This is a genomic window from Streptomyces sp. NPDC060027, assembly GCF_042737005.1.
GTDB lineage: Bacteria > Actinomycetota > Actinomycetes > Streptomycetales > Streptomycetaceae > Streptomyces.
Map to the genome: position 1 here is coordinate 1 of NZ_JBHWVI010000015.1, position 57,671 is coordinate 57,671.

At 73.0% G+C, this 57,671-nt stretch carries 40 protein-coding genes; 28 read left to right on the forward strand and 12 right to left on the reverse strand.

Features of this window, described 5'->3' with window-relative positions:
* Positions 1-225: 225 nt before the first annotated feature.
* Positions 226-3,219 (forward strand): beta-galactosidase, encoded by a 2,994-nt coding sequence (locus ACFWBT_RS06095; protein ID WP_385696505.1) that lies wholly within the window; start codon positions 226-228, stop codon positions 3,217-3,219.
* Here ACFWBT_RS06095 and ACFWBT_RS06100 read toward each other — a convergent pair.
* From ACFWBT_RS06100 to ACFWBT_RS06120, 5 genes are all read right to left on the reverse strand, one after another.
* A complete protein-coding gene (locus ACFWBT_RS06100) occupies positions 3,216-4,718 on the reverse strand; it encodes an alpha-N-arabinofuranosidase (protein WP_385696508.1) in 1,503 nt (500 codons plus the stop codon). The two genes, ACFWBT_RS06095 and ACFWBT_RS06100, sit on opposite strands and share 4 nt — an antisense overlap.
* Before the next feature lie 216 nt (positions 4,719-4,934).
* Positions 4,935-5,783 carry an SMP-30/gluconolactonase/LRE family protein gene (locus tag ACFWBT_RS06105; protein ID WP_385696510.1) on the reverse strand — a complete coding sequence of 283 codons (849 nt, stop codon included), beginning with the start codon at positions 5,781-5,783 and terminating at the stop codon, positions 4,935-4,937.
* A complete protein-coding gene (locus tag ACFWBT_RS06110; protein WP_385696513.1) occupies positions 5,780-6,553 on the reverse strand; it encodes an IclR family transcriptional regulator in 774 nt (257 codons plus the stop codon). Before ACFWBT_RS06110 ends, ACFWBT_RS06105 begins: the two co-directional genes overlap by 4 nt.
* A gap of 484 nt (positions 6,554-7,037) precedes the next feature.
* Positions 7,038-8,219, reverse strand: coding sequence for a helix-turn-helix domain-containing protein (locus ACFWBT_RS06115; protein ID WP_385696628.1), 1,182 nt, complete (start codon positions 8,217-8,219; stop codon positions 7,038-7,040).
* 233 nt (positions 8,220-8,452) lie between these two features.
* On the reverse strand, positions 8,453-8,605 hold the full coding sequence (locus ACFWBT_RS06120) for a hypothetical protein (RefSeq protein WP_266848654.1): 153 nt from the start codon (positions 8,603-8,605) through the stop codon (positions 8,453-8,455).
* Between the two features lie 267 nt (positions 8,606-8,872).
* Between ACFWBT_RS06120 and ACFWBT_RS06125 the strand changes: the two genes are divergently transcribed.
* From ACFWBT_RS06125 to ACFWBT_RS06170, 10 genes are all read left to right on the forward strand, one after another.
* The gene (locus ACFWBT_RS06125) at positions 8,873-9,850 is read left to right on the forward strand and encodes a DUF3068 domain-containing protein (protein ID WP_385696515.1); all 978 of its coding nucleotides are present in this window, start codon (positions 8,873-8,875) and stop codon (positions 9,848-9,850) included.
* Positions 9,851-10,112: 262 nt separating this feature from the next.
* Entirely contained in the window at positions 10,113-11,264 is a 1,152-nt protein-coding gene (locus ACFWBT_RS06130; protein ID WP_385696518.1) for a glycosyltransferase family 4 protein, read from the forward strand.
* A gap of 92 nt (positions 11,265-11,356) precedes the next feature.
* Positions 11,357-12,124: a class I SAM-dependent methyltransferase gene (locus ACFWBT_RS06135; protein ID WP_385696521.1), complete on the forward strand. Its 768-nt coding sequence runs from the start codon at positions 11,357-11,359 to the stop codon at positions 12,122-12,124.
* On the forward strand, positions 12,121-16,740 hold the full coding sequence (locus ACFWBT_RS06140) for an alpha-(1->3)-arabinofuranosyltransferase family protein (protein WP_385696630.1): 4,620 nt from the start codon (positions 12,121-12,123) through the stop codon (positions 16,738-16,740). The genes ACFWBT_RS06135 and ACFWBT_RS06140 overlap by 4 nt, the downstream gene beginning before the upstream one ends.
* Positions 16,737-18,164: a condensation protein gene (locus ACFWBT_RS06145; RefSeq protein ID WP_385696522.1), complete on the forward strand. Its 1,428-nt coding sequence runs from the start codon at positions 16,737-16,739 to the stop codon at positions 18,162-18,164. The genes ACFWBT_RS06140 and ACFWBT_RS06145 overlap by 4 nt, the downstream gene beginning before the upstream one ends.
* A complete protein-coding gene (locus ACFWBT_RS06150) occupies positions 18,161-18,985 on the forward strand; it encodes a class I SAM-dependent methyltransferase (protein ID WP_385696525.1) in 825 nt (274 codons plus the stop codon). Before ACFWBT_RS06145 ends, ACFWBT_RS06150 begins: the two co-directional genes overlap by 4 nt.
* A gap of 15 nt (positions 18,986-19,000) precedes the next feature.
* The gene (locus ACFWBT_RS06155) at positions 19,001-19,906 is read left to right on the forward strand and encodes a hypothetical protein (protein ID WP_385696632.1); all 906 of its coding nucleotides are present in this window, start codon (positions 19,001-19,003) and stop codon (positions 19,904-19,906) included.
* The gene (locus ACFWBT_RS06160) at positions 19,903-20,130 is read left to right on the forward strand and encodes a Trm112 family protein (RefSeq protein ID WP_385696527.1); all 228 of its coding nucleotides are present in this window, start codon (positions 19,903-19,905) and stop codon (positions 20,128-20,130) included. Before ACFWBT_RS06155 ends, ACFWBT_RS06160 begins: the two co-directional genes overlap by 4 nt.
* The gene (locus ACFWBT_RS06165; RefSeq protein WP_385696529.1) at positions 20,127-21,032 is read left to right on the forward strand and encodes an FkbM family methyltransferase; all 906 of its coding nucleotides are present in this window, start codon (positions 20,127-20,129) and stop codon (positions 21,030-21,032) included. The genes ACFWBT_RS06160 and ACFWBT_RS06165 overlap by 4 nt, the downstream gene beginning before the upstream one ends.
* Positions 20,938-21,564 carry a hypothetical protein gene (locus ACFWBT_RS06170; protein ID WP_385696531.1) on the forward strand — a complete coding sequence of 209 codons (627 nt, stop codon included), beginning with the start codon at positions 20,938-20,940 and terminating at the stop codon, positions 21,562-21,564. Before ACFWBT_RS06165 ends, ACFWBT_RS06170 begins: the two co-directional genes overlap by 95 nt.
* A gap of 30 nt (positions 21,565-21,594) precedes the next feature.
* Here the strand turns inward: ACFWBT_RS06170 and ACFWBT_RS06175 are convergent, their stop codons facing one another.
* From ACFWBT_RS06175 to ACFWBT_RS06185, 3 genes are all read right to left on the reverse strand, one after another.
* Positions 21,595-22,470 (reverse strand): hypothetical protein, encoded by an 876-nt coding sequence (locus ACFWBT_RS06175; RefSeq protein ID WP_385696533.1) that lies wholly within the window; start codon positions 22,468-22,470, stop codon positions 21,595-21,597.
* Positions 22,471-22,754: 284 nt separating this feature from the next.
* Positions 22,755-23,396 carry a toxin-antitoxin system, toxin component family protein gene (locus tag ACFWBT_RS06180; protein ID WP_385696534.1) on the reverse strand — a complete coding sequence of 214 codons (642 nt, stop codon included), beginning with the start codon at positions 23,394-23,396 and terminating at the stop codon, positions 22,755-22,757.
* On the reverse strand, positions 23,393-23,758 hold the full coding sequence (locus tag ACFWBT_RS06185; protein WP_385696536.1) for a hypothetical protein: 366 nt from the start codon (positions 23,756-23,758) through the stop codon (positions 23,393-23,395). Before ACFWBT_RS06185 ends, ACFWBT_RS06180 begins: the two co-directional genes overlap by 4 nt.
* 234 nt (positions 23,759-23,992) lie before the next feature.
* Between ACFWBT_RS06185 and ACFWBT_RS06190 the strand changes: the two genes are divergently transcribed.
* Positions 23,993-25,576 carry an acyl-CoA synthetase gene (locus ACFWBT_RS06190; protein WP_385696538.1) on the forward strand — a complete coding sequence of 528 codons (1,584 nt, stop codon included), beginning with the start codon at positions 23,993-23,995 and terminating at the stop codon, positions 25,574-25,576.
* Positions 25,569-26,954, forward strand: coding sequence for a carboxyl transferase domain-containing protein (locus ACFWBT_RS06195; protein ID WP_385696541.1), 1,386 nt, complete (start codon positions 25,569-25,571; stop codon positions 26,952-26,954). Before ACFWBT_RS06190 ends, ACFWBT_RS06195 begins: the two co-directional genes overlap by 8 nt.
* An 80-nt stretch (positions 26,955-27,034) precedes the next feature.
* Here ACFWBT_RS06195 and ACFWBT_RS06200 read toward each other — a convergent pair whose 3' ends face one another.
* Positions 27,035-30,664, reverse strand: a complete 3,630-nt coding sequence (locus ACFWBT_RS06200) for a S8 family serine peptidase (RefSeq protein WP_385696544.1) — start codon at positions 30,662-30,664, stop codon at positions 27,035-27,037.
* Between the two features lie 285 nt (positions 30,665-30,949).
* On the opposite strand from ACFWBT_RS06200, the gene ACFWBT_RS06205 reads away from it, so the two are divergent.
* The 7 genes from ACFWBT_RS06205 (at position 30,950) to fxsT (ending at position 42,596) form a co-directional block, all read left to right on the forward strand.
* Positions 30,950-31,423, forward strand: coding sequence for a hypothetical protein (locus ACFWBT_RS06205; RefSeq protein ID WP_385696545.1), 474 nt, complete (start codon positions 30,950-30,952; stop codon positions 31,421-31,423).
* Between the two features lie 175 nt (positions 31,424-31,598).
* Complete coding sequence (locus ACFWBT_RS06210) at positions 31,599-32,636, forward strand: rod shape-determining protein (RefSeq protein ID WP_351538969.1); 1,038 nt, start codon at positions 31,599-31,601, stop codon at positions 32,634-32,636.
* Between the two features lie 24 nt (positions 32,637-32,660).
* Positions 32,661-34,310 (forward strand): GAF domain-containing protein, encoded by a 1,650-nt coding sequence (locus ACFWBT_RS06215; protein ID WP_385696548.1) that lies wholly within the window; start codon positions 32,661-32,663, stop codon positions 34,308-34,310.
* 204 nt (positions 34,311-34,514) lie between these two features.
* A complete protein-coding gene (locus ACFWBT_RS06220) occupies positions 34,515-34,676 on the forward strand; it encodes a hypothetical protein (protein WP_385696551.1) in 162 nt (53 codons plus the stop codon).
* A 111-nt stretch (positions 34,677-34,787) separates the two neighbouring features.
* Positions 34,788-37,007, forward strand: coding sequence for a radical SAM/SPASM protein FxsBH, inactivated beta-hydroxylase extension form (gene fxsBH / locus ACFWBT_RS06225; protein ID WP_385696553.1), 2,220 nt, complete (start codon positions 34,788-34,790; stop codon positions 37,005-37,007).
* Positions 37,008-37,344: 337 nt separating this feature from the next.
* Positions 37,345-38,658 (forward strand): TIR-like protein FxsC, encoded by a 1,314-nt coding sequence (locus tag ACFWBT_RS06230; protein ID WP_385696556.1) that lies wholly within the window; start codon positions 37,345-37,347, stop codon positions 38,656-38,658.
* Positions 38,655-42,596, forward strand: a complete 3,942-nt coding sequence (fxsT, locus tag ACFWBT_RS06235; RefSeq protein ID WP_385696559.1) for an FxSxx-COOH system tetratricopeptide repeat protein — start codon at positions 38,655-38,657, stop codon at positions 42,594-42,596. Before ACFWBT_RS06230 ends, fxsT begins: the two co-directional genes overlap by 4 nt.
* A 256-nt stretch (positions 42,597-42,852) precedes the next feature.
* Here the strand turns inward: fxsT and ACFWBT_RS06240 are convergent, their stop codons facing one another.
* Positions 42,853-43,824 carry an alpha/beta fold hydrolase gene (locus tag ACFWBT_RS06240; protein WP_385696561.1) on the reverse strand — a complete coding sequence of 324 codons (972 nt, stop codon included), beginning with the start codon at positions 43,822-43,824 and terminating at the stop codon, positions 42,853-42,855.
* Positions 43,825-44,035: 211 nt separating this feature from the next.
* Between ACFWBT_RS06240 and ACFWBT_RS06245 the strand changes: the two genes are divergently transcribed.
* From ACFWBT_RS06245 to ACFWBT_RS06280, 8 genes are all read left to right on the forward strand, one after another.
* On the forward strand, positions 44,036-44,782 hold the full coding sequence (locus tag ACFWBT_RS06245; protein WP_385696564.1) for an SDR family NAD(P)-dependent oxidoreductase: 747 nt from the start codon (positions 44,036-44,038) through the stop codon (positions 44,780-44,782).
* Between the two features lie 48 nt (positions 44,783-44,830).
* Entirely contained in the window at positions 44,831-46,399 is a 1,569-nt protein-coding gene (locus ACFWBT_RS06250; protein ID WP_385696567.1) for a serine/threonine-protein kinase, read from the forward strand.
* A 375-nt stretch (positions 46,400-46,774) separates the two neighbouring features.
* The gene (locus tag ACFWBT_RS06255; protein ID WP_385696570.1) at positions 46,775-47,377 is read left to right on the forward strand and encodes a TetR/AcrR family transcriptional regulator; all 603 of its coding nucleotides are present in this window, start codon (positions 46,775-46,777) and stop codon (positions 47,375-47,377) included.
* A 200-nt stretch (positions 47,378-47,577) separates the two neighbouring features.
* Positions 47,578-48,501 carry a TauD/TfdA dioxygenase family protein gene (locus ACFWBT_RS06260; RefSeq protein WP_385696574.1) on the forward strand — a complete coding sequence of 308 codons (924 nt, stop codon included), beginning with the start codon at positions 47,578-47,580 and terminating at the stop codon, positions 48,499-48,501.
* Positions 48,502-48,814: 313 nt separating this feature from the next.
* Complete coding sequence (locus ACFWBT_RS06265; RefSeq protein ID WP_385696577.1) at positions 48,815-50,314, forward strand: MFS transporter; 1,500 nt, start codon at positions 48,815-48,817, stop codon at positions 50,312-50,314.
* 325 nt (positions 50,315-50,639) lie between these two features.
* Positions 50,640-52,352, forward strand: coding sequence for an aldehyde dehydrogenase family protein (locus tag ACFWBT_RS06270; protein WP_385696580.1), 1,713 nt, complete (start codon positions 50,640-50,642; stop codon positions 52,350-52,352).
* Between the two features lie 50 nt (positions 52,353-52,402).
* Complete coding sequence (locus ACFWBT_RS06275) at positions 52,403-53,965, forward strand: long-chain fatty acid--CoA ligase (protein ID WP_385696581.1); 1,563 nt, start codon at positions 52,403-52,405, stop codon at positions 53,963-53,965.
* 311 nt (positions 53,966-54,276) lie between these two features.
* Positions 54,277-55,866, forward strand: coding sequence for a GMC family oxidoreductase (locus tag ACFWBT_RS06280; RefSeq protein ID WP_385696584.1), 1,590 nt, complete (start codon positions 54,277-54,279; stop codon positions 55,864-55,866).
* A gap of 47 nt (positions 55,867-55,913) precedes the next feature.
* Here the strand turns inward: ACFWBT_RS06280 and ACFWBT_RS06285 are convergent, their stop codons facing one another.
* Positions 55,914-56,735, reverse strand: coding sequence for a SigB/SigF/SigG family RNA polymerase sigma factor (locus tag ACFWBT_RS06285; RefSeq protein WP_385696587.1), 822 nt, complete (start codon positions 56,733-56,735; stop codon positions 55,914-55,916).
* Positions 56,736-56,843: 108 nt separating this feature from the next.
* Positions 56,844-57,122: a hypothetical protein gene (locus tag ACFWBT_RS06290; RefSeq protein WP_385696589.1), complete on the reverse strand. Its 279-nt coding sequence runs from the start codon at positions 57,120-57,122 to the stop codon at positions 56,844-56,846.
* Positions 57,123-57,671: the final 549 nt, after the last annotated feature.

Genomic DNA, 57,671 nt, shown 5'->3' on the forward strand with positions numbered 1-57,671 from the left:
GGACCTGCGCCTGCCGCGCCGCCGGGCGCGGACACCCCGCCACGCCGCGGTCTCCGACGCCGCCCGCACCACACGTACCGCCCATACCGCGTAATCCGCCCGCGCCGAGAACCTCATATGACCATCGAATGACCCGACCCTGTGGACAATGGCCGCACGTTCCCCCGGGCTCTCGGACCCGGTCCGAGCAGGGGGAATTCCATCGCCGTCCCCGGGAGGACCCGCATGGTGTTGAGCAGACGTACCTTCAGCGCACTCGCCGGCACCACCGCGCTCGGCTTCTCGCTGAGCGGCAGCGGGGGCATCGAGGCGTACGCGGCCGGAAGGGCGCCCCTCGCACCCACCGGGCCCGCGCCCGCACCGCCCACCGCCGACGGCAGAGCGCACACGGTGGGCTTTGACCGCTACTCGATGCTGATCGACGGCAGGCGCCTGGTGATCTGGTCCGGGGAGATCCACCCCTTCCGGCTGCCGAGCCCGTCCCTGTGGCGGGACGTCCTGCAGAAGCTGCGCGCCCACGGCTACAACACGATCAGCATCTACGTCGCCTGGAACTACCACTCGCCCGCCCCCGGGCAGTTCGACTTCACCGGGGTCCGCGACCTCGACCTGTTCCTGCGGACCGCCGCGGAGACCGGGCTGTACGTCATCCTGCGCCCGGGCCCGTACATCAACGCCGAGGTCGACGCGGGCGGCTTCCCCGGCTGGCTGACCGTCACCCGGGGGACGGCCCGCACCTCCGACCCGACGTATCTCACGCACGTCGACGCCTGGCTGACCGCCGTCGACCGCATCGCCACCCGCCACCTCTACACCGACGGCGGCGGCACGATCGTCCTCTACCAACTGGAGAACGAGTACGACAACCATGTGACCGAAGCCGCGGGCCGCGACTACATGGCGCACCTCCACGCCAAGGTGCGGGCGGACGGCATCGACGTGCCGCTCTTCCACAACGACAAGGGCAGGAACGGCCACTGGGCCCCCGGCACCTTCGACACGGGCGGCGAGCGAGGGCGTTACCTCTACGGATTCGACGGCTACCCGTCCCCCTTCAAGACGCCACCGGACTGGGGTCACTTCGGCACCGGCGGCGTGAAGGGCGGCTCGACCGCCAGCCCGGACACCCCGGGCTTCATCGCCGAGTTCGGTGGCGGCTGGTTCGATCCATGGGGCGGGGCCGAGTTCGACGGCAAGGGGTACGCGGAGTCCCGCCGCACCCGGGACGCGGCCTACGAGCGGCGCTTCTACCTCACCAACCTCGCCAACGGCATCACGGTCCACAACGTCTACATGACCTTCGGCGGCACGTCCTGGGGCTGGCTGCCCGCGCCGATCGTCTACACCTCGTACGACTACGGGGCCGCCTTCGACGAGGCCCGGCAGCCGACCGAGAAGCTCGTCCCGATGCACCAGATCGGCCAGCTGCTGCACTCGGTGCCCGACCTCGCGAAGCTGGACCGGGCCGAGGCGATCCCCGGCGACGACACGGGTGCCGACCTCGGCATCAAGGCGTACCACCTGGTCAACCCGGACACGAAGGCGCACTTCCACGTGCTGCGCAACGACTCGTCCACCGAGGCCGTCGCCTCCGTCCCGCTCGCGGGGACGACCGTCGCGGTGCCGGTGCCCGGCCTCGACGCCCGCCTGCTCGCCGCCGGCATCGCCCTCGGGCGGCGCACGCTCCGGTACTCCACCGCCCAGCCGATGCTGTGGCTGACCGCCGGGCGGCAGGACATCGCGGTGTTCACGGGCCGGGCCGGCGAGTCGACGCACACCTGCCTGGAGTCCGCGAGCGAGCCGACGGTCACCGTGCTGGAGGGGAACGCCGGGCACACCTACCGGGACGGAGTCCTGCGGATCGACGCCCGGCTCGGCGGCATCACCCGGGTCCTGGTGGAGGGCGGCGGCATCGCCGCTCCCCTCCTGCTGCTGCTCGCCGACGACGAGAGCTCCCGCCTGCTGTGGCGGTACGACACCCCGTCGGGTCCGGTACTGGTGCGCGGCCCGGCGCTGCTGCGCACGGCGGCCCTGCGCGGCACGACCCTCCATCTCACCGGGGACACGGTGCGGGCGGCGGATCTGGAGGTGTGGGGGCCACGCGGAATGAGCGAACTCGTCTGGAACCACGGCACGCTGAGAGCCCGTGCCACGACCTCCGGGAGTCTGCGGGCCGAGCAGCCGCTGGCCGGTGTGCCGCAGGTGCGGCTGCCCGCCCTGACCACCTGGCGCCGGTCCGAGGGGAATCCCGAGTCGGCCGCCGATCACGACGACACGACGTGGCGGGTCGCGGACAAGAAGTCCTCGTACAGCGTCACGCCGGTGCCCGCCGGGCAGCCCGTGCTGTTCGCCGACGACTACGGCTTCCACTACGGCGACGTCTGGTACCGGGGACACTTCGCGGACGCGGGCGACGCCGAGTCGGTGTCCCTCTCCTATGTCGCGGGCGCCCAGGGGCTGTTGATGGCCTGGCTGGACGGGGAGCCACTGGGCACGCACCGGATGCCGGTGCCGGACAAGAAGACCGTGCGGCAGGGGACCTGGGCGGCCACCGCCGCCTTCCCCGTCCGGCCGCGGGCCGGGCAGCCCCATGTGCTGTCCGTCCTGGTCCGGCGCATGCAGCACGACCAGGACGGCAAGGCCGACGACTCCCACAAGGTGGCCCGGGGACTGACGGCCGTCACCTTCGCCGGGGCCGTTCCCACCGTCGACTGGCGCGTCCAGGGCGCGGCGGCCCCCGATCCGGTGCGTGGACCGCTCAACACCGGAGGTCTGCACGGGGAGCGGCACGGCTGGCATCTGCCGGGGTTCGCGGACGGCGGCTGGAAGGTGGTCGACTTCCCGCGCGCCGAGCGGCGGCAGGGGGTCACCTGGTACCGCACCGGCTTCCGGCTCGCCGTCGACAGCGGTGTGGACGCCTCGATCGGCCTCACCCTGACCGACGACCCGGCCCGCGCCTATCGCGTCCAGATCTTCCTGAACGGCTGGAACATGGGCCAGTACATCAACGACGTAGGGCCCCAGCACACGTTCGTCCTCCCGAACGGGGTGCTGCGCACACGGGGGCCCAACACACTGGCCCTCGCCGTGCTGTCCGACGGGACCACACCCGCCGGTCCCGGCCGGGTGGAGCTGACGCTGCTGGGCAGCGCGGCCGGAGGAGTACCGGTGACCCCGGTGGACTCCCCCGGCCCCACGACCGCCCGGGGCACGTCCTAGACCAGCCGGATCACGTTCCAGGACAGCGGCTCCAGGACGGCGTTCAGCGTGCCGTCCCGGAGCGTGGTCCCCTCGACCGGGTGCGGGGTGACCCGCTCCTGGCCGTGCAGGGTGTTGGTGGCGTCCGGGTCGGCGTCGGCGAGCGCGCTGTGCTCGACCACCGTCGTCAGCCCCATCCGGTTCAGGGCGACTTCGAGCGGCAGCGGTTCGGTCTGGCTGCGGTTGACGGCGAAGACGGTGACCGAGCCGTCCTCGGCGCGCACCGCGGTGGCGTGCAGCAGGTCCGCCTCCCCGTATTTGCGGGTGGTGTGCGTCGGTGACTCCACCCGGACGTCGAGGACCTGCCCGCGCCCGTGCGCCGAGGCCTGCGCGAACGGATAGAACGTCGTCTGCCGCCAGGCCGGGCCGCCCGGTTCGGTCATGATCGGCGCGATGACGTTGACGAGCTGGGCGAGGCAGGCGACGGTCACCCGGTCCGCGTGCCGCAGCAGCGCGATGAGCAGCGAGCCGAACACGACCGCGTCCGTGACGCTGTAGACGTCCTCCAGCAGACGCGGGGCCTCCTGCCAGTCCTCCACCGGGTGCGGGTTGGGCCGGTTCTGGTACCAGACGTTCCACTCGTCGAAGGAGAGGTTGATCCGCTTCGCCGACTTGAGGCGGGCGCCCACGTGGTCGCAGGTGGCCACCACGTTCTCGATGAACGACTCGGTGTCGACGGCGGAGGCGAGGAAGGAGTCCCGGTCGCCGTCGGTCTCCTCGTAGTAGGCGTGCAGGGAGATGTGGTCGACGAGGTCGTACGTCTCCTCCAGGACCGTCGACTCCCAGGCGGCGAAGGTCGGCATGCCCTGCCCGGAGGAGCCGCACGCGACGAGTTCGAGGTCCGGGTCCATCTGCCGCATCGCACGGGCGGTCTCGGCGGCGAGCCGGCCGTACTCCTCGGCGGTCTTGTGGCCGGTCTGCCAGGGGCCGTCCATCTCGTTGCCGAGGCACCACAGCCTGATGCCGAACGGGTCCTTGTCGCCGTGCGCGATCCGCAGATCGGAACGGGCCGTCCCGGAGGGGTGGTTGGCGTACTCCTGGAGTTCCAGGGCTTCGACGACCCCCCGGGTGCCGAGGTTGACGGCCATCATCGGCTCGGCCTGCGGGCCGATCTTCTTCAGGAAGTCGATGTACTCGCCGATCCCGAAGCGGTTGGACTCGGTGGAGCGCCAGGCGAGGTCCAGCCTGCGGGGCCGCTCCTCGGCGGGGCCCACCGAGTCCTCCCAGTTGTAGCCGGAGACGAAGTTGCCGCCGGGGTAGCGGACGACTGTGACACCGAGTTCGCGGACCAGCTCCAGCACGTCCGTGCGCAGGCCTTCGGCGTCCGCGGCCGGATGACCGGGTTCGAAGATGCCGGTGTGGACGCAGCGGCCGAGATGCTCGACGAAGGAGCCGAAGAGACGGGGGTTGACCTCACCGATGGTGAAGGCGGGGTCGAGGACGAAGCGGGCGGTGCGCATGGTGTCCTTTCGTCGCGGCGGGCGGGGTCGTTGACGAAGGCCACGCATGATCAGTCCGCGACGCCGGGACGCTCCTTGATCGCGACTTCGAACGGGACCGTAGACAGGAAGCGCTTACTCGTCAATGGTTTGCACAAAAAACGGGGCGCGAAAACGCGAGTCCCCGCCCGGTGACCGGCACCTGGACGGGGCTCGCGGCGGGATCGGAGGCGTCGGCTATCCGGCGAACGCCGGCTGCGGCAGGCCCTTGCCCGCGCCCGGGACGACGAGCAGGGAGCCGGACATCGGGTGCGGTGCCGTAAGGCCCGTACGGGCGGTGGTGATGTAGAGGTCGGTGAGGTCGGCGCCGCCGAACGCGCACGAGGTCGGGCGGCGGACCGGCAGTTCGAGGACCCGGTCCAGGACGCCGTCCGGCGTGTAGCGGCGGACCGCTCCGCCGTCCCACAGGGCCACCCAGACGCAGCCGTCGGCGTCCACGGTCAGACCGTCGGGGAACCCGTCCTCCACGGTCGCGAACGGGCGCCTGCCGACGGGGAGCCGGTCGTCGCCCATGTCGAAGACGTCGATGCGGCGGGTCGGCGAGTCGACGTAGTAGACACGGCGGCCGTCGGGGCTCCAGCCCGTGCCGTTGCTCACGGCGACGTCGTCGAGGATCGGGCGGACCGTGCCGTCGGGGTCGAACCGCGACAGCGTGCCCCCGCCCGGCGCCTCGTCGTAGCGCATGGTGCCGCACCACAACGAGCCGTCGGGGGCGACGGCCGCGTCGTTGGCCCGGCGGCCGGGCACGGGCTCCCGGTGCAGCCAGCGGAACTCTCCGGACCCCGCGGGACCGTAGAGGCCCACGCCGTCGCGGAGGTTGACCACCAGGCCGCCGCCCGCGCGGGGCTTGGCGGCGCCCACGTGCTGCTCGGTGGCCAGCACCGTGCGGCGGCCGGAGGCGGGGTCGTAGGTGTGGACCCGGGAGCCGAGGACGTCGACCCAGATGAGCCGCCGCGCGACGGGGTCCCAGGTCGGACCCTCACCGAGGGCCGCGTGCGCGCGGACCGCGACCTCGACGGCCGTCATCCCACGTTCCGGTGGCCGAGCCGCTCGGACAGTTCCGCCGCGCCCTTCGCCGCGAGCTGCTCCAGCTCGACGCGGCGCTCGTCGCTCCAGCGGATCATCGGTACGGAGATGGAGAGCGCGGCGACGACGTGTCCCGCGCGGTCGCGCACCGGGGCGGCGACACAGCTGACGTCCGGGTTGGACTCACGGCTCTCCACCGCGATCCCGCGAGCGCGGATCTCGGCGAGGGCCTCGCGCAGGGCGCCCGGCTCGGTGATGCTGTTGGGGGTCATCGCGACGAGGTCGGCGTCGTCGGGGACCCGCGAGGTCAGCTCCGGCTCGGACAGGGAGGCGAGCAGCATCTTGCCGACGGAGGTGCAGTGCGCGGGAAGACGGCGGCCGGCGGCCGAGACCATCCGGACGGCGTGCGTGGAGTCGACCTTCGCGATGTAGATGACGTCGGTGCCCTCGAGGATCGCCACGTGCACGGTCTCGTCGCAGGTCTCGGCGACGGAGCGGGCGACCTGCTGGCCCTCGGCCGCGAGGTCGAGCTGCTCGGCGTAACGGCTGCCGAGCTGGTACGGGCGCACGCCGAGCCGGTAGCGTCCCGGCTGGCCGGGCACCTGCACGATGTACGAGCGGGCGGCGAGGGTGGTCACCAGTTCGTGCACGGTCGTGCGCGGCAGCTGGAGTCTGCGCACGATGTCGGGGGCGGAGAGAGTCCCGTCCCCGTCGAGGAAGAGCTCCAGTATGTCCAGAGCTCGGGTCACGGCAGGTACAAGGCGTCCCACAACCGGCCCCCTCCCTAATGTTCGAAATTTCAACAGACGATCGGGATGACGAACACAGGCTAGTCATAATGAGCTTGGCCGGGCAATGGGTTGAGGCATCGGTCCCGGCCCGGAGAGCCCGTGACATGCGCCGCACCGAGCCTCGGCACCCGGCACCCGGCACCCGGCACGGCGGACGGGAGAGGCCGTGGTCGGCGCCCGGCGGGCGGACAGGGGAAGTGCAGGGTCCGCGCCCGGCGGGCGGACAGACGAAGGCCGGGGTCCGCGCCCGGCGGGCGGGCGGACAGGCGAAGGGCGGGGTCCGTGCCCAGCGAGGGGACAGGCGAAGGCCGGGGTCCGCGCCCGGCGGGCGGGCGGGCAGGCGAGGGGCGGGGTCCGTGCCCGGCGGGCGGGCGGGCAGGCGAGGGGCGGGGTCCGTGCCCGGCGGGCGGGATCGGTGGCACGCGGAGGAATCCGAGGTCGGCGGCGGCCGGCGGCGGCCCGGTCAGCGGCGGGGGTGGGGGTCTCCCAGTTCGCCCCGCAGGCGTTGCGCACGCAGCACCAGCTCCAGCTCGAACCGCCGGTCGGGGTCGTCGATCTCGTCGCCCCACAGCTCCCTGATCTGCCGGAGGCGGTACCGGACGGTCTGCGGATGGACACCGAGCCGGGCCGCGACCTCGGGGGCGCCGCCCCGTGTCTCCAGCCACGCCAGCAGCGTCTCCGCGAGCCTGCGGCCATGGGTGGGCCCGCAGTGGGCGAGGGGTTCCAGGCAGCGCAGGGCGAGATCGTCGATCAGCTCCTCGGGCTGGAGCAGGACCAGCGCCTCGGTGTGCTCCGTGCAGAGCAGGACCTCGCCGGCGGGGAGCAGCCCCCGCTCCATGAGGCGTACGGCGGCATCCGCCCAGCGCAGCGACTTCGCGGCGTCGGCCAGCGGGACCGGCGGTCCGATCGCCCCGGCCCATCCGGTCAGCGCCCGGTGCAGCAGCTCGGGGCGGCCCGCGGAGTCCGGCTCGGGCACGACCATGCGCGGCTGCTCGTACTCCATGTCGAGCAGCACGCTCGGTCCGACGGCGGGCGCGACGGCTTCCCGGGCCGGGCGCAGCAGCACGCCGACGGCCAGCCGGCCGGGCAGCGGCCAGCCGATCCGGGCGGCCCGTTCGACGAGCGCCTCGGCGAGGTCGCCCCGGGTGTGGTCCTCGGAAAGCAGGAGTTCCATCAGGCGCCGCTGGAGACGCAGCCGCTCCCCGGCCTGCCGGGCGGCCGCCTCGGCGTAGCCGCGCACGGACTGGTCGACGAGACCGTCCAGGTACTCGTATCCCGCGTCGACGAGCTCGTACATCGCCGGGGGCGGGATGTCGACGCGCTGCCCGATCTCCGCGAACCGCCGCCAGGCGAGTCTGACCCCCAGCCGGTAGATCGCCTGGAGCGCGTCGAGGGTGCGGCCGTGCATGCCCTCGCCCCGGCCGAATTCCTGGAAGACCTCGGGGTGGACGCGCGGGCGGCCCTCCGCCGTCTCCAGGTGCTGCACGAAGACCTCGATGGCACGGCGTATGCCGACCAGGGCCATGGGCTCGCCGGAGTCGTCGAGGACGAGGGGCAGGTGCGGGTACTCGCGGCGGATCTCGCGCAGGATCTCCTCGGCGAGCACCGGCGCCTCGGCCATGGCGATCGTCGCGAACTGGCGCACCTTGAGGCGCGGAACGTCGTGCCAGGCCGAGCGCGTGGTGGCGGCTGCCGGGCGGTTCTGCGCCGTTCGGTCCGCGTCCGGGACGTCGCCGCCGTCGCCGGGAGGGCGACCGCGTCCGGGTCCCGCTTCGCCGGGGTCTCCGCGCGCCCCCGGGATCTCCGCCCCGCCCGGCCGGACGGGGCCTTCGTCCTCGCGCGCCGGCGCCGGCCGTGCGCCTCCGCGGCTCGACACGGTCAGCGCTCCTGGCCGGCATTCTCGTAGGTGATCAGCGGGGTGTTCGGCTGGTCGGGGGTCGCGTCGAGCAGCGCCACGACGCCGAGCGCGGCGCCCACGGCGAGCGCGGCGGCGACAACGACGGTGAGTGCGGCGGCGAGCAGTCTGGACATCGCAGGGTCAGCCTCTCGGTCGGAGGTCGTCCCCACCCAGGGACCGCGCGGCCACCGGTCGAGTGGTCCCGCGGACACAGCCCATGCCGGCCCCGCCCGGCAGGAGCCAGTCTCGACAATGCATTGACACTCCGTCAAGGGTGCGCCTACGGTTCCCGGCCCATACCGCACGTGCACTTTCTCCCTTGGTGTCGACGCATCCGTATCACCTCGTACCACCAGATATCCCTCGTGCGTCGAGCCTCCTCACGCCCCTGGAGTGCCCGGATGCGCCGGAAGTTCTCACCCGTCTCCCTGATCCTCGTCGGCCTCGGCACCTTCCTCCTCGTGCTGGCCCCGTTGCTCGTCTGGTACGTGGAGCCACGTGCCGCCGTGAATCCGATCGACATCGACACGACCGCCGTCTACACCGGCACCGGCAGCGTCTTCGACGTCGACAAGGTCGAGACCGTGCCCGGCCGGAACATCACCGTCACCCAGGTGGTGCGCGGTGACGTCGCCGACAGCGAGCGCAGCGGGAAGGCCGTCTGGGACGTGACGACGACCGTCGACACGGACAGGTCGCTGCCCGCGGCCGACCCGCACGACGCCCTGGAGTTCATGCCGGGCCGCTGGGTCACCGACCGGAGGTCCAACCAGCCGGCGCACTGCTGCCAGGAGAGCCCGTACTTCGAGGGCGAGGCCTATCTGAAATTCCCCTTCGACGTGCAAAAACGCGGGTACCGCTGGTGGGACAACTCCCTGGGCGCGCCCGTCACCCTGCACTACAAGGGCGTCAGGAAGATCCGCGGGTACGAGGGGTACCGGTTCACCGGGGCCGTCCCCGCCACCCGGACCGGGACGCGGCTGGTGCCGGGCGCGATCGTCGGGGAGCCGCAGCGCAGCCAGGTGCTCGCCGAGGAGTGGTACGCCAACCACCTCATCGAACTCGTGGTGGACCAGCGCACCGGACGGGTGATCTACGCGCAGGTCGGCCCGCGCAAGACACTGCGCGCACCGGGCGGCGACAAGGACGCCGCGGTGCTCCTGGACAGCCGGAAGCTGGCGTTCACCGCGGCGACCCAGCGGGACCAGGTCGAGCAGGCGAAGACCGAGAGCGGCCAACTGCGCCTTCTGGGGGAGACGTTGCCGATCGGTGCCGGTGTGCTGGGATGCGTCCTGGTTCTGGTGGGTACCGTTTTGCTGGTACGTGGGCGGCATGATCCCGATTCGTCCGAGTCGCCCCCCACTTCCCTCACGATGTGATGCGCCGTCAGCTCCACAAAGCCCCGAAATTGTCACTCCGGTGAGTAGCCGACGCGAACGGCGCGGCGAAAACTGTCCACCCCACCCGAACACAGGTCGTCCACAGCCCCGTTGCAGCAAGCGCCCGCGATCCCCCACGACCGGGCGGCCCCACGGCATCACCCACGGAAAGCAGCGTCCAAGGCCGCACGGTCACCGATGATCCGCGCCGCGTCCCACCCCCCACACTGAGTTCCGCACCCCGAGACGAGTTGGAGCACCCATGCCCCAGCACGTGCCGTCCCCGCTGCGCACCGCGTCCCCGCGCTCCGCGCAGTACCCTCAGGCGCTCCCCCCACACCCGCGCCGCATCGTCTTCCTCGCCCGCCGTGATCTCGGCAATCCCGCGGCGGGCGGTTCCGAACTCCTCGTCGACCGGCTGGCCGAGGGACTGACCCGGCTCGGCCATCAGGTCACCCTGCTGTGCGGTGGCCCCGCGTCCTACCGCGACTACCGGGTCGTCTCGGCGGGCGGCGACCTGGGCCACTTCCTGCGCGCCCGCCCCGCCTTCCACCGTCAGGTCGGCGACTGCGACCTGCTCGTCGAGGTGTGCAACGGGCTGCCGTATCTCGCACCTCTGTGGCATCACGGTCCCACGCTCTGCCTGGTCAACCATGTGCACACGGATCTGTGGACGATGCGGTTCGGCGGCCCGCTCGCGCCCGCCGCGCGGCTCGGCCGAAGACTCGAACACTGGGCTCTGGCCGGCGCGCAGCGCGGCAATCTGCTGGTCGCCGTCTCTCCGTCGACGGCGCACGCCCTGCACACGATCGGGGTCGAGCGGGACCGCATCCGGGTCGTGCACAACGGGGTCGAGGAGCCGGGGCCGCGTGCCGCGCGCTCGCCCGAGCCGCTGTTCGTGGCGATGGGGCGGCTCGTGGAGTACAAGCGGATCGATCTGCTGCTGCGGCTGTGGGAGCGGGTCCGCCCGGTCACCGGCGGCCGGCTGGTCGTCGTCGGGGACGGTCCCGAGCGGCAGCGTCTGGCACAACTCGCGGGCCCCGGAGTCGAGTTCGCGGGCCATGTGTCCGAGGCGGAGAAGCACCGGCTGCTCTGCGCCGCCTGGCTGCTGCTGCACCCGTCGGCGGTCGAGGGCTGGGGCCTGGTGGTCACCGAGGCGGCCGCGCGCGAGACCCCGGCGATCGCCTTCGACGTACCCGGGCTGCGGGACTCCGTCGTGGACGGCGAGACGGGGGTGCTGGCCCGCGGTGAGTCCTCCTTCGCGGCGGCCTGGTGCACCCTGGCCCTGTCCGCCCACCGTCGCACCCTGATGGGCCGGGCGGCCCGCGAGCGCGCCGCCCGCTACCGCTGGAACCACACGGTCCGCCGGTTCGAAGCGGTGGCCGCGGAGGCGGTGAGGGGCTGGGCACCGTGACGGCCGCCGGGTCCCCCGGGCCCGCCGATGAAGCCGCCCGGACCGACACCGGGCCGACCGACACCGGACGGACACCCCCGACCGGCGGGCGGATGGCGAACCGCAAGCGGAAACGTTCCGGTGCCGGGACCGGTTTCAAGGATCCCTCCGTACGCCGCTCCCTCGCCCTCTTCCGTGCCTTCCTGCGTGAACAGGACGACCCGGCGTCCTGCTACGCGCTGCTCGCCCGGGACGCCGCCGACCAGGTCGAGGCGGCGTACGGGGCCGTCGAGGGCCGCACCGTCGTGGACGTCGGGGGCGGCGGCGGCTACTTCACCGAGGAGTTCCGGCGGCGCGGCGCGCACGCCTACCTCTTCGAGCCGGACCTGCGGGAACTCGGGCCGCAGCCGCCCGAGTCGGCCGTCGTCGCGGACGGCTATCTGCTACCGCTCGCGGACGGCGTCGCGGACGTCTGCTTCTCCTCCAACGTCCTTGAGCACGTGGCCGATCCGCAGACCTTCCTCAGCGAAATGGTCCGGGTCACCCGTCCGGACGGGCTCATCTACGTGTCCTTCACCAACTGGCTGTCCCCGTGGGGCGGTCACGAGTGGGCGCCCTGGCACTACTTCGGCGCCGAACGGGCCCGCGCCCGCTACCGGCGCCGAACCGGCAGACCCGCGAAGCACACCCTCGGCGAGAACCTCTTCGCCGTACACATCGGCACCACCCTGCGGCAGGTACGCGCCCGCGACGACATCACGGTCGTCTCGGCCCGTTCCCGCTACTGGCCCTTCCTCGCGGAGGCCGTCGCCAAGGCGCCGGGGCTGCGCGAGTTCGCCACCTGGAACCTCCTCCTCATCCTCCGGCGGTGTCCACCATGACGAGCACGGTCCAGGCTCCTCCCCCGGCAGCCGTCCGCACCGGCGCCGGCACGTCAGGCCCCCCGGAGGGGCCGCGCTCCCGGCGCTGGCTGCTGGGATTCTGGGCCGTGGTGTTCGTGCTGTTCCTGGCCGTGCACCCCGGGCGCACGACCTTCGACACCAAGCTCGGTGTCGCGCTCGACCCCTGGCAGTTCCTCTCCGACCTGGGGCAGCTGTGGCACGACCGGGGCGGCTTCGGCGGCCTCCAGGACCAGTACGTCGGCTACGCCTGGCCGATGCTGCCGTACTACGGCCTGTGCCGGCTGGTCCACCTCCCCGTGTGGCTGGCGGAGCGGCTGTGGCTGTCGGTCATCGTGACCGTCGCCTTCTGGGGCGCGCTCCGGCTGGCCGAGCGGCTGCGGACCGGCAGCGGCGCGTCCCGCCTCCTCGCCGCCGTCGCGTACGCGCTGTGGCCGGTCTTCACGATCGTGGTCGGGTCGACCTCGGCGGCCGCGCTCCCGGGCGCATTCCTCCCCTGGGTCCTGCTGCCGCTCACGAACGAGCGGTACACCGCCCGGATCGCGGCCCTGCGCTCGGCGCTGGTCGTCCCCTTCATGGGCGGGGTGAACGCGGCCGCGACCCTCGCGTCGCTCCTCCCGGTCGGGCTCTATCTGCTGTCCCGCCCGCGCGGACCCCGGCAGCGCAAGCTCGTCGCGTGGTGGGTGCCGGGCGTGATCCTCGCGACCGCCTGGTGGTGGATCGCGCTGCTGCTGCTCGGCGTCTACGGCGAGAACTTCCTTCCCTACATAGAGACTTCGGGGACCACGACGGCCACCATGTCGGCCACCGAGTCGCTGCGCGGCGCCGGCAACTGGGTGGCGTATCTGCACTTCGGCGAGGCCTGGCTGCCGGCCGGCTGGTCCGTCGCGTCCTCGGTGATCGTCATCGTCTGCTCGGCACTCGCGGCGGGGCTCGGCCTCGCGGGACTGGCGAGACGTGACATGCCCGAGCGGCGCTGGCTCGTGCTGACCGTCCTGTCGGTCGCGCTCATCACCCTCGCCGGGTACGGCGGTTCGTTCGGGGCGCCCTTCCACGGCGTGGTCCAGGACTGGCTGAACGGCTGGCTCGTCCCCTTCCGCAACATCTACAAGTTCCAGACGGGCCTCGCGCTCGCCCTCACCCTCGGCCTGGCGCATCTGGTGGGCGTCGCGGCGCAGCCGCGCGGCGCCCGCCCGGTGCGCGGCCGGCGCTTCGCCCCGCTGATCGCGGCGGTCCTCGTCCTGCCCGGACTCGCCTGGCCCTATCTCAACGGGTCGATCCTGCAACCCGGTTCGTTCCAGGAACTCCCCCGCTACTGGCAGACCACCGCCGACTGGCTGAAGAAGTACTCGCCGGACTCCCGCGCCCTCGTCGTCCCCGCCACCGCGCACGGCATCTACACCTGGGGCTCCCCCATCGACGAGCCCCTCGACGTGCTCGCCGACTCCCGCTGGGCCGAGCGCGACTACGTCCCCTTCGGCACCGCGGGCAACCGGCGCGCCATGGACGCGGTCGAGCAGGCTCTGCTGACCGGCGGCCATGTCCCGGGCCTGGCGGACTACCTGAGCCGCGCCGGCCTCTACTACGTCGTCGTGCGCAACGACCTCGATCCCGACCAGATCGGCCATGTCCCGACCGCGACCGTGCGTCGGACCCTGGAGCAGTCCGGCTACCGGCGGGTCGACGGATTCGGGCCGGTCATGACCGGCGGCCGGATCGCGCACGGCACCCCGATGCAGGTCGAGGGGCTCTATCCGCGCCAACGCGCCGTGGAGATCTACGAGCCGGCCGATCAGGCGGTGGCCCGGCCCGGGCAGGCCGGGCTGAAGGCGATCGCCGACACCGCCGTGGTCTCCGGCGGCCCCGAATCGCTGCTGCCGCTGGCCTCCGACCCCTCGGTACGCGGCCGCGCCGCCGTGCTGACCGGTGACAACCATCCCGGTCTCGGAACCCCGCCGGTCCAGGTGGTGGGCGACGGGCTGCGCCGCGCCGACACCCGCTTCGGCCTGGTCGACGCCAACACCTCGTACACATACACGCGCGACCAGCGCAACGACAGCGACAGCGTGCAGGACCCCGGCAGGAAGCCGCGCCAGATCCTTCCGGCCGAGGGCGTCCGGCACCAGACCGTCGCGGAGCTGCGCGGCGCCCGCTCCGTCACGGCGTCGTCCAGCGGCAACTGGCTGTTCCATCTCCCGCAGTACGACCCGGTGAACGCCTTCGACGGGAACCCCGACACGGCGTGGGTCGAGGGCGCGGCGGGCTCGGCGGACGGCCAGTGGCTGCGGATCCGCTTCGACGGTTCCGTGGACATGCCCACGGCCTTCGACGTGATCCCGCTGCCGCAGGACGGTATGCGCTCGGCCGCGACCCGGGTCCGGGTCGAGACGGAGAAGGGCTCGGCGACCAGCTACCTCCGGCCGAACGGCATGAAGCAGTCCGTCAAGGCCCCCTACGGATCGACGAGTTGGCTGAAGCTCACGATCATCGGCTCCACCGCGCGGCACGCCGGGCTCACCGGCGCGGGCTTCTCCGAGATCGAGCTGCCCGACGTGCGGGTGACCCGTCTGCTGAGGCTCCCCACGGACGCGTCGGGTTCGGACGCCTCCTCCGAGATCGTCTCCCTGCACCGTTCCACCGACCCGACCGGTCTCTCCCCGACAGGCGCCGAGGCGGGCCTGCACCGGCTCTTCTCCACCTCGATCTCGGGGACGTACACGATGCGGGCGGACGCCGTCCCCGTGCCGGGCGAGGAACTCGACAAGCTGCTGTACGAGGTCGCGCCCGAGCAGCGGAGCCGGATCACGGCGACCGCGGCCTCGACGGCGAGGCTGGGCGCGGGCCTGTCCGCGCGCAACCTCACCGACGGCGACCTGACGACGGCGTGGATCGCGGGCGGCAACCCGACGATCCATCTGAGCTGGCCCGACAAGCAGCCCGTCTCGTCCATCGTGCTGGCCCCGGCGGGGGGTCTGTCGACCCGCCCGACGAAGATCGACATCAGTTCCCCGGACGGCGCGGCGATCGCCGGGGTCGACGAGAACGGCTGGGCCCGCTTCGACCCGATCACCACCGACCACCTCGACATCACCGTCACCGGGACCGCGCCGCTGACCGTCCACAACCCGGTGGCCGGAGCGGACCTGCAACTGCCGGTCGGCATCACGGAGGCGTACATCCCCGCCCTCGACCGGTACCGCACCCCGCAGCCGCCCGGCACCCGCCCCTTCTCGCTCCCCTGTGGGAAGGGCCCGGTCGTCGCCGTCGACGGGAAGCTGTACGAGACGAGCGCGAAGGGAACGGTGCGGGATCTGGTGGAACGCCGGGCCGTCGAGGTGACGCTCTGCCAGAAAGGGCGTTCGGGAACCGACGTGTCCCTCTCCGAGGGGTCGCACCGGATCGAGGCGGGCGACGGCGGGCCGCTGGCCGTCACGGACGTGACGCTGACCCGCGGCACACCGGCCGAGGCCACCGGTTCCGGTCGGGCCCTGAAGATACGGGACTGGCTGGGCGACCGCCGCGAGGTGACGGTCGGCGCGGGCGCGGCCTCGTACCTGACGACGTACGAGAACTTCAACGACGGCTGGAAGGCCACCCTGGGCGGCAGAACGCTGACGCCGGTGCGGCTCGACGGCTGGCAGCAGGGCTGGCGGATCCCGTCCGGCGCGGGCGGCACGGTCAAGCTGTCGTACGAGCCCTCGACGACGTACGAGGCCGGGCTGATCGGCGGCGGGGTCGCCGTCGCCGTGCTCGTGGGCCTCGTCGTGTGGCGCCGCCGCTCGCCCAACCCCGACGAGCCCCAGCCGGTTCCGCCGCCGCCCGGCCTGTGGCCGGGCCTGGTCGCCCTCACCCTGGTCGGTGTCGTCGTGGCGGGCTTCCTCGCCCTGCTGGTTCCGGTCCTGGCCCTGCTCGCCCGGCGCCGGCACACGCTGCTCGTGCCGATCGCGTTCCTCGCGCTCGCCGGGGCGGGGATCGCCGCGGCGACGGGTGCGGGATCGCCGGTCTCGGCGGGAGCGGGCGCGTTCGGGTACGTCGCTCAACTCCTCGCGCTGATCGGGCTGTTCGCGGGCCTGGTGTGTGTGCGGGAACCCGGCGGTTCCGCGACGGCGGCCGTCGCGGGGTCGTCGGTGCCGCCGGGTCCGTCGTCGGCGCCCACGGCACCGCTGCCGCACCGGGTACGTGGCGAGACACGCGGCCCGGGAACCCTGCCGGCCGGGTTCAGGGCACGACGGGGTGCCGCTCCGCCGGAACGGGAGGCCCAGGCGGCGGAGCACGAGTCCTCTCCGGCCGGGACCGGGACAGGTGCGCCGGAACCCGGGATGCGGCAGGCAGCGGGTGAGGCCCGCGCCGGGGAGCAGGCGGGCGGGGCGGGTGCCCCTGAGCGGGGGGCCGGTGCGGCCGGGGACGGGCCCCGGGATGCCGGGACCGGGACCGGGACCGGGGTCACCTCCGGGCCCACGATCTCTGCCCGTGGGCCCGGATCGGCCCGGACCGAGCCCGATCCGCCGACCGCGCGGATCGCTTTCCGCAAGCCGAGGTTCCGGGCGACACCGCCCGAGGAGCCCCGGGACGATTCGGGGAAGGACACGTCGCCATGACCGCGGTGGAGCATCCGGCACGGGACGGCACGGGCGGCCCCGGGGGACCCGCCGTACGCGTTCCGTTCCCGGTGGTGGACGAGGTCGCCCGGCACTGCCTCCAGGAGGAGGAACCCGAGACCGTCCACATCGAGGTCCACCTGCCGGGCCGGCTCGACCCGGCCCGCCTGACGGCCGCGTTCACCGAGGCCCTCCGCCGCCATCCGCGCGTCCTGATGCGCGAAGCCGCCGGGCCCTGGTACCGCCGCCGCTACGAGTGGGAGCTGACTCCCGAGCCGGACGTGCGGGTGGTGTCCTTCCCGCCCCCGAGCCGGGACGCCCTCCGCACCGCGCGGACCAGGGCTCTTCAGGAGGCCCCGCCCCTGTCGGCGTCCCCGCCGATCCGCCTGGAGGTGGTGCAGGGGGCGGGTCCGGCGGTGGGGAGCGAGGCGACGGACGCGGTGGGCGGATCCGGCCCCGAGCGCACCCCGGACGGTCACCGCGAGACAGCCGACGGCCACCGCGCACCCGCCCGCAAGGGCACCGTCCTCTTCCTCACCATCAACCACACCGCCCTGGACGGCCCCGCCTGTCTCCGTGTCCTCGCCACCGCCGCGGAGCTGTACGAGGGCAGGGACAACACGCCCTCCGCCCCGCCCGTGCGCACCCCGGACACCCCGGAGCCGGCGCCCGGGAAGGCCCCCTCCACCTGGACCCCGCCCGCCCGGGTCGCCCCCGGCAGCCCCGAGGCCTCACCCGGCAACGGCCTGATCGTCACCGAACTCGGTGTGCCCCGCCGGCCCAAGGGCTCCCCGTACACGGTGAACGACCAGCTCATGGCCGCCACCGCGCTGATGGTCGCCCACTGGAACAGGGAACACGGCGCGCGCCCCCGGCCGCTGCGCATCACCATGCCGGTCGACGACCGGCCGCGCGGCGCGGACATGCCGATCGGCAACGGAACGCGGCTGGTCGAGGTGACGTTCGCCCCCGAGGAGGTGGACGCGTCCCGGATGGGCGAGCTGCTGCGCCGTACGGCCACCCGCACACGCGCCCTGAAATCGGCCGACCGACCCCAACTAGGGCACGGCGCAGCCCTGTTGACGGCTCCCGTGGTGCCGGTGGCCTGGCGCGCCGCGGCCACCCGGAGCCTGCGCAGGGCGGCCGGGCCCTGGACGTCGACCGTGCTGCTCAGCAACATCGGCCGCATCCCCTACGCGCTCGACTTCGGCGAGGAGGCGGGCCGCGCCCGCGCGGTCTGGTTCTCGGCCCCGGCCCGCACGCCCCGCGGGCTGACCGTCACGACCGCGTCCACCGCGGGCCGTCTGCACCTCGCGCTGCGCTGGTCGCGCAGCCTGCTCGGGCACGGCGACGGAGCCCATCTCCGCGACCTCTTCGAGCACTACCTGCACGCGACACAGGAGAGGGAGGCGACCGGCGGATGACGACCGGCGCACAGTCGACGAGAACCACCCCGTCCGACCCGTCCACTTCATCCACCCCGCCCGACCCGACCGCCCCGGCCATCCCGTCCGCCCCGGCGCCGGGCACCCGTGGGGGACTTCGGGACTTCTACGAGGACCCGGCCGTGCCCGTCGCCTCCGGCACCCCGCGCAGCCTGCGCCAGGCGCGGATGCTGGCCGCGGCGCTCGGCCCGGCCACGGCGGGCGCCAGGACCGTGCTCGACATCGGCTGCGGCGACGGCACCGCCGCCGCGACCGCCGCGCCCTTCCTGGCCGGGCACCGCGTGGTCGGCGTCGACTGGTCGCAGGACGCCCTCCGCCGGGCCCGCACCCGCGTCCCGTACACGATTCGCGGCGAACTCGCCGACGGTGGGCTGCCGTTCGCGAAGGGGGCGGCGGACGCGGTGCTCTTCAGCGAGGTGGTCGAGCACCTGGTGGACCCGGACGGCGCCCTCGACGAGATCCGCCGGGTCCTGCGCCCCGGCGGCCACTTGATGCTGTCCACCCCGAACCTCGCCGCCTGGTACAACCGCGGCCTGCTGCTCGCCGGGGTCCAGCCCGTCTTCTCCGAGGTGAGCCTGCGCGCCGTCCACGGCCGTCCGGGCCGGGAGGTCGTCGGCCATCTGCGGCTCTACACGGCCCGCGCACTGCGGGAGTTCGTGACCGCCTCCGGCTTCGAGGTCGTCCGGCTCGCGGGCGCGCCCTTCCACGGCGTACCGCGTCCGCTGCGCGCGCTGGACCGGCTGGCCTGTGCCGCGCCGTCCCTGTCCTCCATCCTGCTCCTGCACGCGCGAAGGACGTAGCCCATGTGGTGGGGAGTGGCCGCGGCTCTGCTGGCGAACGTCCTGTACAGCACCGGATTCGTCCTGGAGAAACGCGCGTTGGCGGCCCTGCCCGAGGTCGACATCCGCCGTCCCGCCCGGCTGCTGCGCCTGGTCCTCGGCAGCCCGCTGTGGATCGGCGGCTCTCTCGCGCTGGCCTCCGGGTTCGCCGCGCAGCTGGCCGTGTACCGCACCCTGCCGATCGCCGCCGCCCAGGCGATCTTCGTGTCCGGGCTCGTCCTCCTTGTGCTGCTCTCCTCCCGGCTGCTCGGCGAGGAGACGACGGGCCGCGAACGGTACGCGCTGGGCGCGATCCTCCTCGCCCTGCTGATGGTCGTACTGTCCCTGCGCGAGAACTCCGACACGGTCGGCCGGGGCGCCCCGGCACCGCTGGTCCTCACGGTCTGCCTGCCCTCGCTCTCGCTGGGCGTATGGCTGTACGGGGCCGCCGAGCGGCGCTCCCGGCACCGGCACCGCATGCCGACCACCGGCGTCGAGTACGGCGTGGCGGTCGGCCTGCTGTACGGGGTGAGCTCGCTCGCCATCAAGGGGGTGTCGAGCCGTCTGACGACCCATGACCCGGGCGGCGCGGTCGTCGGCCTGCTGCGCTCCCCGTACCCCTATCTCCTGCTCTTCACCGGCGCGTTCGGCCTGGTCATGTCGCAGGCGGCGCTCCAGCGCTGCCGGGCCTCGCTGATCGTGCCGGTCTGCACGACCGTGACCTGTCTGTTCACGGCGGTGCTCGGCACGCTCACGTTCGGCGAGGCGCTGCCGCACGAGCCGGTCCGGCTCGCGCTGCGGCTGGCCGGCACCGTTCTCGCGGTGGCCGTGCTGCTCGCCATGCCCAAGCATGACGAGGCACCTCAATCCCCCGCCGGCGCCAAGGAGTTGACACCCCCATGAATCCCGATGACCCACTGCTGAGGATCCTGGCCTGCCCGCTCGACAAGGGTCCGCTGCATCTGCTTGTCCCGGACGAGGCCCGGTCCTCGGAGGAAGCGCTCTACAACCCGCGTCTGCGCCGCCGTTACCCCGTCGTGGACGGCATCCCGCAGCTGCTGCCGTCCTCCGGGGAACAGGTGACGGAGGACGAACACGAGGAACTCCTCAAACGGATGGCGCCATGACCGGACCAGTGGACGGCCGCGCGTCCCGGACCTTCGCCGCCCGCCTCGCCCCCTTCGTCCCCACCCGCCTGGTCGCGGCGGCGGCCCGGCTCGTCTATCCGCGCTTCGAACCCGAGCTGGCCCGGCTCGGCGACCTGTGCCCGCCCGATTGCGGCACGGCGGTGGACGTGGGCGGCTGGTACGGCCCCTGGACGCGCCGCCTGGCCCCGCGGGCCCGCCGGGTGGTGACCGTGGAGCCGGTGCCGCATCTCGCCCGGCTGCTGTCGTCGGCCACTCCGGACCATGTGCGCGTGATCACGGCCGCCGCCTCCGACCACCGGGGCACCGCCCGGCTGTGGCTGCCCGCGGACGACGCGGGCGACCGGGGTGTGTCCTCGCTCGTCCGCCGGGACATCCACGCCCACGCGCTGGAGGTGCCCTGTCTCACCCTGGACAGTCTGGGCCTGCGCGACGTCGGCTTCATCAAGATCGACGTGGACGGCAACGAGCCGGCGGTGCTGCGCGGCGCCCGGGACCTGCTGGCCCGCGACCGCCCCGCCCTCTTCATCGAGCTGGAGTCCCGTATCCAGCCGGTCGCCCCGGTCGTCGAGCACCTCGCCCGACAGGGGTACACGGGGTGGGTGCTGCCCGGCTCCAGCTGGGTGCCGCTCGCCTCCTTCCCGCTGGAGGAGCACCAGGCGCGGATGTCGTACGTCGTCACGCAGGGCCTGCTGCGCCGGGTGCTGCCGCCGCGCGGTCCCCGCTACGTCAACTCGGTGCTGTTCCTGCCGGACGGCCGCCGTCCGGGCGAGGGCCGGGTGCGCGACGATGGACCGCATGCCGGCCAAACGCCCACCCACCCCCTTCAGCCCGATGGACTTCCAGCTGGTCCTGCTGCGCCGCATGGCCGACCACAACCCTGACCTGGTCGAGGAGGCCCGTCACGAACTGGGCGTGTCCATCGCCGACATGCGCGAGGCGAACCGCCGCTGGCAGGCGATGCTGCACGCCCCGCGCTCCCGGTCCGCCGCCGCCCGCTACCGCTCGGTCCTCGGTGCCCCCGAGTCCGCACAGGAGCGCCGGATCGGCGATCTGAACTGCGAGGCCCTGCGCTGGCCGGTACCCCTGTGGCCCGGTCTGCGGTTCGAGGTCCTTCTCGCCCCGAACGGCGTCGCCTGGAACGAATGGCTGGTACGGGCCCCGGGCGCCCCCGCCCCCGTGCTGGAGACCCTGGAGGACCTGGCCCCCTGGTCCTGCACGGTCGACGAGGCGGCCCGCGCCTTCGCCCCCGCCCGGCCCCTGGAGGGCACGGCCCCGACCCGCTGGGGGCTGGCGTTCACGGCCCCCGACGCGTCGGGGGTCCCGCACGCGTGCGCGGCGGAGTTCACCTGGGGCCTGCTGCAACGCGTGGGCGTCAAGGGGCCCGTCCCGCCGTCCCCCGAGGGGTCCGCCTGAGGGTCCTCCCGGAAGCCCGCCGAAGAGCCCTCAGCGAGCGGCGGCCTCGATGATCCCGTCCACGACGACGGGCAGCGACTCCGGGTGCAGCCACAGGAAGAGGTTCGGCTCGACGAGCTCCAGCTCCATCACCCGGGGCTCGCCGTCGTCGCCGTCCACCAGGTCGACACGGGCGTAGAGCACGCTGTCCGCACCGCCCGGCACGGCCGCCAACGCCTGCTCGGCAACGGCCTGTTCGGCCGCGGTCGGCTTCCAGACCTCCAGGCGCGGGTGGGGTGTCTTGTCCCCGTCGAAGGGAGTGCCGGGCTCCAGTACGGCCCCCTTGCGGCTGGCGTGCAGCAGCCGCCCGCCGAAGAACTGGAGCGCCCGCTCGCCCGCCGCGTCGATGTTCGTGACGTACGGCTGGACCATCGCGGTCAGGCCCTCGGCGTGCATCCGCGCGAGCTGCCCGAGGGCCGTCTCCCGCTCCTTCGGCGTGTACCGGGCCGCGTAACGCGCCCCCGCCCCCGCGGTGGGCTTCACGACGAACTCGTGATCGCCGGGCAGCTCGACGGGGTCCCCCGGCGCGAGATACCGGGTCGGGACGACCGGCACCCCCGCGTCCGCCAGGTCCCCGATGTAGCGCTTGTCCGTGTTCCACCGCACGACCGGCGCCGGATTCAGGAGCCGCGTGAGCGCCCCGCACCGCTCGGCCCACGCCACGAACTCCGCCACCCGCCAGCTGTAGTCCCATGTCGACCGGATCAGCGCCAGGTCGAACCCCGCCCAGTCGACCCCGGGATCGTCCCAGTGCACGATGTCCGCCACCGCCCCGGCGTCCTCCAGGGCTCCCCTCAGCACCGGCAGATCCCGGTCCGCGCCGGGCTCCTCGCCCGGGTCGTACGTGACGAGCGCTATACGGGCCATGACGGCCTCCTTCCTCGTACGACACCCGCGTACGACCACGGACGCACCTCACCGGCACGCCATCCGGGACAATCCCGCCGCAGGCTAACAACCACCCCTGACTGCGGGCGAAGCCACCATCGACGTTCGCCGGAGGGCAGGGTCCGGCATCGGTGACGGAACGAGGGGCTCGGCATGCCGCTCGCCCGGATCGGTGCCGGGTGTGCGCTCCGGAGCCGGGCGCTGCCGCGCGGGAGATCCGCGCGGACCGGGCGCGGGTCGAGGCCGAGACGGTCGCCCGCCGGTCAGTCCTGGGGACCGCGGTAGCCGAGGGAGGTCTCGATGGCGCGGCTGACCGGGTCGACGGGGGTGGTGCCGCCGGGGCCCGCCAGCCAGGAGCGGAAGACGCTCGCCAGGTGCAGGCCGAAAGCCTCGGCCTGTGCCTCGTCCGCCTGACGTGAACCGTTGCGGGCGGCGACGGTGAGGGCCACCTCCTGCCGGAAGGCCGCTCGCGCTCCGGAATCGCGCAGATCGGAACGGTCCGAGAGGGCGGCGCGCGCGACGGCCGCCGCGCCGTCCACGTGGTGGTCGCGGTGCCCTTCCCTCATGTGCCACAACTCGTGCCCGAGGATGACGAGTTGCTGCACCGTCTCGGCGCGCTCCTCGACGATGACGAGGTCGAAGTCCTGGAACTCCATCCACAGGCCGGTGACTTCGATCTCGTCGGGGAAGCGCTCGAAGCGGAGCTGGACGGGACGGCCGCCCCGACGCCGGCTCATCTCGTCACAGAGGGCCTGCGCCAACTCCCGCACGTCGACAGGCGTATCGATCCTTCGCCGGAGCAGCCGGCCGAGCTCCACCGCGAGGGCACGCATCTCGGAGCGGGTGCCGCGCGGGCGCAGCGACGCCAGGAGCCTTTCGACGGCGCCGGCCGGCCACGTCGTCATCGCTCCGCCTCCTCGCCGTCCGGCAGGCCCGCACGCGGGCCGACGAGAATCTCCCGCTCGCCCGGGGTGAGCCGCGTGCCGCGCGGGGCGGCCTCCCGGCGCACCTCGGCGGGCCGCCTGCCGCTCCTCGCGAGGGACCTCTCGTACGGCGCCCGCACGCGCCCCCGGACATCGCCGCCGACCCGGTCGTCGCACGCTGTCCCGTCGCCCGCGCGCGGTACCCGGAGCGGTTCCTCCGGCAGGACCGCCCGACAGGACAGGCCGCGGGGGTCGAGGACGTCGCCCCGGTCCGGACCCTGCTCGGCGATCCGCGCGTCGAGGCGTTCGAGGGTCTCACGAAGGGGCGGCGGGGACTCACTCACCAAAGGGCTCCCGGCAGTTGACTCATCAAGTTGTCGCGCGTCGCCGACATTACGTGGCCGGGTCCGTCCACGCCACGGTTCCGATCGATCGCTCCCGCTTTCGGAACGATCCTTACGACGTCTGCGCTCCCCCTCCACGTCCTCGGCGCGGACGGGCGGCCGACCCCCCTCCTCGGAAGCCTCATCGTGTAGGAAGGGCCTGTCCCGGTGAAGTCCTCTCGGCAAGGAGTCCCCGTGTTCTCCCTCTTCCCGGCCCTGGTGGGCGGTTCGGTCGCGGACCGGTCCGCCCTGCGCTTCGGTGATCGGTCCCTGACGTACGCGGAGCTGGCCGCCTCGGCGGGAGCGCTGGCCGCACGGCTCGACGGTGCCGGGAGGGTCGCCGTATGGGCGACACCGACCCTGGAGACGGCCGTCGGTGTCGTCGCCGCGCTGCTCGCCGGGGTGCCCGCCGTGCCGCTGAACCCGAAGTCGGGGGAGGCGGAACTCGGCCACATTCTCGGCGACAGCGCGCCGTCCCTGGTGCTCGCCGCTCCGGGTGACGTGCTGCCTTCCCCGGTGGGGGCGTTGGACCGCCTCGATGTCGAGGTGTCCGGCACGAAGGCGGGCGCCGTGACCGGCGGACCGGTCCCCGCCGAGGGCGCCGGGGCCGCGGGGGCCGTCACGTCCTCGGGAGCCGCCGCGTCCTCCGGGTCCGCCGAATCCCCCGGGTCCGCGGGCGGGGTCACCGACCCCGGCGCCCCCGCCCTCGTCGTCTACACCTCCGGCACCACAGGCCCGCCCAAGGGCGCGGTCATCCCGCGCCGGGCGATCGCCTCGACCCTGGACGCGCTGGCCGACGCCTGGCAGTGGACCGGCGACGACGTGCTGGTGCACGGCCTGCCCCTGTTCCATGTGCACGGGCTGATCCTCGGCATCCTCGGCCCGCTGCGGCGCGGCGGGTCCGTCCGGCATCTGGGGCGGTTCAGCGCGGAGGGCGTGGCGCGGGAGCTGAACGACGGGGCGACGATGCTGTTCGGCGTGCCGACGATGTACCACCGGCTCGCCGAGGCGCTCGCCGAGGACCCCGGGCTGGCCAAGGCGCTGGGCCGGGCACGGCTGCTCGTGTCGGGCTCGGCCGCGCTGCCCGTGCACGACCACGAGCGGATCACGGCCGCGACCGGGCGCAGGGTCGTCGAGCGGTACGGCATGACGGAGACCCTGATGAACACGAGCGTCCGGGCGGACGGGGAGGCCCGGCCCGGCACCGTCGGCGTGCCGCTGCCCGGCGTCGGTCTGCGGCTCGTCGAGGAGGACGGGACGACGATCGCCGGGTACGAGGCCGACGGCACCCCGACCGGCGCGTACGACGGGGAGAGCGTCGGCGAGATCCAGGTGCGCGGGCCGAACCTGTTCACCGAGTATCTGAACCGGCCCGACGCCACCGCCGCCGCGTACACCGGGGACGGCTGGTTCCGCACGGGTGACATGGCGGTCCTCGACCCCGACGGCTCGGTCCGGATCGTCGGCCGCAAGGCCACCGACCTGATCAAGAGCGGCGGCTACAAGATCGGCGCCGGCGAGATCGAGAACGCGCTCCTCGAACACCCCGGGGTGCGCGAGGCCGCCGTCGCCGGGGAGCCCGACGCCGACCTCGGTGAGCGCGTCGTCGCCTGGATCGTCCCCGTCGACCCTCAGGCTCCGCCGCCCGTGGACGCGTTGGCCGACCACGTGGCCCGTCGCCTCGCCCCGCACAAACGGCCACGCGCCGTGCGCTTCCTGGACGAGCTGCCCCGCAACGACATGGGCAAGATCCTGAAGCGGGCGCTGCCGCGTGACTGATCGGATCTCGGCCCGTGAGGCCATCGCCCTGATCACCGACAGTTTCGCCGAACTCCCGTATCCGAAGGGAGAGTTCGGGCCCGACGGTCCGCTTTCCTGGCAGGGGTACGACGACGCGCGGGCGTGCGCCGCCGCCCGCACCGGCGAGGAGGAGTCGGTCGTCTGCGGCACCGCGACCTTCGGCACGGCGAGCTTCGGCACGACGATCGACGGAAGGCCTCCGCTCGGCCCGGTCACCGCCGTCCTCGTCGCCTTCGAGTTCGGTTTCCTCGGCGGTTCCCTCGGCGAGCGCACCGGCGACCGCCTGGAGGTGGCGTACGAGCACGCCCGGACGCACCGGCTGCCCGTCGTCTCGCTCGTCGCCACCGGCGGCAGCCGGATGCAGGAGGGCATGCTCGCCCTGACCCAGCTCCAGCGGGTGGCCCGGCAGTCGGCGCTCACCCGGGAGGCGGGGCTCGCCCAGATCGCCGTCCTGCGGGATCCGACGACGGGCGGCGGCTGGGCCACCCTCGGCGCGGGCGCCGATGTGACCCTGGCGCTGCCCGGCGCACAGGTCGCCTTCGCCGGCTCCCGGGTCCGTCCGCCCGACGCGGACCCTGCCGCGTACACGGCCGAGGCACAGGTGGCGGCGGGTTCGGTCGACGCCCTCGTACCGAGGGACGGGCTGCGCGAGACGCTCGCTCTGTGGCTGGATCTGCTCACCCAGCCCTCCGCCGGGGCCGCGCCGGTCCCGCCCGCGCTGGGCGCGACCGACCCGCCCGCGACCGGCTGGGACGCGGTGCAGCGCGCGCGTGCACCTGAACGCCCGCGCGCGGACGCCTACTTGGACGCCTACTTCACCCGTCGGGTGGCGATCGGCGGGGACCGCTCGGGCGGCACCGACGACGGCGTGCTGTGCGGCTTCGGCCGCGCGCACGACGGGCGGACCATCGCCTTCGCCGCCCAGCGCGGGACCCCGACCCGTCCCGCCGGATACCGCACCGCCGCCCGGCTGGTCCGGCTGGCCGGCCGGCTCGGCATCCCGGTCCTGACGCTGGTGGACACCCCGGGTGCCGCGAACGACGCGGACGCCGAGCGGTTGGGGGCCGGTGCCGCGATCGCGGATCTGTTCGCGGCGGTCGCCACCGCCCGTACGCCGGTCACCACGCTGGTGATCGGCGAGGGCGGCTCGGGCGGCGCGCTGGCCCTGGCCGCGCCCGGCAACACCTGGGCCACGCCGGACAGTTATTTCTCCGTCATCGCTCCGGAGTCGGCGGCCGCGATCCTCAAGCGGCCTCCCGACGAGGTCCGGGCGACCGCCGACCAGCTCAGGCTCCGGCCGCAGGACCTGGTGGAGCTGGGCGTGATCCGGGGCATCACGGAGCGACCCGGCGGATGAACGGACGGCGGCCGCCGGCTCCCCCCTCCCAAGGGGAACCGACGGCCGCCCGCTCCAGGGACCGTCTTCCCGACGGCCGGTTACCGCACCCCCACCGCCCGGACGGTCTCCTGGCTGACGGTGCCGCCCTGGTCGTCCCGGGCCGAGGCCCGCAGCGACACGAACTCGGCGCCGTGCGGCACACTCAGCGTGCCCTTCCAGCGCGCATTGCCGCCGGTGAGCGGGACGGCCTTCCAGGTCTTCCCGTCGTCGTAGGACACCTCCAGCCTTCCGCCGCCGATGGTTCCGGTGTCCGGCGCGCCCGCCACGTACTCGGCGTAGAGGCTCACCGGGACCTTGCCGCCGCGCACGTCGCCCGTGAGGTCGGTGTCGATGTCGTAGCCGAGGTTGAGGAGCGGGAGGAAGGTGTAGTGGTCCTCCGGGGTGGCCGCCGAGCGGACGGTCCACTCGGTGTGTCCCCGCGTGGAGAGCTTCCAGCGTTCCGGGTCCAGCGTCGTGTCCGTGACGACCTTGTACGTGTGCTCGTCGGCGGGCGCGTCCCAGACGTATCCGGCGGAGCTCTTCCCCTCGTCGACCAGCACACCGTCCTGGTACACCTCGGTGAACTGGGTCATCCCGGTGTCGTCGCTCCACACGTCGCCGAAGCCGGTGTGGTCGGGTCCGGAGTCGCCCCAGCCGGGCGTGTTGAACTGGATCTGGTTGCCCGCGCGCTGCTGACCCCAGCCGAGTCCGGTGCCGAGCCAGGGGTGCCAGACGGGCTTGAACCAGTCGAGGGTGTCGTGGGTGCCGCCCCGGTAGGGGACCAGGCCGCTGCGCTCCTCCAGCGCGCCGTCCCCGACGTACACGGACTCCGTCCAGGTCTGTCCGGTGCCGGTGGAGACGTAGTCGGTCCGCTCGGCCGGGTAGTCGACGCGTTCCTGGAAGCCGAGTCCGATGGGGAAGGGGTCGGCGATCGAGTAGCGGAACTCGCTGCCCGGGACGGGCTTCACGGCGTGGAACCTGGTGTCCAGCACGGCCAGTTCACGGCGGCCGGGCTCATAGGTCAGGCTCCGGTTCGGGACGGCGTCCGCGAAGCCCTGCGAAAGGTCGTACACGTAGGGCGTGTTGCGCGTCCCGGTCATGTCGACGGTCCGGGCCGCGCGCAGCCGTGCCGCGTCCGCCGTGTCGACGGTGGCGATCTGCAGCGGCCGGTTCTCGTTGTCGTCCGTGCCGAACCAGGCGTTGAGGCGTCCCGCCGTGTCGTCGGTGACGAACAGGGCCTTGACGCCGGCGTCCTGGGCCGCCTGGGCGAGCGCGGCCGGCTCGACACCGTCGGCGAGCCGGGCGAGGACGGCCTTGCCGCGCACTCCGGTGAACGGTCCGTCCCCGACGTCGACCAGCGGCAGCCTGCTGCGGCCCTCGATCAGGGTGCCGCCCGGCTGGGCGAGCGCCTCGTCGACGCCCCGCACGTCGACGAGCGGCTTCCCGAGCCGCCACACGGTCCGGTAGTCGAAGCTGCCCTCGGTGACCTTCCGGGTCGGCGCGGCGAAGACGCTGTCGTACTTGACGGGCACCTGGACCGCGCCGAACAGGTCGGAGCCGCCCGCGTTCCGGTCGTACTCCATGATCAGCTGCCGGGTCTCGGTGCGCCGGTCGACCTTCGCGCTGATCTCCCGCAGCGTCCGCCCGTCCAGGGTGACCTCGCGGTCCTGGTCGAGGGTGATCTGGGGTGCGGCGAGGAAGCCGAGGCCGAGCGAGTCGGCGCCGTGGCCGCCGCGCACGTCGAGGAAGGACGTCAGGCTGTACGTGCCGGGCCTGAGCCGCAGCTCCAGGGTGCCGGAGTCGCCGACGTGGGCGGGGTAGGGGTCGACGCCCTGCGCGAGCTGCTGCACGGCGAGGTCGGCGGCGGTCGGGTCGCCGTCCCGGTCCTTGACGCGGACGGTGAGCGTGTACCGCTCCTCCTCCTTGACCAGGCCGAACGCGGTGTGCGCGACCGGCCTGCCGTCGACCGAGGCCACGATCCGCCCGGAGGTGTTGCCCACCGGCGCCTTCGAGCCGTCACCGGTGACCGTGGTGGACGCGCTGCCGCGCGCGGGCACCGTGAGTTTGGTGTCGGCGAGGGTGGCGACACCCTCGCCGGCCCCCTCCGCGGCGAGCGTCAACTCCACCGCCTCGTCGGAGGAGTTGGTGTAGGTGACCGTCCGGGTGACCGGCGCGTCGTCCTCGTACGGCCAGCCGTAGAAGCCGAGGTCGGCGCTGCCCGTGGCGGTGACCTTCGCCGCGATCGCGTCCGGAACGCTCACCCGTCCGGAGCCCAACTGGTAGACAGGGGCGTCGAGTTGCTTCGACGTCGACATCAGCGCGTCCTTGAGCTGCGCGCCGGTCCAGTCGGGGTGCTCCTCGGCGAGCAGCGCGGCCACGCCCGCGACGTGCGGGGTCGCCATCGACGTACCGCTCATGGAGGTGTAGGAGCCGCTGCCGTCCACGAGCTGCGAGCGGGCGGCGAGGATGTCGACGCCGGGGGCGGAGAGGTCGGGCTTGAGCGCGTTGTCGCCGTAGCGCGGTCCGGCGCTGGTGAAGTACGCGGCCTCGTCGGCGGAGTCCACGGCGCCGATGGTCAGGGCGGAGTCGGCGGCACCGGGCGAGCCGATGGACGAGGGGGCGCCGGTGTTGCCCGCCGCGATGACGAAGAGGGCGCCGGTCTCCTTCGAGAGGGTGTCGACGGCCGCGGCCATGGGGTCGGTGCCGTCGCTGGCCTCGGTCGAGCCGAGGCTCATGGAGATCACCTTGGCGTGCACGTCGCGCGCGGCCCACTCCATGCCGGCGATGATCTGCGACTCGCTGCCCGAACCCTGGTCGCTGAGCACCTTGCCGACGGCGAGCGTGGCCTCGGGCGCGACGCCCTTCTCCGCGCCGTCGGAGGCGGCGCCGCTGCCGCCCACCGTGGAGGTGACGTGCGTGCCGTGCCCGTTGCGGTCGGCGACCTCCTGTCCTTCGATGAAGCTCTTGGTCCGCGCGACCCGGCCGGCCAGGTCGGGGTGGCCGGTGTCGACGCCCGTGTCGAGAACGGCGACGGTCACGCCCTTGCCGGTGAGCCCGGCCTCCCAGGCCTTCGGTGTGCCGATCTGCGCGTTGCTCTCGGCCATGTCGGCCTTGACGCGCCCGTCGAGCCAGACCTTGCCGATCCCCTCCTGACGGGTCACCGCCCGCCAGAAGGTCCGGCCCTTGTCCGCGGCGACCGCGGCGCCCCGGATGCTGGGCAGTGAGCGCGTCCGCTCGGCCCCGCCGGGGGTCGTCGCCCGTGCCTTCGGGTCGTACGTCACGATCAACGGCAGCTCGTCCGTCTTCTGGTCGGTGAGCCCCTGCCGTATCAGCTCGCTGACGTCGAACAGCCGCCGGTCGAGGGTGCCCGCCCGCAGATACGGCAGTGCCTCGTCCGGTACGACGGTGACGGCGCCGTCGGCCACCTGCGTGCGCACGGCTCCGGTGGCTCCCCGGGGGCGCACGACGGAGACCGTCCTCTTGCCGCCGCCGACGTCGGTGACGGTCACCTTGTCGCCGGTCACGAGGGTGACGGTCCGGGCCGCGGCGGTGGTGCGCGCCGGCACCGGGGTGCCGGGGTCCCCGGTGCCCCCGGTGCCGAGCGCGCCCGCCCGCCCCGTGGGCAGCAGGGCGAGCACGAGCCCGGCCGACAGCAGTGCCGCCGGACGTCTCACTGGTCCTCTGGTCATTCGTGCCCTCTCTTCATCGGCCGTGCCCGCGCCGGGCAGGGGTGGCGCCCGGGGCCTGCGAAGAGTGTCGGGGGGCTTGTGTTGCGGGGGTGTTGACGGGACCTGGCGGAAAGGCGCCCTGGCGGCTTCCCGCCAGGACAGGCGGGTACGAGCCGCAGAAACCGGGACAGTCCCAAGTGCCGTCCGGAACAATGTCGGTGCTCGGGAGTCACGGACAACGGGGGCGCGCCATGGACGGTTTGGTGGAGTTCGACCAACGGAGCCGGGTCCGGTGAACTCAACGCGGTGCCCAGCGAGTTCATGGTCCTGCTGTCCGATGTCCTCCATCCGCTGACCTCCTCGGATCCGCAGGCCAAGCGGCGCGGTATGGATCTCTTCTTCACGCCGTCCTTCGCCCGGGTCCTGGAAGCCGCCGAGGCCGCCGAGGCCGCCCGCCACCGGTACCGGGTACTGGGACCGGCACGGATCACCCGGGGCGACCGAACCGTCCGCACGCTCGCACCCCGGCAGCAGGCCCTGCTGTGCATGCTGCTCCTGCGCCGCGGCCGGCCGGTGACGCACTTCGACCTGACCGACCACCTCCTCAAGGAGGCGGGGCGCATCACCCGGCGTCATCCGCTGCGCCGCGCGGGTGCGGCCCAGCGAGCGGTGCACGAGGGGCTGCGCCGCTGGCCGGTGCCGGGGCTGTCGGTGGCCTGCTCGGTACGGCTGCGAGAGAGCGCGCCACCTCCCGGGTCACCGCCGTCGGCCCCCGGTTGACGGGTCCGCACCACGGGCGGCGCCTCGGCCGGCGCCCGAGCGCCGCGGAACCACCCGTCCGGCGGCACCCCGCCCGGCCCTCCAAAAGGGGCGCCCGCCGCCCCACGCGCGCAGGATGCCAGAGAGGACCGCCGCCCGGCGGAGCCCATGGTCTGCGCTCTCGGGAGGACCTGCCATGACCGCCAGTCTGGAGCAGCTGCGCCGCTGTCACTTCGCCGTCGACCTGGGCGCCGCGAGGACCCGGGTGTATGTGAGGGGCGCGGGCCTGGTCGTCGACCAGCCGAGTGTCGCCGCGATCAACACGAGGACGGGCGCGCTGATCGCGGTCGGGGAGTTCGCGGAGAAGATGACGGGCCGTACGCCCGACTACATCCGGGTGGTGCGTCCGGTGTCCGGCGGCACGGTCGTCGACATCGACATGGCGCAGCGGATGCTGCGTCATCTGCTCGGTGACAAGGTCCGCCGCACCCTGCGCCGCAAGCCCCGGCTGCGGGCCGCGGCCTGCACTCCGCACGACGCGGACCCGCTGGCGCAGCGCGCCGCGATCGAGACCCTGGTCGGGCTGGGCGCGCGCCGGGTCGAACTCGTCGACACACTGATCGCCGCCGCGGTCGGCTGCGGACTGCCCGTCGAGCGGCCCGAGGCAACCATGATCATGGTGTGCGGGGCCGCCGCGACCCAGCTCGCCGTGCTGTCGCTGGGCTCGATCGTCACCGCCGAGCGCATCCCGGTCGGCGGCGAGGCCGTCGACCACGCGATCGTGCAGCACCTGCGCCACCAGCACGAGCTGATGCTGCCGAGTCAGGCCGTACGGCCGCTGCAGCTCGCCCTCTCCGGGAACGGGCTCACCCCGCACGGCCCGGCCCTGACCGAGATCCACGGGCGGGACGTGGCTACCGGCCTGGCCCGGTCCGTGCAGGTCGACACCGCCGCCGTACGCATGGCGATCGAGACGCCGCTGACGGCCGTGCTCGACGGCATCGGCAAGGTGCTGCGCTCCTGCCCGCCCGATCTGGTGGCCGACCTCGCCGACCGCGGGATCATGATGGTCGGCGGCAGCGCGCTGCTCCCCGGGCTCGACCAGATGCTGCGGCAGGCGACCGGTATGCCCGTCCACATCGCCGAGCGGCCCGACGTCTGTGCCGTCCAGGGCCTCGGCTACATGCTGGAGGGCAAGATCGCGCCGCTGATCCTGGACCCGCTGGCGCGCTGACGCCCCGGCGTCCGGGAGCCTCGCGTGACCGACCCCGTGCCGGGATTCCCGCTTCTCCTCGAAGCGGTCCTCAGCGTCGGCACCGAACTAGAGCTGCGGGCCACGCTCCAGCGGATCGTGGACGCGGCGGCCGAGCTGACGGGGGCCCGGTACGCGGCGCTGGGGATGGCGGACCCGGGCCGGGACGGGCTGGTTCGGATCCGTACGGCGGAACCGCGCCCGGCGGAGACCGGACCCGAGCACCGGCCCCGTGATCCTCACCCGACGGAGCCGGCGTTCGGTCCCGGCACCGGTTCCTCGGCCGGCCCGCTCGATGCCGGGACCGGGTCCTCCCCCGGCCCCGAGTCCCCCCGGTCCCCCGCGCCGGACACCTGCCTCGACGTCCCTATCCGGGTCGACGACGAGGTGTTCGGGAACCTCTACCTCGCGAACAAGTCCTCGGGCACCTTCACCGGTGAGGACGAACAGCTGGTGCGTCTGCTCGCCACCCAGGCCGGTATCGCGATCGCCAACGCCCGTCTGTACGAGACGGCCCGGCAGCGGGAGCGCTGGATCGAGGGCGCCGCCGCCGTCACCACAGCCCTGCTCAGCGGTGGGACCGCCGACGACGCGCTGCTGACGGTCGCCGAACGCGCCAGGATTCTCGCGGGTGCCGCGGCGGGCGTCGTCCTCCTGCCCACGGAGGAGGGCGGCATGGAGATCGTGGCCGCCTCCACCCACGAGGACCCCGAGGGCATCGTGGGCACCACCATCGCACCCGGCAGCCCCGTGCTCGATCAACTCCTCGGCGGGGAGCCGGTCTTCATCGACGACTCGGCGACCGATCCGCGGATGACGACGCCCGTACGGTCCCGGTTCGGGCCGAGCATGATGCTGCCCCTGCAGACCGAGGGCCGCCTCATCGGCACGCTGGCCCTTCCGCGCGGACGCGGCGACCGCCCGTACACACCGGTCGAGCTCCGGCTGGCCACCCAGTTCGCCTCACAGGCCGCGCTCGCCCTGGTCCTCGCCGACGCCCGGCACGACCGTGAGCGCCTCGCGGTGTACGAGGACCGGGACCGCATCGCCCGCGACCTGCACGACCTGGTCGTACAGCGCCTGTTCGCGACCGGCATGATGCTGGAGTCCACGCTGCGCAGGAGCCGGACGGAGGGGACCGGTGACGGCGCCGGTACGGGGGACGGGCGCGGCCGGGACTCCGACGGCGAGCGCTCCGGTGACGAGCGGACCGGTGACAAGGACTCCGGTGAGGAGGACGTGCGCGCCGCGCTCGGCCAGGCGGTGGACGAACTCCGGTCCACCGTGCAAGAGGTCCGGACGGCCATCTTCGCGTTGCAGCAGCCGCCCGCCGACGCTCCGACCACCTTCCGCGGCAAGGTGCTGCGCGAGACCGCGGGCGCGGGTGCCCTGCTCGGTTTTCAGCCGTCCACCCGGTTCACCGGCGCCGTGGAGAACCGGGTCCCGGAGTCCGTCGGCGCGCAACTCGTCGCCGCCCTGCGCCGTGCGCTGGCCGCCGCCTCGCGCCGTGCCGGGGTGTCCCGGATCGAGGTCTCCGTCGACGCCACGGTGACCCTGCCGGACGGCCGGCCCGGCGTCCGTCTCACCGTCCGGGACGACGCCCCCGTGGACGGCGGTGACACCGGCACGACGCTCACCTGGCAGTCACCGTTGTGAGCGCCTTGCACCTGTCGAACTGACGTTCCGTATTCACTCGGGCAGAGCAGCGCGCCGACTTCCCGCTTCCCGCATTGACCTGCGCCGCACACCGCAGAATTCCGGCGGATTCGGCCGATCCCTCAGGCCAATATTGTTGATCTCCTGTAGGGTCCGCCTAAGAAGGCTAAAAACACCCCCGTCTCAGAGTCGAAAGTCCCTAACATGACACCTCCGGTGACGCCGATGCCGCACAACTCAGCCGCTCCTGAGTCCCTGGGCAGGCAGCACACTCCCCTGTCGGCTGTCACCCCGTCCACGGGACGCATGACCGGCATCCTCGACAGGCGTCCGGTCAAGCCGATCACCTTCGACTCGGCACTTTAGGGGCCTCCGACCCCACCATGGGCGCATCCGGCGGCACCTGACCGCCGGCTGCGCCCACGCTTGCATGCCGGAGGCGTCAACCGCCTTGACGGATAGCGGAGTTAACGGTTCATGCCGCCGCGCCCTGGCGCTACCCTTCACCGAGTGAAGCTGCAGCAACTCGTCCTCAAGATCCATAGCAGATGCGATCTCGCCTGCGACCACTGCTATGTGTACGAGCATGCCGATCAGAGCTGGAAAGGGCGACCGACCGTCATTTCCGAGGAAACGGTCGGAAGGGTCGCGCACAGATTAGCGGCATATGCAGAAGCACATGAACTCCCCTCCGTTTCTGTGATCCTTCACGGCGGCGAACCACTCCTCGTGGGCCCTTCCCGGATGAGAAACATCTGTGCGGAACTCACACGCGTTATCGCCCCCGTCACCAAGCTCGACCTTCGCATTCACACCAATGGCGTCCAGCTGAACACCCGCCATCTGAATGTATTCAAAGAATTCGCCGTCAAAGTCAGTGTCTCGCTCGACGGCGACCGTACCGCCAACGACCGTCACCGACTCGACCGCCGACGGCGCAGCAGTTACGAGCGGGCGGTGAGGGGCATCGACCTGCTGCGTTCGGAGGAGTACAAACACCTCTACAGCGGCCTGTTGTGCACCGTGGACGTGGCCAACGACCCGATCGACGTGCACGAGGCCCTGCTGGCACTTCAGCCGCCCAGGATCGACTACCTGCTTCCGCACTCCACCTGGGACAGCCCTCCGCGCAGACCCGCGGACGCCCCGACCGCGTATGCCGACTGGCTTCTGAAGATCTTCGACCACTGGGACCGGCAGGGACGCCCCGTGCCGGTGCGGACCTTCGACTCGGTCCTCAGCACGCTGCGGGGCGGCCCGAGTCTGACGGAGGCCATGGGACTCGCGCCCAGCGATCTCGCGGTGGTCGAGACGGACGGCAGTTTCGAGCAGGCCGACTCGCTCAAGACGGCCTACGACGGCGCTCCCGCGACGGGTTACGACGTCTTCCGTCACAGCTTCGAGGAGTTCGCGCTCCACCCCGGCGTGCGCGCTCGCCAGTCGGGTCTGGCGGGCCTGAGCGACGCCTGCCGCTCGTGCCCGGTCGTGGAGTCGTGCGGCGGTGGTCTCTACGCGCACCGGTACAGCGGCGAGGGCGCCTTCGACAACCCGTCCGTCTTCTGCCAGGACCTGCGCGTGCTGGTCGACGGTGTGGCGGAGCGGATCACCGACCGCGGGTTCTCTCCGGTCGTGGGCAGCATGGACGAGCTCGTGTGGCACCAAGGCGAGTTGAACAGGAACCTGCTCGCCGTCGTCGCCGACCGGCGCAGGGCGGAACCGGACTGGGGCGGCCTGTGGAGGGCCTTTCTCGACCTGGACGGCGCCCCTGGTGTCGCCCCGCACGTCGACGAGGCACTCGCGCACCCCTATACGCGCACCGCACTGAGGGACGCGCTCGATCACCCGGCCTCCGCCGCGCCGCTCGCCGCGACGGCAGTCGCCGTCGCCGTCAACGCCCACGCCGACCTCGAACTCGGCTGGCACCAGCCCACCGCCGAACTCCACCTGCCCACCCTGGGCACCCTCACCCTCCGTGCCCCGGGGCCCGTCACCGTCTCGGTGAAGGCCGGTGAGCTGCGGGTGCGCACCCATCGGGGCGACGAGTACACCCCCGGCGAGGCGTCCACCGGCTGGCGGCGCCTGCGCACCGTCTCCGTCGCGGGCGGCACCCGGCTGCTCCTCGACGACGCGGACCCCCTCCGCGACTGCTACCCCGTGCCCGTCGCCCCACCGCTGGGCGCCGACGAACTCGACATGTTCGCCAAACGCCTGGGCATCGCCTACGAGTTGATGGAGGAGAACGGCCGGGGCCGGCAGGCCGGCGTCAACGCGCCGCGGCTGACCACCATCACCCCGCTCGCGGCCGGAACGGGCGTGCGGCTCGGCGCGCACGGGCTCGGCGCGCTCGGTCTGGCCGTCGACTTCGAGCCGGAGGACCTCGTACGGGAACTGCCGCGCGCCGGACGCCTCGCGCGGCTTGCCGCGCTGCGCGAGACGGCCGACCTGAACGTGCCGGGCAACCGGGCCGGCCGGCTGCTCGACGAGGCGAGCCGCGAGCTGGGCGACGCCGACTACTGGGCGGGCGAGGCGGACCGGCGTGCCGCCGCGCTGGAACGGGCGGGCCGTTCCCTGGACCAGCTCGCAGCCCGCCCCGAAGACGAACTCACCGATACGGGAAGGGCGTTGGCGGCGGAGCTGCGCGGCGAGCTGGCGAGCGCGCGCCTCTCCTCGGCCGACCCGGCCGGCCGGGTCGGGTGATGGGGCGACGGGCGTGACCGCCCGGTGCGTACGGACCACGCCGGGCGTCGTACGCGACGGGCCTGCGCCCACCGGCCGCGGCCCGCGCCCGTCGGCGGGCTCCCGGGGGCGGTCGGGGCGCACCGCCGCGTGATCTCGTGACGGAACGGGAAATGGCGGGGTGACCGGTGCGGCTCCACGGGGCGCGGGCTGCCGTCGATCCGGTCGGTGTCCAGATGTCTGGATATCGCCAGGGTTTGACGTGAAAGAGGCGACCCGTGCGGGCCCTCGGTCGGGAAGATTGTTGGTTCCGGCCAGGTGAACATCCCGTAGGGGCTCATCCACAGCAGGGGGGCGCGTGGACATACCTGAACGGGCATCGGACAACCGGCCTTATTTTTTTCTGAGTTACGCCCACACACCGGCCTGGGGGCTGGGCGGCGGCGATCCGGACCACTGGGTGCAGGTCCTCTTCACCGATCTGTGCGACCACATCATGGCCCTGACCGATCTGCCGGCCGGCATACCCGCCGGGTTCATGGACCGGGAGATGCGCTCGGGGGACGGCTGGCCGGAGAAACTCAGCGAAAATCTCGCCACCTGCCGGGTGTTCGTACCGCTGTTCTCACCGCGCTACTTCACCAGTGAGAGTTGCGGCCGGGAATGGTTCGCCTTCAACGAACGTATTCTGCGGGCCCGGGCGACCGGGACCGGTGCGGTGCAGGCGATCGTCCCGGCACTGTGGACGCATATCGACTACGCCCAACTCCCCGATTCCGTACGGCATATCCATGTGGACCACGCCCAGTTCGGCGACCGGTACGCGGCCAACGGGATCTACGGTCTGATCAAGCTCAACCGGCTGCGCGACGAGTACGAGGAGACGGTTCTCGGGCTGGCGCAGCGGATCGTGCAGATCGCGCAGGAGTCTCCGCTGCCCTCCAGCAGGCCACGGCCCTACGAGCGCACGCCGAGCGCGTTCAAGCCGCGGGGAGAGGGGCCCCGGCGCATCCATCTGACGGTGGCGGCGCCCACCCGGCACACCATCCCGGAGCATCGTGACGTCCGCCCGTACGGCGAGGACGCGCAGGACTGGAATCCGTACCACTCGGAGTCGACCCGTTCGCTGCCCTCCCTGGCCGAGGAGCTGATCCGATCTCTGGACTACCGGATCACGGTGTCCTCCTTCGACGACGAGGCCACCGACGACGACCTGGAATCGGACGACGCGGAGAAGGCGGGGCCCAGCCACCCGGGGATTCTGCTCATCGACCGGTGGGCGCTCACCGACGAGGAACGGGCGCGCAGACTGAAGGCGTTCGACGCCGGTGCCCGCCCCTGGGTCAGCGCGATCGTCCCCTGGAACCGGGCGGACATCCAGTGCCACGGCGAGGAAGGCCGCAAGCTGGCGGCGGACCTCGAACGGACGCTGCCGGTGATCCTGGACCGGGGGCGGCGTGCCGACTGCCGCTCCGCCGTCAACGGCGTACCCACCCTGAAGGCCTTCACCGACGTGCTCCCTGTCGTCGTCGCGCACGCGACCCGGCAGTACCTCAAGCACGCCGAGGCGCATCCGCCCGCGGGTCCGCCGATCCGCCGGCCCCGTCTGATGGGCCCCACCCACCCGCCGCTGCCCGAAGGCGGATCCGACCACGGAGGAGAAGAAGCATGACGGCCGTGCAGGACGGACGGATCATCACCTTCTACTCGTACAAGGGGGGCACGGGCCGCACCATGGCCCTGGCCAACACGGCCTGGATCCTCGCGGCCAACGGCAAACGCGTCCTCGCCGTGGACTGGGACCTGGAGGCCCCCGGCCTGCACCGCTTCTTCCATCCCTTCCTCAATCCCAACGCGCTCGCGGCCACCACCGGTGTCATCGACCTCATCAACGAGTACGCGTGGGCGGCGACCACCGGAACCCAGCGCTCCGGCCAGTGGCACCGGGACTACGCGCGCGTCGAGCAGCACGCCATCTCGCTGACGCCCGAGCGGCTCGGACTGCGGTTCCAGGAGGGTGGCTCCCTCGACTTCCTCTCCGCCGGGCGCCAGGACCGCTCGTACTCGGCGAGCGTGTCGTCCTTCGAATGGGACAACTTCTACGAACGCCTCGGCGGCGGCCTCTTCCTCGACGCGCTGCGCGACGACATGAAGGCGTCCTACGACTACGTCCTGATCGACAGCCGCACCGGGCTGTCCGACAACGCCGACATCTGCACCGTGCAGATGCCCGATGTGCTGGTGGACTGCTTCACGCTCAGCGACCAGTCCCTCGACGGCGCGGCGGCCGTGGCCCGCAGCGTCGAGGACGGCTACCGCACACGCAAGATCCGGGTCCTGCCGGTGCCGATGCGGATCGACGAGGGCGAGAAGGAGAAGGTGGACGCCGGCCGGGCGCTGGCCCGGCTGAAGTTCGACGGGCTGCCCAAGGGGCTCGGCGGGGAGGAGCTGGCGGGCGAGGAGCTGACCGCCTACTGGGGCGCCGTCGAGATCCCGTACCGCCCGTACTACGCCTACGAGGAGACCCTCGCCACCGTGGGCGACGAGAGCGGGATCGCCAACTCCCTGCTGTCCGCCTTCGAGCGGCTCACCGCGGTGATCTCGGACGGCGAGATCACCGTCCTGCCTCCGGTGCCGGAGCCGGTGCGGCTGCGCTGCCGAGACGCGTTCCTGAGGCGGCGGCCGATGACGACCGCGGCCGACGTGGTGATCGCGTACACCGCGGAGAACCGCGTCTGGGCCGACTGGATCGAGTCGCTCCTCAAGCGGGCCGGCTGCGACGTCACCCCGCACGACATCGCGAGCGGCCCGGTGGAGCATCCCGACCCGGCGACCCGCACCCTCGTGCTGCTGTCGAAGGCGTTCCGCAAGTCGCGGCACGCCGAGCCCGTCTGGCGCGCCCTGGCCGAGGCGGACGGCGAGGCCGCGCACGGCACGATCGTCCCGGTGCGGGTCGACGAGGTCCATCTGCCGCAGTACTACCTCGACCGCAACCCGGTCGATCTGCACCGGCTCGACGAGACGCAGTGCGTCAGCTCCCTGCTGGGCGCCCTCGAGCTGCCGGGCCGGCCCGTCGAGGGCAGCGCGTCCGGACCCCGCTTCCCCGGCAGCACCCCGGCGATCTGGAGCGCGCCCCAGCGCAACAGCATGTTCACCGGGCGCGATGTCATCCTCGACCACGTCCGCGACCAGCTCGGCAGCGGCATCTCGGTCGTCCTGCCGCAGCCGCAGGCACTGTACGGACTGGGGGGCGTCGGCAAGACCCAGGTGGCGCTGGAGTACGTGCACCGGTTCATGGCCGACTACGACCTGGTGTGGTGGATCTCCGCCGAGGACCCCGACAACGTCGTCTCCTCGCTCGCCGAACTCGCCGCCCGCATCGGGGCGTCCAGCGCCGAGGACATCAACCTGGCCAGCCAGGAAGCCGTGCGGATGCTGGCCCGCGGGGCGCCGACCAAGCGCTGGATCCTGGTCTTCGACAACGCCGACGACCCGGCGCAGCTCAAACGCTTCTTCCCGGACGGCGGCGGCGGGCACATCCTGGTCACCTCCCGCAACCAGGCCTGGGCGCAGCAGGGCGCCTCGCTGCCCATCGACGTGTTCCTGCGCGAGGAGAGCGTCGAGCACCTCACCCGGCGGGCCTCGGGGCTGAGCGTCAAGGAGGCGGAGCGGGTGGCGACCGCGGTCGGCGATCTGCCGCTCGCGGTGGAACAGGCGGCGGCCTGGCTCGCGGAGACGGCCACCCCGATCGAGGAGTATCTGCGTCAGCTCGCCGAACAGACCACCGAGGTGCTGGACCTGAACCAGGCCGTCGACTACCCGAAGACGGTGGCCGCGACCTGGAACATCTCCATAGCCCGGCTGCGCGAACGCTCCCCGGCCTCCGTACGGCTGCTGCAGCTGTGCGCGTTCATGGCGGCCGAGCCGATCTCCTCGCACCTGCTCTACAGCAAGGAGATGATCGACGCTCTGCGGCCCTACGATCCCGCCCTCCAGGAGAGTCTGCTGCTCGGCCGGGTGATCCGCGAGATCGGCCGGTTCGCGCTCGCCAAGGTCGACCAGGTCAGCAACAGCATCCAGGTCCACCGGCTGGTGCAGGCCGTGATCCGCTCGCAGCTCAGCGAGGACGAGCAGCGGCAGGCCCGGCACGTGGTGCACACGGTCCTCGCGGGCTGCCGGCCCGACGGCGACGAACCGATCGACGACCCGGAGACCTGGCCGCGCTTCGCGGTCATCTGGCCGCACCTGCCGGCCTCGGCCTCCGACGCCCGCAACTGCACCGAGGCCGGAACCCGCAGGCTGCTCATCGACCGCGTCCGCTATCTGTGGAAGCGCGGTGACTTCCCCGGTGCCCAGGCGTTCGCCGAGGACCTCCTCGACCACTGGAAGCCGATCCTCGGCGAGGACGACGTCCAGTATCTGTACCTGCGGGCCCAGCTCGGCAACGTCCTGCGCTCCCAGGGGCTCTACGTGGAGGCCCGTGAGATCAACACCGAGCTCCTGGAACGCCAGAAGCGGGTCCTCGGGCCCTCGCACCCCCATACGTACGTCACCATGTCCAGCCTGGCCAGCGATCTGGCGGCGCTCGGGGTGTACGAGTCGGCGGTGGAGTTCGCCCGCGAGGCGCACGACGGTTTCAGCCAGATCTTCCACGAGTCGCACCGGCGCACCCTCAGCGCCGCCAACAACCTCGCGCTGGCGCTCCGCATGGTCGGCCGCTACGGCGAGGCCCGCATCCTCGACCAGGAGACCTTCGACCGCCGCGTCGAAGTCCTCGGCCCCGACCACCCGTACACGCTCGCCTCGGCGGCCCGCCTCGGCCGCGATCTGCGCGAGGTCGGCCGGTACGCCGAGTCGGTCTCGCTCCTCTCCCGCGCCTACGACGCCTACAAGCGCATCCTCGGCAAGAACTTCCCGGGCACGCTGAGCTGCGCCAAGTCGCTCGCCGTGTCGCTGCGCCGGGCGGGCCAGTTCGAGGACGCCCGACGGCTCACGACGGCGACCCGCGGCCAGTACCGGATGCAGTACGAGGCACCGACGCCCGACTCGCTCGCCTGCGACCTCAACATGGCCGCCGACCTGTTCGCCGCGGACGAGCGGGAGGCCGCGCGCGAGGTCGCCCGTGAGGCCCTGGCGGAGTACATGAAGGTGCCGGGCGAGGCCCATCCGTACACCCAGGCCGCGCTCAACAACCTGGGGATCTTCCACTGGGGGTGCGGCGACACCGAGGAGGCGGAGAAGGTGTTCCGCAAGGTGCTGCGCCGGATGGGCGACGTCCTCGGGGAGAAGCACCCCCACACCCTGTTCACCGGCATCAACTACGCCAACGTCCTCGCCGACCAGGGCCGTCTCACCGAGGCCCGCGAGCTGGAGGACAACGCCGTCCAGACCCTCCGCGGGGTGCTCGGGCCCCACCATCCGGAAACCCTCGCCATAGTGGCGAACACCGGACTGACCCTGGCCGCGCTGGGCCGCAAGGACGAGGCCCGCCGCATGCGCGCCGAGGCCCTCGCGGAGCTGCGCTCCTTGCTCGGCGACGAGAACGGGATGACCCGGGTCGCGGCGGACGACCGCCGCATCTACCGGGACCTGGAACCGCTGGCGGTGTGAGGACACCCGCCTCCCGGGCGCCGGTGGAGCCGGCCATCAGCTCCTCCGGCGCTCGACCCCGGGCGCCGCCGGAGGAGCGGTCCGGCATCCGGTGCCGGAAGGGCAATCCAGCCCCCGTCCCGGAAGGGCGGTCCCGCACCCGGTCCCGGAAGGGCGGCCCCGCACCCGGTCCCGGAGGGGCGGTCCGGCCGGTGGCGCTCCTCGGCGTCTGCCGCCGAGACCCCCTCGGGCGCACGGGGGCGGGAAGCGAGAGCCCTCAGGCCGAGGCGGGGGCCTGGGAGCGCCGGCCCGCGGACGCGGCAGAGGCGCGGGGGGCGACCGCCTCCGGGGTCCGTCCCCGCCGGTGCCCGGGCCAGACCGGCACGTCCGCCAGCAGCCAGGCCAGCACCTTGGGCAGGGCCCGGAGGGCGGCGAAGTGCGCGGCGGTGGGTTCGAGCACCGCCGTGGCCCGGGGAATCCGTGCGGCCATCCAGGACGAGTGCGAGGCCGGGGAGAACACGTCCTTCACGCCGTGCCACAGCAGCACCGGCACCTGGATCTCCGCCGGATCGAAGCCCCAGTTCCCGGTCAGGGCCAGCGCGTCGTCGATCCAGCCGTACGGCGATGTCCGCAGCGCCTCGCGGTAGTTGCGCAACAGCATCGAACGAATCGTGTTGTCGGAGACGATCTGCCGGTCGTCATCGGTGAGTTCGGGCCGCAGCTCCTCCAACAGGCGCACCGGATCGCGCCGGATGACGGCGGACCGCGGAATCAGCCGCGCGGTGAACCGGTCCGGATCGTCGAACGCCGTCCTGAACTCATGGACGTTGGACGGCGCCATCCCGGCGAACCAGTCCAGTCCCTCGGCGTCACGCGGCGCGAGCCCCACCAGTGCGGCGGCCCGGGTCACCCGCTGCGGCATCAGCGCGGCACAGGCCAGCGCGTGCGGAGCGCCCCCGGAGCGTCCGGCGACGGCGAACCGCTCGATCCCCAGGGCGTTCGCGATGCAGGCCACGTCCTGCGCGACGTCGACGACACGCCGCCCCTGCATCCGGTCCGAACCTCCGTACCCCGGGCGGTCGTAGCTGATCAGCCGGGTGCCGCGCTGGTACAGGAACATGGCCCGCGGCCGGGGGCCGACCCGGCTGCCGGGCATGCCGTGCAGCAGGAACACCGGGCGCCCCCGTGGATCCCCCGAGACTTCGACGCGCAGCAGCCGCCCGTCGACGGTCCGCACATGGTCACGCACAGCGCTCCCCCTCCCTCGGTCCGGACGGACCGGGACAAACGCTGCACGTTCCCTGCCCGGCCGTTCGGGTGACGAAACGACCGCGCGGGTCAAGTCGACTCCATATCAGGCCACTTGACGCCGCCGCACGGTCTCCGTAGCGTCTCCACTCGTGCGTGGACATGACCCACGTTCACATCCGAGAATCTGAACGGCGACGGACGGGATGGACATGAGCGGACGGCGTGTGGTGGTGTCCGGCGGCGGGACGGGGATCGGCCTGGCGACGGCGGAGGCGTTCGCCGCGGACGGGGACCGGGTGGTCCTCCTCGGGCGCCGCGAGGACGTCCTGCGCAAGGCGGCCGACGGACTGAACGAGCGATACGGCCGGGAGGCCGCGTCCTGGCACGCGGCGGATCTGGCCGACCCCGAACAGGTCGGCGCGGCACGGGACTTCATCGTCGAGGACGACACGGTGGACGTCCTGGTCGCCAACGCGGGCGGAAACGCCGCCGTGCCGCACGACGGCGGCCTGGCCTCCGTCGCCGACAGCTACCGGCGCAACTTCGACGCCAACGTCCTGACCGCCGTCCTGCTCACCGAGGCGCTGCTCCCCCACGTGCGCCGCCCCGGCGGCCGTATCGTGCAGCTCTCCTCGATCGCCTCACTGCGCGGGCCCGGCTCGTACGGCGGCTCCAAGGGCTGGATCAACACCTACACCTACGATCTGGCCCAGCGCGTCGGCTCCGAGGGCATCACCGTGAACGCGGTCGCCCCCGGCTTCGTCGGCGACACCGAGTTCTTCGGCGACCGCGCCACCCCGGATTTCGTCGCCGCCCGCGTGGCCCAGTCCCTCACCGGACAGCCCGGCCGGCCCGAACAGATCGCGGCCGCCATCCGGTACCTGGCGTCACCGGAGGCGGCCTACGTGACGGGCCAGCTCCTCCACATCAACGGCGGTGCGGCACTGGGGCGTTAGTTCTCGGGGCGCCGCCCGGAACGGGCGATCTCCTCTAGCCTGGCGCGCATGGACGCACCGGGGGACTTCGTCGACGGTCGGTTCCAGCTGATCGAGCGGCTGGGCAGTGGCGGGATGGGCACGGTGTGGCGGGCCCGGGACGGCGCCCTGCACCGCGAGGTCGCCCTCAAGGCGGTGCGGGCCGACGCGGGCGCCTCGGCCACCGTACGGGAACGGGTGCTGCGCGAGGCACGGGCGCTCGCCCGGATCAGTCACCCGCACGTGGTGACCGTTCATCACATCGTGGAGGCGGAGCCGCATCCGTGGATCGTGATGGAGCTGGTGCCGGGCATGACGCTCCAGGACCGGCTCGTCGCGGGCCCCTTGTCCCCGGCGGAGGCGGCGCGCGTCGGCCGGCAGGTCCTCGCCGCGCTGCGGGCCGCCCACGCCGCCGGTATCCGGCACCGCGACGTCAAACCCGCCAACGTGCTGCTCCGCCCGGACGGAACGGCCGTTCTCACCGACTTCGGCATCGCGGCTCTCCAGGACTCGACCTCCCTGACCGTCACCGGTGAACTCGTGGGCTCCCCCGAGTACATGGCACCCGAACGCATCCGCGGCCACGCCGACGACCCGGCCGGCGATCTGTGGTCCCTCGGCCTCGTCCTGTACGTCTGTGTGGAGGGCGTCAGTCCGCTGCGCCGCGCGACGACGCTCGCCACGCTGGCCGCCGTCCTCGACGATCCGCTGCCGCCTCCCGTCCGCTCCGGCCCTCTCGCCCCCGTCCTGAACGCGCTGCTCGTACGGGATCCGGGGGCGCGCCCCGACGCGGAGCGCCTGGACGCGATGCTGGCGCGGGCGGAGGCGAGGACGCCTGCGCAATGGGGCCCGCCGACGGCGACCGCGACGGTGTCGGCGACCCACCGGGAGCCGCTTCCGCGGCCGTACACGGACCCTGTGCCGCCGCCCGCCGGGCCCGGGCAGTGGGACGGACCCCTGCCACCCGTACCCACCCGGTCCGACAGCCCGGGTGGGCGCCGCCGGACGACGATCGCCGTCGCCGTGGCCGCGGTGCTGGCCGTCGCCGCGACCACGCTCTTCCTGACCCTGCGCGACCGGGGGACCGGCCGGGAGACGGGTGGCGAGGCCGGGCCGTCGGCCTCGGTGTCGGCCTCGCGGTCCGCGCGCACCGAGCACGCGACCACGGCCCCGACCCCGACCCCGACTCCTTCGCTTGCACCGGCATCTTCGGCTTCCGCGCCCGGCCCTGCGCCGACGGGCGCGGCATCCGCCACGAGCGCGCCGTCGGGCGACCGCTGGATCGCCCAGCTCTTCTCCGAACCCGTCGGAACGGGCACCGCCGCCCGGGATCTCCGCCTGGCGAAGATCAGGAAGACCGTTCCCGAGGCGCGGATCCTGCGCAGTGACAACTACGCCTCGCTGCGCCCGGGTTACTGGGTGGTCTACGCCCCGGGCCCCTTCGCGGACGGCCGGGCCGCACTCGCCTTCTGCGCCGAGCGCGGCAGAACCACCGCGACCACCTGCATCGGCCGCTATCTGAGCGACCGCACGGCCGACTCAGCCCTCCAGTGCCGCCCTCCGGCGACCGCGCCCACGGGCCGCTGCACCCGCCCGTGAGCCGGAGCCCGGGACGCCGCCGCCCAGGTGCCCCACCAAGGGTTCGTGACCGGCCCGGACGGGGCGGAACACCGTTTCGGACCGGCGGACCGCAGGACCCGTACGGCGTCAAAGACATCGGTCAGTACGGCAGCACACGCCCCGACGGCGTCCTGCGGTCGATCGGCATCTCGCGCGGAGCGGCGGGCCGACGGTTGACGCGAATCCGGATCTGACGGTTCATGACCCCTCCTCATGACTGCTGAGCCCAGCGTCCCTCGCCGACACGCATAGACGCATCGTGCCCACGGAGGCACCCCTCCTACCCTCCGAACAGGATGTTCCGCCGCGGGCCCTCCTCCCTGGGCAGTACACCGGCCCCCGTAGGCTCGGGGCATGACGGGTGAGCGGACACGGGGGACGGAGCGGGGACCGGGACGGCCACGCGAGGAGCGGGTCACCGGAGCCGTCCTGAACGCGGTCGTCGACCTGGTCGTCGAACAGGGCATGGGCGCACTCACGATGGACGCCGTCGCCGCCCGGGCCGGGGTGAGCAAGCCGGCCATCTACCGGCGCTGGCCCACCAAGCAGGACCTCGTCATCGCCGCCGCCGAGAGCCGCGTCGGCGAACTGTCGGTGCCCGACCTGGGCGACTTCCGCGCCGAGCTGCGCGTCGTCCTCACCGCCCGGCTGGAGGCGTACCGGCTGCCGGGGTCGGCCCGGCTGATCGCGGGGCTGATCGGAGCGGCGGCCGAGGCGGGTGCGGGCGGGGCGCAGTACGCGCAGTACACCGAGCGGATCACGAGCGAGACGCGGCGCATCCTCGAGCGCGGCATCGCGCGAGGCGACGTTCGCCCCGACACCGACGTCCGGGCCGCGGCGACCCTGGTCGCCGCGCCGCTGCTCTTCCGGCTGATCGGCGAGCAGGAACTGCCCGACACCCGGCTCGTGGAGACCCTGGTGGACCTCGTGTCCCGCGCGGTCGGCTCGGCTTCCTGACCGTCGCGGCCCCGCAGGACCGCCCCGTTCACGACCGCCCCGTCACGCACGACCGCCTCGTCACGCGCGACGGCCCCGGCTGACGGCCACGGCCCGGCCCGAGGGTCCCGTTCACAACGATCGCCCCAGACCCTTGCCACCTCACACCCCAATAACGATACTCCTGGTAACGAAATCCCGGTTGTCGTTCTGGAGAGCCCATGGACAGCGTCGTCACCCCTCCCCCGCCCGCCCTCGACAAGCCCCTGATGCACTACGGAAAGCGGGTGCTGGAGCGCACCGCCCCCGGTGTCGCCCCGGCCGAGTACCGGCTGACGGACATCCGTCCGCTCACCCCGCACATCGGTGCGGAGATCGCCGGCGTCGACCTCTCGCTCCCGATCGGCGAGGACCTCGCCGCGGAGCTGAAGCAGGCCCTGCTGGAGTGGAAGGTGATCTTCTTCCGTGGCCAGCACGCCTTCGACCCGAGCGCCCAGCTCGCACTCTCCGCCCTATGGGGCGCGCCGGAGCCCAACCCGTTCTTCCCCGCCGGCGACACCACCGGTGTCTCGCGTCTGGCCAAGGACGCCATGGCCGTCGGCACCGAGAACATCTGGCACAGCGACCACTCCTTCATGGCCGCACCGGCCCTCGGTTCGGTCCTGCGGGCCGTCGAGGTCCCCGCCGCGGGAGGCGACACCCTCTGGGCGGACATGGGCGCCGCGTACGACAACCTGTCCGAGCGGATGAAGGCCCATGTCGAGGGGCTCACCGCGGTGCACGACTGGGTGCCCAGCTGGGGCCTGACGATGACGGAGAGCCAGATCGCGGCGCACCGGGAGACCCTGCCGCCCGTCGAACACCCCGTGGTCGTACGGCACCCGCGCACCGGCCGCAAGCTGCTCTACGTCAACGAGCCCTTCACCACCCGGATCACCGGTCTGCCGGAGACCGAGAGCCGTGAGCTGCTCGGCGAACTGGTCCTGCAGGCCCGTATCCCCGAGTACCAGGTCCGCTTCCGCTGGCAGCCCGGCTCCGTCGCGATCTGGGACAACATCGCCACGCAGCACTACGCGATCAACGACTACTACCCGCAGCGCCGCGTCATGGAGCGCATCGCGATCGCAGGCGAGCCCCTGTCCTGAGGCCCGTCGTCCGGGGCTCCTGCCCGGACGTCCTCCTACCCGGACGTCCTCCTGCCAGGACGGGCACCCGCCGCTGGGCGGGCTTCCGCCCGGCCGGCCTGCGCCTCGTGGGCCGGGCGGGCGTACCCGCGGCCGGGCGGACGTCCGCCTCGGCCGGGCATGGCATCCCCTCGCCGACCGCGCCCGACGGGGCCGTCGTCCGGTCGGGTGCCGGCCCGGATTCCCAGGCCGGCGCCCCAGGGGTGCCCCGCCTCCTTCTCGCCGCGCCCCTCCTTCCGTCTCCCCGTCCCGACCCGTCCCCCGCGGAGCCCCTGTGACCGACACCGACGTCGTACCCGCTGTGCCCGCCGCCCCTGTGAAGACGCCGCCCGACCAGCGCCGCCGCGCGTGGACCGTCACCGCGCTCCTGGTCGTCTTCATGATGGTCAACTTCGCCGACAAGTCCGTGCTGGGCCTGGCGGCCGACCCCATCCGTGAGGACCTCGGCCTGTCCGCGTCCGCCTTCGGGCTCGCCAACAGCGCGTTCTTCCTGCTCTTCTCGATCTGCGGCGCCACGGTAGGGCTGCTCGCGGACCGCGTCCGGCCCAAGTGGCTGCTGCTCACGATGGCCGTCCTGTGGTCCCTGTCCCAGGCACCGCTGGTCCTGGGCGGAGGGCTCGCGGTGCTCGTCGCCTCGCGCGTTCTGCTGGGCGCCGCCGAGGGGCCGGCGTTCCCGGTGGCCCAGCAGACCACGCTGTCCTGGTTCCCCAACCACCGGCGCAACCTGCCGGGGGCCCTGATCGTGCTGGGGGTCACCCTGGGTGTCCTGGTCGCCGCCCCGGTGCTGACCTGGGTCATCCACGAGCACGGCTGGCGCACCGCGGTCGCGGTGGTCGCGGTCGCCGGTGCGGTGTGGGCACTGCTGTGGATCCCCTTCGGCGGAGAGGGGCCCTACGCGGGGACGCGGAACGGCGGGACCCCGGCGCCGGTCCCGGCCGACGGCCGCGGCGCCGGCTCCGGCTCCGGCTCCGGCTCTGGTGCCGATCGGGTGGCCCATGTCTCCGATGCCGAGCCGACGGCCGACGGCCGCGGAGCCGGCCGCGCGGTCGAGGTGGCGGAGGCCGTGGCCGGGGCAGGCGGCGCCGCGCGCGGGACCCCGTACCGCCGGATCTTCGCGACCCGTACCTGGATCGGTGCCACGGCCGGCTACTTCGGCACCTACTGGGTGATCGCCTTCTCCCTGGTCTGGCTCCCCTCCTACCTGCATGACGGCCTGGGGTACTCCTCCGCCACGTCCGCCCAACTTCTCATGCTGGTCTGGGGGCTGAGCGGGGCCGTGGTGCTCGGTCAGGCCGGTCTGACCGGATGGCTGCTGCGCCGCGGGACCTCCAGCCGAAGGGCGCGCGGCGGGGTCGGCGGCATCCTGATGCTCACCGCCGCCGCGGCGTGCCTCGCCCTGCCGGCGGCACCGGCCGGTGCCGCGACCGTCGCCCTCGTGATCGCCGGATTCGGCTGCGCCGGGGCGATGAGCAGCGTCGCCGCCACCACCGTCGCCGAACTGGCTCCGGCCGACCGCCGCGGCGGCGCGCTGGGCATCATGAACGCCGTGGTGACCACCGCGGGTCTGATCGCCCCGACCCTGGTCGGGCATCTCGTGGACACCCAGGGGACCGCGGGCTACCGGCAAGCGCTCCTGATCACCGGAGTGCTGCTCGTGCTGGGCGGAATCGCCGCCGTCACGCTGATCGACCCGGCCCGCGACGCCCGGCTGCTGTCGGCACGCCGCACCGAGCCACTCGCCCCGGACCACGACACCCCGCGGCAACCCGCCTGAAAGCCGCTCCCCGCATGCCTCCGCCGGGCCGGCCTGATCCGCCGGATCCGCCGGATCCGCCGGGTCCGCTGGACGCATCCGGGACGGGGGGTCCGCACCGTGACCCGAATCCCCATCCCGGATTCCGGATCACCCAGCGGCCCAGGCCCCCTGCCTTCCAGCGACCCAGGCTTCCCGCCTCCCAACGGCCCGGCCTCCCGCCCGGCGACGCGGCACCCTCCGCCACCGCTTCCCCCGCTCCCCCTGCTCCCCCCGCTCCCCCCGCTCCCCGCCCACCGATTCCCCCACCGCCTCCCCCGCTCCTTCCCTAACTGCGAGGAATGACGTGAACCCCAGCGCCCTCGACACCTCCTGCCTGGACCGGGCCGTCGCCGAGTTGCGCGGCGGTGCCGCCTCCTGGTCCGCCGCCCCGCTCACCGAACGCGTCGCGCTGCTCGAACGGCTGCTGCGCCGGGTGGACTCCGGCGCGGCCGAACTCGCCGCGGCCGGCTCCCACGCCAAGGGCCATGCTCCTGACTCCCCGTGGGCCGCCGAGGACTGGATCGGCGGTCCGTGGGCGCTCGCGCAGAACGCCGCGGCGTATCTGCACGTGCTGCGGCGCGTCGCCGCGGGCCGCGAACCGCTCGCGGCGAAGGCCGTGCGGGAGACGGCCGGCCGCACCCGCGTCGACGTGTTCCCCGCGACCGGCTGGGACCGGCTGCTGCTCAACCGCTTCAGCGCCCAGGTGTGGATGCGTCCGGGCGTCACCGCCGACGAGACACGCGACCGCGCGGCAAGCCCGTACCGAGGCCGGCCGGAGCCCTCCGCCCTGGCCCTGGTCCTCGGCGCCGGGAACGTCGCCGCCATCACCGCGCTCGACATCCTGCACAAGCTCTACGCCGAGGGCCAGGTCGTCATCGCCAAGATGAACCCCGTCAACGCCTATCTGCGCCCCCACTTCGAGCACGTCTTCGCGGAGTTCGTCACCCGCGGCTGGGTCCGTTTCGTCGACGGCGGCGCCGCCGAGGGCGGATACCTCGCCCACCACGAGGACGTCGACGCGATCCACGTCACCGGCAGCGACCGTACGCACGACGCGATCGTCTGGGGGACGGACGAGGACGCCGGGCGGCGCCGATGCGAGGACCGGCCCCTGATCGGCAAGCCCTTCAGCAGTGAACTCGGCGGCGTCAGCCCGTGCGTCGTCGCTCCCGGCCCGTGGAGCGACGCCGACTTCCGCTTCCAGGCCGAACACATCGTCACCAGCAAGATGAACAACTCCGGCCACAACTGCATCGCCGGCCAGATCCTCGTCGTACCGCGCGACTGGGACGGCACCGAGAAGCTGCTGAACGAGATCCGCCGGGTGCTGCGCGCACTGCCGTCCCGCGCCGACTACTACCCAGGGGCCCGCGAGCGCCTCGACGCCGTTCTCGCCGCACACCCGCGGGCGGAGCGGTACGGCGACGGCTGCCGCCTCCTCGTCCCCGACGTCACCGGCCCCGACGACGTCCTCGTCACCGACGAGGTCTTCGCCAGCGCGCTGGGCGTCGTACGGCTGCCCGGCGCGACCACGGCCGCGTTCCTCCGCAACGCCGTCGACTTCGCCAACGACCGCCTCCCCGGCACCCTCGGCGCCACCCTCATCGTGCACCCGAGGACCGAGCGGCAGGACCGGGCTGCGGTGGAGACCGCCGTCGCCGACCTGCGCTACGGCACCCTGGGCGTCAACTGCTGGTCCGGGGTGGGCTTCCTGCTCGGGTTCACCCCCTGGGGCGCCTTCCCCGGCCACACCCGCCAGGACATCGGCAGCGGCATCGGCTTCGTGCACAACGCGTTCATGCTCCGGGGCGAGGACATCGAGAAGACCGTGCTGCGTGCCCCGTTCACGCCCGCACCACGCGGCCTCGTCACGGGCGACCCTTCGCTGTCCCCTCGCCCGCCCTACTTCGTCACCAACCGCACCGCGCTGACCACCGTGGAGCGCCTCACCCGCTTCACCACCGCGCCGAGTCCGCTGCGGCTGCCCGCCCTCTTCGCGTCCGCGCTGCGCGGCTGAGCCCGCCGGCCCGCGCCTAACCACTCCAACACCCCTACGGAGAAGAGCCCATGCTCAACCTCGCCGTCATGCTGGAGAACAGCGCCCACGCCGTGCCCGACCGTACGGCGGTCGTCCTGGGCGACCGGCGAATGACCTACGCGGAGCTGGACACCGCCGCCCGCCAGGTGGCCGGCCTGCTGCGCTCGCGCGGCATCGAGCCCGGCGACAAGGTGGCGTTGTCCTGCCCGAACCTTCCGTGGTTCCCGGTCGTCTACTACGCCATCCTGAAGACCGGCGCGGTGGTCGTCCCGCTCAACGTGCTCCTGAAGGGCCGTGAGATCGCGTATCACCTGGCCGATTCCGAGGCCAAGGCGTACTTCTGCTTCGAAGGCACCGCCGAGCTCCCGACGGGCCGGGAGGGCTGGGACGGGTTCAACGAGACGGAGAGCTGCGACCACTTCTTCCTGCTGACCGCGGCCCCCGCCGAGACCTCCCCGATCCCGGGCACGCGAACCCTGACGTCGGCGCTGGCCGGCCGGAGCACCGAGTTCGAGACGGTCGCCACCGAGGCGGACGACACGGCGGTCATCCTCTACACCTCCGGCACCACGGGCCGGCCCAAGGGCGCCGAACTCACCCACGCGAACCTGACGCTGAACGCGCTGACCTGCCACAAGATGTTCGGCGAGGTCGAGCAGGACGTCCATCTCATCGCCCTGCCGCTGTTCCACTCCTTCGGCCAGTCCGTGCAGTTGAACGCCGGCCTCGCCGCCCGCGCGACACTGGTCCTGCTGCCGCGCTTCGACGCCGGCTCGGCCCTCGCCCTGATGCGGCGTCACGCCGTCACCTTCTTCGCGGGCGTCCCCACCATGTACGGGGCGCTGCTCGCCGAGGACGTGCCCGAGGCGGAACGGGCGGAGATCGCCGGGAATCTGCGGATCGCCGGCTCCGGGGGTTCGGCGCTGCCGGTCGAGACGCACCGCCGGTTCGAGGAGCGCTTCGGGGTCACCGTCCTGGAGGGCTACGGCCTGTCGGAGACCAGCCCCGCGGTGACGTTCACGCCGCGCGGCGAGCCGGCGCGCGCGGGCTCCGTCGGTCGTCCGGTCTGGGGCGTGGAGGTGGACCTGATCGCCGAGGACGGGACGCCGGTGAAGGGTCCGGACGCCATCGGCGAGATCGTCGTGCGCGGACACAACGTCATGAAGGGCTACTACAACCGGCCCGAGGCGACCTCCGAGGTGCTGCGCGACGGCTGGTTCCGCACCGGGGACCTGGCCCGCCGGGACGCCGACGGATGGCTCTACGTCGTCGACCGCACCAAGGACCTGATCATCCGCGGCGGCTTCAACGTCTACCCGCGGGAGATCGAGGAGGTCCTGCTCACCCACCCCGCCGTGAGCACGGCGGCCGTCCTCGGCGTGCCGCACGCCACCCACGGCGAGGAGGTCAAGGCCTGCGTGGTCCTCGCCCCGGGCGCCGAACTCACCGGGGAGGAGCTGATCGCGTGGTGCAGGGAGCGGATGGCCGGCTACAAGTACCCGCGCCTGGTGGAGTTCCGCGACCTGCTGCCCACCAACGCCACGGGCAAGATCCTCAAGCGCGAACTGCGGGACGCACCCACGGCCCCCTGACGGCGACACACCGCGCGGCGGCCGGGCCGGTTCCCCGCTCGGCCGCCGTCGGGGCCGGTTCGCCGGCCGATTCCGTGAACTCATCACCTCCAGGGGCTACCCCGTGGCACCGGCCCGGCCCGAAGCTCTGGAGCGGACCTCGACGAGGAGGACGTCATGACGTACACCGCACCACAGACCGCACCACCGTTCGGGCCCCGCAGGAGGGCGAGGCGTGTCGCCTCTCCCGGCGTTGCCTTCCCTGGCCTCGCCGCCCGGCCGGCGGCGGGCACGCCCGGCCGTACGGACCGGAACACGACCGGGGTGACCCGGTGAGCGCCCCGGAAAGCGCCGACTACGTCGTCGTCGGAGCGGGCTCGGCCGGGGCGGCGCTCGCCGGCCGGCTGACCGGGAGCGGCCCGGCCTCGGTCGTCCTCCTCGAAGCCGGCGGCCGGGACAGGAAGGCGGCCGTGCACATACCCGCCGCCTTCTCCCAGTTGTTCAGGACCGGGCTCGACTGGGACTACTCGACCGCCCCGCAGCCCGAACTCTCACGGCGCCCCGTCTACTGGCCCAGGGGCCGGATGCTCGGCGGCTCCTCCTCGATGAACGCCATGATGTGGGTGCGCGGGTTCGCCGCCGACTACGACGAGTGGGGCGACCTCTGCGGCGCCGACTGGTCGTGGAAGGGCCTGTTGCCGTACTTCCGCCGCACGGAACGGGTCCTCGGTGCCACCGACCCCGACCACGGCCGCGCCGGCCCCATGAGCGTCGAGCCGCAGCGCGACCCGAACCCGCACACGGCGGCCTTCCTCGACGCCGTCCGGGCACTCGGCCACACCGTCGAGCCCGCCAACACCGCGACGCCCGACGGGTTCTCCCAGACCATGGTGAGCCAGCGGCGCGGCGCGCGGTGCAGCACCGCGGACGGCTACCTCAAGCCGGCCCGGCGCCGCTCGAACCTGCGGGTCGTCACGGACGCGCAGGCGACCCGCGTGCTCTTCGAGGACCGCCGCGCGATCGGCGTCGAGTACGTCACCGGGGGCGTCACGCGCACGGTGCTGGCCCGCCGCGAGGTCGTCCTGAGCGCGGGCGCGGTCAACACGCCCCAGCTGCTCATGCTGTCCGGCATCGGCGACGCCGGGCACCTGCGCGAGCGGGGCATCGAGGTGCTGGTGGACGCCCCGCAGGTCGGCGCCAACCTCACCGACCATCTCATCAGCGGCCTCGCCGTCGACGCCGCCGACCGGACCCTGTTCGCCGCCGAGCGGCCTTCCGAACTGGTGAAGTACCTGACCCGCCGCCGGGGGATGCTCACGTCGAACATCGGCGAGGCGTACGGATTCGTCCGCAGCCGGCCCGACCTCGAACTGCCCGACATCGAGATCATCTTCGCGCCGGTGCCGTTCCTCGGCGAGGGCCTCGTCAAAGCGCCGGAGCACGGGCTGACCGTGGGTGCGATCCTGCTGCGCCCCCAGAGCACCGGTTCGGTCACCCTGGCCTCGGCGGACCCCTTCGCCAAGCCGGTCATCGACCCGCGCTATCTGACGGACCCGGACGGCGCCGACCGCGCGGCCCTGCTGGCCGGACTCGACGTCTGCGAGGAGATCATCGGCCGGCTCTCCGACCGCGGGCTGTCCACGGGCCGCTTCCTCATGCCGCCCGGGGCCGAGGACCTGCCACGGGACCGGCGCGACGCCCTCGCCCTGACCGATCACTCCCACACGCTCTACCACCCTGTCGGAACGGCCCGGATGGGCCGCGACGACGCCTCCGTGGTGGACCCGCGGCTGCGGGTACGGGGGGTACGGGGCCTGCGGGTGGCGGACGCCTCGATCATGCCGACGATCATCCGGGGGCACACCAACGCACCGTCCGTCGTGATCGGGGAACGGGCCGCGGATCTGCTCACGGCCGACTGAGGCCGAACGGAACGTCCTGAGCACCACGGCCTGTGCTCAGGACGCCGTCAAGACGCGCTCCCCAGAACTTCGGCGCCGCCCATCACCTGGTCGTGCAGCTGTGCGCAGGTGCGGGTGATCAGGCGGGAGACGTGCATCTGGGAGACACCGAGCTGCAGACCGATACGGGCCTGCGTCATCTCGCAGAAGAACCTCATGTACAGAATCTGCCGCTCGCGTTCGGGCAGGGCCCGCAGCAGAGGCCGGAGCGCTTCACGATCGACGATCCGGTCGAAGCCGGGCTCCGTGCCGCCGATGGTCTCGGTCAGCGGGTGGCCGTCCGCTGACCGGCCGGGCACGGCGTCCAAGGACCAGGCGGTGAAGCTCTCCAGCGCGCCCTGGCCCAGCCGTACCTCGGCCTCGGTCAGCCCGGTGTGTGCGGCGATGTCGCGGACCGCGGGTATCGCTCCGCCCAGTGACGAACTCAGCTCACGGTCGGCGGCGCGGACCTGGCCTCTCAGCTCCTGTACGCGCCGCGGCACATGCACGACCCAGAGTTCGTCCCGGAAGTGCCGCTTCACCTCGCCGAGGATCGTCGGTACGGCGAAGCTCGGGAAGGCCGTGCCGAGACTCGGGTCGAAGCGGGACACCGCCTTGACCAGGCCCAGTTGGGCGACCTGCCGGAGATCTTCGAAGGTCTCGCCCCGATGGCGGAAGCGCCGGGCCAGCCGTACGGCCATCGGCATCCAGGCGCACACCACCTCCTGGCGCAGCGCGGACCTCTCCGGTCCGTCCGGCAGCGCGGCGATGCGGCGGAACGTCGCGTCGGTGTCCGGCGCGTCGTCGTAGCGGCGTGCGTTGCGTGGGCTCGGGGTGCGTTCGGCCGGCATGGGCACGTGTCTCCCTCTTCGGTGGTGTCACTCACCGTGGGAGCCGGCGGACCGCAGCACAGTGACTGCGGCCGCACCGGACCTCCGGATGACAGACCGGTTCGACGGTCACCCGCGGCGTTCATGGTCCCGGCGGTCCTCGCGCTTCCAGCGTGCCCGGTTCTGACGGCTGTAGCGGCGGTCCCAGCGGTCCTGACGGTCCCGGCGCTGCTCGTAGTCCCGGTAGCCCTTGAGATCGGAACCATCGCGGCGGATCCAGCCTCCCCCGCGATCGCTGCCGCGGCGGGTGGCGCCGAAGAGCAGCACGGCCGCGGCCACCCACCACAGAGGATGGAGAAAGCCGAGGCCGAACAGGACCACGATCAGGATGAGAAGCAGAACGAACACGGCGGGCCTCCCCGGAACAGAACAACGCGTCACTGCCGGGGGCCGGGGCCTGTCAGAACAACGTACTCCTCCCAAGAGGCCGCGGACAGCGCGCCATGTCGCGACTTCCGGCGGAGCCGGCCGCAACCGGATGGCCAGTTGGCATCTGTCCGGGGAGCGCGGCGAGGGCTAGCGTGCGCGGTACGGCCCGAGTCCCCGGCAGCGTCGATCACCTCGCGCGCTCCTTCGGGGGCGCACCTCGCGCATCGGTGAAGGAACCCCTCCGGTCACCGACGGGCCGTTCCCGCACCCGACCCGCACCCGCCGTCGCCACCCGATCCCGGCGCGGCACCGATGCGCCCCGTGCGGGCACCTTTCCGCTGCCCGCCGCGTCGCACGCGTTCCGCGACAGGCGGTACACATGTACGCGCTGATCGTTCCGGCTTCGGCCCCCTTCGTCCTGCTCGCCGCCTCGATGAGCCTCTCCGTCGTCGACAGCCCGCGCGCGGCGGTGGAAAAGGCCGACGCCGTCCTCTAGTTCTTGAGGCCGCGTGTCCGCGGCCGCCACGT

Excerpts from the sequence above, each read along its gene's own strand:
- ACFWBT_RS06095 (WP_385696505.1), top strand. The coding sequence starts at position 226 with ATGGTGTTGAGCAGACGTACCTTCAGCGCACTCGCCGGCACCACCGCG.
- ACFWBT_RS06100 (WP_385696508.1), bottom strand. The coding sequence starts at position 4,718 with ATGCGCACCGCCCGCTTCGTCCTCGACCCCGCCTTCACCATCGGTGAG.
- ACFWBT_RS06105 (WP_385696510.1), bottom strand. The coding sequence starts at position 5,783 with ATGACGGCCGTCGAGGTCGCGGTCCGCGCGCACGCGGCCCTCGGTGAG.
- ACFWBT_RS06120 (WP_266848654.1), bottom strand. The coding sequence starts at position 8,605 with ATGTCCAGACTGCTCGCCGCCGCACTCACCGTCGTTGTCGCCGCCGCG.
- ACFWBT_RS06125 (WP_385696515.1), top strand. The coding sequence starts at position 8,873 with ATGCGCCGGAAGTTCTCACCCGTCTCCCTGATCCTCGTCGGCCTCGGC.
- ACFWBT_RS06130 (WP_385696518.1), top strand. The coding sequence starts at position 10,113 with ATGCCCCAGCACGTGCCGTCCCCGCTGCGCACCGCGTCCCCGCGCTCC.
- ACFWBT_RS06135 (WP_385696521.1), top strand. The coding sequence starts at position 11,357 with ATGGCGAACCGCAAGCGGAAACGTTCCGGTGCCGGGACCGGTTTCAAG.
- ACFWBT_RS06140 (WP_385696630.1), top strand. The coding sequence starts at position 12,121 with ATGACGAGCACGGTCCAGGCTCCTCCCCCGGCAGCCGTCCGCACCGGC.
- ACFWBT_RS06145 (WP_385696522.1), top strand. The coding sequence starts at position 16,737 with ATGACCGCGGTGGAGCATCCGGCACGGGACGGCACGGGCGGCCCCGGG.
- ACFWBT_RS06150 (WP_385696525.1), top strand. The coding sequence starts at position 18,161 with ATGACGACCGGCGCACAGTCGACGAGAACCACCCCGTCCGACCCGTCC.
- ACFWBT_RS06160 (WP_385696527.1), top strand. The coding sequence starts at position 19,903 with ATGAATCCCGATGACCCACTGCTGAGGATCCTGGCCTGCCCGCTCGAC.
- ACFWBT_RS06165 (WP_385696529.1), top strand. The coding sequence starts at position 20,127 with ATGACCGGACCAGTGGACGGCCGCGCGTCCCGGACCTTCGCCGCCCGC.
- ACFWBT_RS06170 (WP_385696531.1), top strand. The coding sequence starts at position 20,938 with ATGGACCGCATGCCGGCCAAACGCCCACCCACCCCCTTCAGCCCGATG.
- ACFWBT_RS06175 (WP_385696533.1), bottom strand. The coding sequence starts at position 22,470 with ATGGCCCGTATAGCGCTCGTCACGTACGACCCGGGCGAGGAGCCCGGC.
- ACFWBT_RS06180 (WP_385696534.1), bottom strand. The coding sequence starts at position 23,396 with ATGACGACGTGGCCGGCCGGCGCCGTCGAAAGGCTCCTGGCGTCGCTG.
- ACFWBT_RS06200 (WP_385696544.1), bottom strand. The coding sequence starts at position 30,664 with ATGACCAGAGGACCAGTGAGACGTCCGGCGGCACTGCTGTCGGCCGGG.
- ACFWBT_RS06210 (WP_351538969.1), top strand. The coding sequence starts at position 31,599 with ATGACCGCCAGTCTGGAGCAGCTGCGCCGCTGTCACTTCGCCGTCGAC.
- ACFWBT_RS06220 (WP_385696551.1), top strand. The coding sequence starts at position 34,515 with ATGACACCTCCGGTGACGCCGATGCCGCACAACTCAGCCGCTCCTGAG.
- fxsBH (WP_385696553.1), top strand. The coding sequence starts at position 34,788 with ATGCCGCCGCGCCCTGGCGCTACCCTTCACCGAGTGAAGCTGCAGCAA.
- fxsT (WP_385696559.1), top strand. The coding sequence starts at position 38,655 with ATGACGGCCGTGCAGGACGGACGGATCATCACCTTCTACTCGTACAAG.
- ACFWBT_RS06245 (WP_385696564.1), top strand. The coding sequence starts at position 44,036 with ATGAGCGGACGGCGTGTGGTGGTGTCCGGCGGCGGGACGGGGATCGGC.
- ACFWBT_RS06250 (WP_385696567.1), top strand. The coding sequence starts at position 44,831 with ATGGACGCACCGGGGGACTTCGTCGACGGTCGGTTCCAGCTGATCGAG.
- ACFWBT_RS06255 (WP_385696570.1), top strand. The coding sequence starts at position 46,775 with ATGACGGGTGAGCGGACACGGGGGACGGAGCGGGGACCGGGACGGCCA.
- ACFWBT_RS06260 (WP_385696574.1), top strand. The coding sequence starts at position 47,578 with ATGGACAGCGTCGTCACCCCTCCCCCGCCCGCCCTCGACAAGCCCCTG.
- ACFWBT_RS06275 (WP_385696581.1), top strand. The coding sequence starts at position 52,403 with ATGCTCAACCTCGCCGTCATGCTGGAGAACAGCGCCCACGCCGTGCCC.
- ACFWBT_RS06285 (WP_385696587.1), bottom strand. The coding sequence starts at position 56,735 with ATGCCGGCCGAACGCACCCCGAGCCCACGCAACGCACGCCGCTACGAC.